This window comes from Pseudomonas sp. JH-2, from assembly GCF_036231725.1.
Taxonomy (GTDB): Bacteria; Pseudomonadota; Gammaproteobacteria; order Pseudomonadales; family Pseudomonadaceae; genus Pseudomonas; species Pseudomonas delhiensis.
In genome coordinates, this window is record NZ_JAZAQP010000014.1 from 1 (window position 1) to 47,343 (window position 47,343).

The window sequence follows — 47,343 nt, forward strand, 5'->3', positions numbered from 1 at the left end:
CCCCGACAGCACGTCCCTGTGCTGATCGGGGCTCTAGCGACATCCATGTCGCATGACCTCCTGAGCGCCGGTTTCGCTCGGCCTCCTGAAGGGGCGTTCCGGTGCGCTCGGATGTTTCGCTGGAAACCCGTAGGGCGCATAACGCCTACGGCGTTATCCGCCAAATCGCGGACGGAGTCCGCTCCTACGGTTCCAGGAAGCACGATCGTAGGGGCAACCGTCTTCTGGGCTCCGTCGTTCGCGGGAGTGACTGGATCGAAATTCGCGTCTCCCATCTCGCCCCATTGTAGGAGCGGGCCCTGCCCGCGAATCGCGCGCAGGGCGCGCTCCTACAGGTGGGACAGCGGTGGCGGGGTAGGACTTTGTCCGCGATTGGACTCCCCGGCCACGCCGGACACCCCGGTGGCACGGATGGCGGCGGATAACCGCGAACGGTTATTCGCCCGGACTTGCCGGCTGACGCTGCGTTATCCGCTTGCTCGGGACAGCCCCCTCTCCCGCTTGCGGGAGAGGGCTGGGGAGAGGGAGCGGGCTCAACCCCAAACCCCACTCCCACCGGCAGACACCAGACACAACACCCCACATAAACGGCATTACGCCACCCACGACCACCATCAATAGTGCGGCGGCGGCGCCTCGTCCTCGGCGATACCGACCTGCCCCTGCAGGTCGTCCAGGCGCTTGAGCAGCGCCTGCATCTGCAGACGCAGGCGCTCGATCAGGCGCTCCTGCTCGTAGACCACGTCGCTCAGCGTCTGCAGGGCATCGTCCTGGAACGCCAGGCGACTCTCCAGGTCGGTCACCCGCTCTTCAAGGTTCATGGCATTCACTCCTCGAAACGAAAGCCGTCGCCCAGCGCCATGCGCAGCTTGCCGCGCACCGCCAGCAGTTCCTCGGCGGTGTAGGGGCGCGCCGGGTGCCGGCCCCAGACGGGGCCCGGCCAGGCCGCGTCGTCCCGGCGCCGCACGATCACGTGCATGTGCAGCTGGCTGACCACGTTGCCGAGGTTGGCGACGTTCATCTTGTCGGCCTTGAAGGTGTCCTTGAGCACTTCCGCCAGGTGGGTGGCCTCGCGCCACAGCTCCTGCTGCTCGTCCGGCGCCAGCTGGAAGATCTCGCTGACATCGACGCGGCGCGGCACGAGGATGAACCAGGGGTACTGCGCATCGTTCATCAGCAGCAGGCGGCTCAGGGGAAAGTCGCCCAGCGCGATGGTGTCCTGCTGCAGGCGGGAATCCAAGACGAACATCTGACTTCTCCTGTTCGACCAGTCTTTGAAGGGAAGCTTAGCCCCCTCGGGGGCGCCGGGCGCGCAGGATACTAGAGGCAGGCGCGGAACGGCAGCCACGGCGCAGTTGCGCGGCACCCTATTCGTGCACTGCGCCAAATCGGGGCACTTTCCGACAACAGGGAAGCACGGGCATCTGCTGTCTACTGAAAGGAACCTGGCAGGAAAACCCCGGTTTCTCGAACGAACCTGCAACCCCGGACAAGCGCCGGGCGTGTAGGAGAAGTCGCAAATATTTCCGCAACATCTTGAAATCCGCGCGCCAACGGCATACACCGTGCAGCATCCGGAGCGATGGCGAAACCTTCGCGGAGCCGAAACGGCTTTTGAGCACGGATGTTGCTAGATGCTCGCCACCGGGAAGAACAACAAAAGCGCGGATCGCAATTGAACAAAAAACAACCAGAAGATACGCGACACCACCAAGGGGAAATAAAACAAGCGAGCGTCAAGTCGTCGCATAACCAGATTCTCAAGATGAGACCTACTTGGAAGCGACACTTGTCATACATGTTTGCGACAGTGCCATAAAGAAACCGTTTGAAGTTTCCGGCAACTATCGCCAAGACAACACGCGTGCTATAAGTTAGCGCCGACAAGAAGAACGAGCCGTCACCGCGGCACATAAGTGATGGCAGATAATTTCAAAACCAAAGGAGCAATCACGATGAAAGTGATGAAGTGGAGCGCCATTGCCCTGGCGATTTCTGCAGCCACCTCGCAACTGGCCATGGCCGAAGCCTTCGTCAGCGATCAAGCGGAGTCCAAAGGCTTTGTCGAAGACAGCAGCCTGAACTTCCTGGTCCGCAACTACTACTTCAACCGTGACAACAAGAACGGTAGCACTGACCAGCGCGACTGGACCCAGGGCTTCTGGGGTAACTTCAGTTCCGGTTTCACCCAAGGTACCGTAGGTTTCGGTGTTGACGCCTTCGGCTATCTGGGTCTGAAACTCGATGGCGGCAGCGGTTATGGCGGCACCGGCAACCTGCCGGTCCATGATGACGGCGAAAAAGCAGACTCCTTCGGCAAGGCCGGCGCTGCGCTGAAGATTCGCGTATCCAAAACCGAGCTGAAACTGGGTGACATGCAGCCGACCGCTCCGGTATTCGCCGTCGGCGGTACCCGTCTGCTGCCGCAAACCGCCAGCGGCATCAGCCTGATGAGCAGCGAAATCCAGGGCCTCGACCTGGAAGCCGGTCACTACTATTCCGGTACCGGCCAGGACACCACCAACCGCGACGGCAAGCTGACCGCTACCTACGCCTGGTACGGTGACGAAAACCTGGACGCCCGCACTGTCGATTTCGTTGGCGGCAAGTACGCCTTCACCGACAACTTCAGCGCCTCGCTGTACGGCTCCAAGTTCAAGGACGTGTGGAACCAGTACTACACCAACCTGAACTACACCCTGCCGATCGCTGACGATCAGTCCCTGGGCTTCGATTTCAACTACTATCGCACCACCGATTCCGGCAGCGCGAAAGCAGGCGACATCGACAACAACACCTTCTCGCTGGCGGCCGCTTACACCCTCAGCGCACACACCTTCACCCTGGCCTTCCAGAAGGTCAACGGCGATACCCCGTTCGACTACCTCGGCGTAGGCGACAACAACGCCGGCGGCGACTCGATCTTCCTCGCCAACTCCGTCCAGTACTCCGACTTCAACGGCCCGGGCGAAAAATCCTGGCAGGCTCGCTACGACCTGAACATGGCTGAATACGGTGTACCCGGCCTGACCTTCATGACCCGCTACATCACTGGTAAGGATATCGATGGCACCCACATCGACCCGACCAGCGTGTATGCAGCCTACGGTTACGGCGAAGACGGCAAGCACCACGAAACCGACCTGGAAGCCAAGTACGTGGTTCAGAGCGGCCCGGCGAAGGACCTGTCCTTCCGCATCCGCCAAGCCTGGCACCGCGCCAACACCGACCAGGCCGAAGGCGACAACAACGAGTTCCGCCTGATCGTCGACTACCCGCTGTCCGTTCTGTAACCGGAACGACCGCAGGTCAAGAAAAGCCCGGCCCCGCGCCGGGCTTTTCCTTTTCCGCGCCTCGTCCCGCCGCGATATCCGGCTCCCCCGGCCGCGCCCTGTACGGCGCTGGGCACGCACCGTACAATGCCCCGTCCCTTTCTTTTCCTCGCTATCGAATAACGGCCAACCATGCGTACCAGTCAGTACCTGCTGTCCACCCTGAAAGAAACCCCTGCCGATGCCGTGGTGATCAGCCACCAGCTGCTGCTGCGCGCCGGCATGATCCGCAAGCTGGCCTCGGGTCTGTACACCTGGCTGCCGATGGGCCTGCGGGTGCTGCGCAAGGCCGAGACCATCGTCCGCGAGGAAATGAACGCCGCCGGCGCCCTGGAAGTGCTGATGCCGGCCGTGCAGCCCGCCGAGCTGTGGCAGGAGTCCGGCCGCTGGCAGCAGTACGGCCCCGAGCTGCTGCGCCTGAAGGACCGCCATGACCGCGAGTTCTGCGTCGGCCCGACCCACGAAGAAGTGATCACCGACCTGGCGCGCAACGAACTGTCCAGCTACAAGCAGCTGCCGATCAACTTCTACCAGATCCAGACCAAGTTCCGTGACGAGATCCGTCCGCGCTTCGGCCTGATGCGCGGCCGCGAGTTCATCATGAAGGACGCCTACTCCTTCCACATGAACCAGGAATCGCTGCAGCAGACCTACGACGGCATGTACGCGGCATACTGCAAGATATTCACCCGCCTGGGCCTGGATTTCCGCCCCGTGCAGGCCGACAACGGCTCCATCGGCGGCAGCGGCTCCCACGAATTCCACGTGCTGGCCAACTCCGGCGAGGACGACATCGTCTTCAGCGACAGCTCCGACTACGCCGCCAACATCGAGAAGGCCGAGGCCATCCCGCGTGAAACCGTGCGCGGCGCCGCCACCGAGGAACTGCGCCTGGTCGACACCCCGGACACCAAGACCATCGCCGACCTGGTGGAGAAGTTCGGCCTGGCCATCGAGAAGACCATCAAGACCCTGGTGGTGCGTGGCGCCGAGGAAGGCAAGCTGGTCGCCCTGGTGGTCCGTGGCGACCACGAGCTGAACGAGATCAAGGCCGCCAACCAGCCCCTGGTCGCCAGCCCCCTGCAGATGGCCAGCGAAGCCGAGATCAAGGCCGCCATCGGCGCCGCCCCCGGCTCCCTCGGCCCGCTGAACCTGCCGCTGCCCTGCATCGTCGACCGCTCGGTGGCCCTGATGAGCGACTTCGCCATCGGCGCCAACCTCGACGACAAGCACTACTTCGGCGTGAACTGGGAACGCGACCTGCCGCTGCCGGAAGTCGCCGACCTGCGCAACGTCGTCGCCGGCGACCCCAGCCCCGACGGCAAGGGCACCCTGGTGATCCGCCGCGGCATCGAGGTCGGCCACATCTTCCAGCTCGGCACCAAGTACAGCGAGGCGATGGGCCTGTCCGTGCTCAGCGAGCAGGGCAAGCCGGTCACCCTGATCATGGGCTGCTACGGCATCGGCGTATCCCGCGTGGTCGCCGCGGCCATCGAGCAGAACAACGACGATCGCGGCATCCTCTGGCCGGCCGCCCTGGCGCCCTTCCAGGTCGCCATCGTGCCGCTGAAGTACGAGACCGAAAGCGTGCGCGCGGCCACCGACAAGCTCTATGCCGAGCTGACCGCCGCCGGCTACGAGGTGCTGCTGGACGACCGCGACAAGAAGACCAGCCCCGGCGTGAAGTTCGCCGACATGGAGCTGATCGGCATCCCGCACCGCATCGTGGTCAGCGACCGCGGCCTGGGCGAAGGCACCCTGGAGTACAAGGGCCGTCGCGACAGCGAGTCGCAGAACGTCGCCGTGGCCGATGTCATGGACTTCCTCAAGGCGAAGATCGGCAACTGAGCAGCGCGATGTCCCGAAGCACCACCCTCAAGGTTGCCGCCCTGTGCGGCAGCCTTGCATTGAGCGGCTGCGCCAACCAGATGTCGCAGCGCAGCGAGCACGAGGAACGCGTCGAGCGCAAGCTGCTCGACCACAGCCTGCAGATCGACGTCGGCGAGCCCGGCGTCCTGCAGCTGCCGCAGCGCCGCGTGCGCGTGCAGGAGCAGAAGACCTTCGAGGTCACCACCTTCGAGGTCACCCGCCGCTACGACCGCTACACGCCCTACCAGGGCTGGCGCGAATTCTACGAAGTGCCGCTGGGCGCGGTGACCTTCGTCGCCGGCATCGGCGCCAACGTGGTCAACGTGTTCGCCCTGGGCAACCTGCCGGAAAGCGTCACCCGCGGCTGGATCAGCTACGGCATCGACGGCATGAACCCGTTCATGAACGTGCAGTCCAACGGCCGCGCCGAGCAGAACCTGGCCAACATCGACGAGCAGCGGCGCAACAGGCACACCGAGTACTCCAGCCTGCCCTGGGCCGAGCGTCCGGTGCAGGTGAGCGTGGGCAAGGAAACCCAGGAACTGCTGACCGACCGCCACGGCATCCTGCGCCTGAACCTGCTGGACAGCCCCTTCAGCGACGACGCCGTGTACCGCGCCGGGCGCCTGCAACTGAGCGTACGCGATGCCCAGGACAGTGCCCATGCCGAAGCCGGCCTGCTGGTCAGCCCGACGCTGCGGGGCAAGCTGCACGAAGCCCACGCGCTGATCTACGACGACCTGGAAGGCGAAGACGTGCAGCACTGGGTGCACCGCGTCAAGCGCCTGTCCGACCTCGGCCTGGAAGAGGAAGCCAGCGAGCTGGAACAGAGCCTGATCGAGCTGACGCGCAACGATCCGGAGCTGCAGAAGGAATTCCTCCAGCACCTGCTGAGCGACGCCGGCCGCCTGGCTGCGGACCCCGGCGCCAACAACTGAGCCCGCGCCGGCGCATCGGGCGCCGGCGCCGGGTTCAACGCCGGACGATGAAGCCGGTGATGCCCTGGGCCGGCATGTCCTGCAACGCCACGTCCGTCACCTGGGCCTTCTCCGGCCCCTGGTGCAGCCACTCGCGCAGCGCGTGGACGGCACTCTCCTCCCCCTCGATCAGCACCTCGACCCGCCCATCGGGCAGGTTGCGCACCCAGCCGTCGATGCCCAGCCGGTCGGCCTGCTCCTGGGTGCCCTGGCGGTAATAGACACCCTGCACGTACCCACTGACAAAGCCATGCATGCAGATTCTCGCCATCAGCGTTTCTCCTCCTGCAGGGCCAGCAGGCGCGCCTGTACGCCGCTGGCCGTCTGTTCGCCCAGCATGCGCTCGCGCACCTGGCCCTTGGCGTCGACTATGTAGGTCACCGGCAGCGCCTCGCTGTGCGGCAACTTGAAGCGCGGCGCCGGGTCGTCGGCCAGCACCGTGTAGCGGATGCCCAGGTCCTGCGCGGCCTTGCTCAGCTCGGCGTCACGCAGGCCATCGTAGTTGACGCCCAGCACCCGCACGCCCTTGTCCCGATTGTCCTCCGCCAGGCGATTGAGCTCGGGCACTTCCTTGCGGCAGGGCACGCACCAGTCGGCCCAGTAATTGATGACTAGCCACTGGCCATCTAGGCTTGCTGTGGGTACCTTCTTTCCATACTGATCGACGCCGTAATCCGCCGAGCAGCCGGCCAGGATCAGGCCGGCCAACAGTCCACTGACAAAACGGAGCCGTACTCCCATGCCTTCAGTCCTCGTGTATGCGGGGTGGTCATGATGCTCTCAGCCCTGCGCCTGGAAGTGCCGGACATCCTGGAAGACAACGGCGACGCAGCGAGCAACCTGGCGGCAGGACTGGCGCAAGCCCGGCGGCTGCCCTTGCACGAAGGTCTGCAGCACTGCCTGGGCGTCCTCTTCCGGCTCAACCGTTGCGTCCTGACCTTACTGGAAAGGCAGCGCGCGCTGCAAAGCCTCGCCGAAGAATATCGCCACTACACCCGGCTGATCCGCGCCGAGAAGGCGCCCCCGGCGCTCTTCGTGCACCTGTGCGGCGAACTGGCCGCCGGCTTCAAGCGCCTGCTGCTGCAGATACTCAACGGCCACAAGCCCTCGCGCCCGCACCTGGCCTGGTGCCTGTACATGGCCGAGCACTTCCTCGCCCAGGCCCTGCTGCGCCACTACCAGCAGTACCAGCAGCCGCCGGGCTCGCTGTGGCGCGACAGCCACCTGCTGTACTGGATAGGCGAGTACCAGCAGTGCCTCGACGAACCCATCGCCGCCGCCTTCGAACCCACCCCGGCCGGCACCCTGCGGGGCCTGTACCAGCAGTCCCTGCTGCTGGCGCTGAGCAACCCCTTCCACCTCACCGAGGGCGAGGCGCCACACCTGTTCAGCGCCCTCGCCCCGCTGGCCGGCCTGGCCCGGCTGCAGGACTGGGACGACGAGGAAGAGGAACAGGACGGCTACCTGGTGGACCTGGGCGACGATCGCCCCTGCCTGGGCTTCGACCAGAAGCCCGCGGCACCGGCCGAACAACTGCGCCGCCTGGAACTGGGCGCGCTGCTGATCGCCCTGCACGACCCGGCCCCCCTGCGCCCGGCGGCAGAGAACCAGTTGCTGGAGCGGGTCCGGCCCCACTGGCTGGGCCACCAGCCGCGCCGCCATACCCGCGCCGAGAAGCAGGCGAGCTGCCAGGTGGTGATCGGCCTGACGGCCATCCAGGCCCACCTGCTGGCTGGCGCCGCCAGCAGCTGCGAGGCGCAGATGGCCGACTGCAGCCCCGGCGGGGCCCGCATCGTCTGCCAGGGCAGCCAGGCGCAGCGCCTGCCGGTCGGGCAACTGCTGCTGATCCTCGACCAGCCGGGCTCGCCGATCCTGGCGATGGTGCGCTGGCGCCACCTCAACGGCGACGGCCTGCACCTGGGCCTGCGCTTCCTCAAGGGCCTGCCACGGCCGGCGTGGCTGCGCCGCACGCCTGACGCACAACGTCACCCGGCGGTCCTGCAGAGCACCCCCGAACCGGGCAACGGCTGGTACCACGGCATCTGGCTGCCCCAGGGGCAATTCGTCGAGGGCGAGAACCTCTGGCTGCAGTTGGCCAGTTTCGACAACCAGACCATCCTCCCGCTGCCCACGGCCAACCTGACCACGCCACTGGTCAGCCGGCATCCGCTGCGGCTGGGCTGATGTCGCCAATTGGGAACCAGATCACAGCCGGGATCGGCAACATGCACGTTTTGCCGGCTTGACGCTTCCTATAATGCCGAGGCTTGCGGAAATTTACTTTCCGCATGTCCTACACGCCCTGTCGAAGAACATGCTGGCGCAATGTACGCCGGCCGATGCCCATTCATGGAATAGACCGATGCAGCCCACGGATCAGATCGTCAGCCGGGTGCCCGAACACATCGTGGCCAATGCCAGGCCCCTCGGCATGGGGAACGGCGGCCGGGCTTGCGACTACAACGTCGCCGCCTGGCTGCAGGTGCCGGGCATGGCCCAGCTGCCGGTGACGCTGCTGGCCTGCTACGGCGACGGCGAGCGGCAGCACGAGGTGGTGATCGACCACGGCACCCTCAATGCCAGCGGACGCATACTGCTGTCGGGCATCGCGCGGCTACCGTACCGGTACAGGATCGACAACCTGCAGATCAGGCTGCGTTCGGCGGTGGGACTCTCGCGCCTGACGGTGGAAGAACTCTTCGTCCAGGCGGTGGAACAGATCGCCAGCGACCAGCGGATCAACGCCGGCCAGCTGTCGTAGCTTTCAGCCCAGCTGACGGGCGGGTTCGCCAACGGGCTCGGCACTGCCGGCGGCCTGCTCCTCGAGCGCGGCATGGACGCTGGGCAGCAGGGACTCCGGCCAGCTGCTGAACTGCAGACCGGTGATTCTATTCAGCCGCTCCAGGGCGCTCTGCGGGTCGCGCTGGTGCAGGTGTACGACTTTGTTCAGGTCTTTGTTCATGAAGATGCGGGCCTTCTCGGAACTTCTGGGGAACACCACTGTCCTGAACCGGCTATAGCCAGAAGCGTGCCAAACTTTCGAGGCCCGCGATTCCACGCATTTCCATCCCCGTCCCGCCGCTACCGGCATTGCGTTTCGCCGCAAACTGACCTTTTACGTCACCTGGAATGTGACGGACTCAACCATTCTGCGAGGCTGCCGCCGAACAGCGCCTCGCGCTCCGCCTGATAGCGCTGCAAGGCCTCGCGGAGCGGCGGGTACCAGTCGTCCGGCAGGCTGTCCGGCAGCGTTTCCAGGCAGGGCAGCGGCCAGGGGCAGCGGTTGAGCAGGCGATGCAGGCTGTAGCTGCCCAGGTCGCGGCAGAGCACCCAGGTATCGTCGCTGCCGCCCGAGCGGCAGACCATCTGCTCGCGTTCGAGGAAGGCCAGCATCTCCTCCCATTCGTCCTCCGGCAGCATCCAGCCAGCCCGGTGCAGGTGCGCCAGGCGCGTCGCCTCGCCCTGCCGCTGGCGCTCGTAGAACACCCGCAGCACGCCCAGCAGCACCAGCAGCCGCGGCAACGCCCGGCGCCGCCACAGGCGCGTCGAGGACAGGTTGCAGACCAGCTCGGCGCCGAACAGCACGATCAGCCAGGACAGGTAGATCCACAGCAGGAACAGCGGCACCGTGGCGAAGGCGCCATAGATCAGCTTGTAGCCGGGGAACAGGCCGACGTAGAGGCCGAACAGCGACTTGGCCGCCTCGAACAGGAAAGCCGTCAGGGCGCCGCCGGCCAGGGCATGGCGTGGCGGCACGCGGGCGTTGGGCACCGCGGCGTAGATCAGGGTGAAGGCCGCCACGCTGAACAGCAGCGGCATGAACTTCAGCAGCATGCCGGCACCGGGCAGCGCATGGGGCCCGGACAGCAGCGACAACGAAGTGACGTAGGTGGAAACCGCGAAGCCGGCGCCCAGCAGCAGCGGCCCCAGGCTGAGGATCGCCCAGTACAGCAGGAAGCGCGTCACCCCGCGGCGCGGCTTGCGTACCCGCCAGATTTCATTGAACACGCGCTCGATGGTCACCAGCATGCTGAACGCGGTGACCGCCAGGAAAGCCACCCCCAGCCAGGTCAGGTGGCGCGCCTGGACGATGAAGGCGCGCAGGTAGGTCTCCACCGCCTCGCCGGTGGACGGCACGAAGTTGTGGAAGATGAACAGCTGGATGCGCTCGCCCATGCCTTCGAAGGCGGGAATGGCCGAGACGATGGCGAAGGTCACGGTCATCATCGGCACCACGGCGAACAGCGTGGTGTAGGTCAGCGCGGCGGCGTGGCTGCTGACGCGGTCGGCGCGGAAACGCTGGAGGAGATACCGCCAGAACTCGATCAGGTTCTGCAGGCGCGGGTGCATGCTGTGTCCTTAAGTCGCGGGGCCGCCGGCCCGGCCGAACGCCGATGGTTCAGCCAACCCTCGGGAGGCGGTTAGAATAGCCGCCACTTTAACGGCCCAGCGAGCCCATGGATATGAGCCAACTGACACTTTTCCACAACCCGCGCTGCTCCAAGTCCCGTGGCGCCCTCGAACTGCTCGAGGCGCGCGGCCTGGCCCCGACCATCGTGCGCTACCTGGAGACGCCGCCCAGCGCTGCCGAACTCCAGGCGCTGCTCGGCAAGCTGGGCATAGGCGCGCGCCAGCTGCTGCGTACCGGCGAAGAGGAATACAAGACCCTGGGCCTGGACGACCCGCAGCTCAGCGACGCCCAGCTGATCGAGGCCATGGCCGCCCATCCGAAGCTGATCGAACGGCCCATCCTGGTGGCCGGCGACAAGGCGGTGATCGGCCGGCCGCCGGAGAAGGTGCTGGAGATCCTGCCTTGAGCGCGCCCTACATCCTGGTGCTCTACTACAGCCGCCATGGCGCCACCGCCGAGATGGCCCGGCAGATCGCCCGGGGCATCGAACAGGGTGGCCTGGAGGCGCGCCTGCGCACGGTGCCGGCGGTGTCCACCGAGTGCGAGGCGGTGGCCCCGGACCTGCCCGAGGAAGGCGCGCTCTACGCCACCCTGGACGACCTCAAGGACTGCGCCGGCCTGGCCATGGGCAGCCCGACGCGCTTCGGCAACATGGCCGCGCCGCTGAAGTACTTCCTCGACGGCACAAGCAGCCTGTGGCTGACCGGCGCCCTGGTGGGCAAGCCGGCGGCGGTGTTCACCTCCACCGCCAGCCTGCACGGCGGCCAGGAGACCACCCAGTTGTCCATGCTGCTGCCGCTGCTGCACCACGGCATGCTGGTCACCGGCATCCCCTACAGCGAACCGGCCCTGCTGGAGACCCGCGGCGGCGGCACGCCCTATGGCGCCAGCCACTTCGCCGGCGCCGACGGCAAGCGCGCCCTGGACGAACACGAGATCACCCTGTGCCGCGCGCTGGGCAAGCGCCTGGCCGAGGTCGCCGGCAAACTGGAGCGCTGAATGGCCCGCAAGAAGAAACCCCTGCCCTCCCTCGAGCACCTGCGCCCGCGCCTGGCCGCGAGCCGCGCGGTGAGCCTGGGCAGCCTGCTGGCGCTGGTCCTGCTGATCCTCATCTGGGGCCTGCTGTTCACCGACGCCCACGGCGCCCCGGACTGGGTGCCGAAGGTGTGGACCGCGCTGAAGCTGCTGCCGCTGCTGATCATCGCCCCGGGCATGCTGCTCGGTAGCGCCCGCGGCCACGCCTGGGCCTGCTACGTGGTGAACCTGTACTTCATCACCGGGGTGCTCAACACCTTCGAACCGGGCCAGCGCATCTACGGCTGGGCCGAGGTGCTGCTCAGCGTCAGCCTGTTCTGCGCTGCGCTGCTCTACACCCGCTGGCGCTTCCAGTACGAGCGCAAGCTGGCGGGGGAGGATTAGACCCTGTAGGAGCGCGCCCTGCGCGCGATTCGCGGGCAGGGCGGACCCATCGTAGGAGCGAGCTTGCTCGCGAACAGATTCCGCTGCGGGGCCCATTCGCGAGCAAGCTCGCTCCTACGAAAAGCACCTCGGCGCAACGTCGTAGGGCGAAGAGCGTACGGCTCCCGGTGACTTGCAGCTTTTGGCTTGCAGCTTGCAGCTCCCCCGAAGGGGCCTACCAGCCCAGCGTTTCCTTGAGGAAGGGAATGGTCAGCTTGCGCTGCGCCTGCAGCGAGGCCTTGTCCAGCTCGTCCAGCAGGTCGAAGAGGAATTCCATGCTGCGTGCGCCGCGGGTGAGGATGAAGCGCCCGACTTCGTCGGTCAGGTGCAGGCCGCGGCGCGAGGCGCGCAGTTGCAGGGCGCGGAGTTTTTCCTCGTCGGTCAGCGGGTGCAGCTGGAAGATCAGCGAGAGGGTCAGCCGCGACTTCAGGTCCGGCAGCTTGACCGGCAGCTCGCGCGGCGGCATCGAGGCCGCCAGCAGCAGGCGGCGGCCGGCGTCGCGCAGGCGGTTGAACAGGTGGAACAGCGCCTCTTCCCACTCCGGCAGGCCGGCCAGGGCCTCGATGTCATCGAGGCAGACCAGCTCCAGCTGTTCGAGGTCGTCGAAGATCGCCGGGCCGTACTGCACCAGTTCGGCCATGGGCAGGTACACCGAGGTCTCGCCGTACTGCTCGAAGCGCAGGCAGGCCGCCTGCAGCAGGTGGCTGCGCCCCACGCCCTCGACGCCCCACAGGTAGATGAGGCTTTCCGCCCAGCCGGCGTCGCAGTCGCACAGCCGCTCGACATACCCCAGCGCCGCGGCATTGGTGCCGGGGTAGAAGTTGGCGAAGGTGGCATCGTCGCGTAGGCGGATGCCCAGGGGGAGCTGCATAGGTTGTTTCATGTGCCGGGCGGGGCTTTTCTTCGAAAACGCTTACAGTGAAGCCGTACGGATCAAAAGTGTAACCAAATCATCATTTTGGCGCATCCGAAAAGGCGCCGGAGGCGCAGCATACTGCGAATCCGGCGCCAGGCCCACCCGCGGCGTCACTACCAGCGGAAACGCATGACGTTGCTCGGCGCCGCGGGCTGCGCCGGCAGCGGCTGGCCGTTGGCGTCGAGCGCGGGCTGGGCCGGCTCGGCCGGGGCCTCCTGCAGGTGCGCCAGGCCCAGTTGGGCGCGCAGCTGGTCGGGGCTGGCGTTGAGGCGGTATTGCAGGTTGTCGCCCTGGGCCAGCAGCAGCTTCGCGCCCATGGGGTCGAGCAGCTTCTGCAGTTGGGCATAGCGTTCGAGGTTGGCCCCCTGCACCTGCAGGGTCAGGGCGCTTGCCGCGCCCGGCGCGCCGACGAAACGCGGCGCCAGGCGCTGGCTGACCGCCAGCATCACGGCATCGGCCAGGGCGTCCGGGCTGTCGCCCTGGGCCTGGCCCTGCTCGCGGGAGTCGCCCAGCCACAGGCGCCATTGGGCCTGCCACTTGCCGCCGTCTTCCTTGGCGTCGACCGCCAGCAGGCCGTCGGCGGAATAGCGCTCGGAGGCGGCACGCAGCGCATCGGGCTGCGCCGCGGTGATGTTCTGCGCGGTGCCCACGCCCTGCTCGGAGAGGTCGGCCATCGGCAGCAGCAGCGGCAGGCCACGGCGCTGGGCGGCGCGATTGAGCGGCGCGGCGCCCTCCTGGCTGTCGCCCACCAGGCTGCTCCCGGCGGCGTTTTCGTTCAGCCACCAGGCCAGCAGGCTCGGGCGGTTGGCGCCCCAGACCGGCAGGCCGGCCTGGCGCAGGGCGTTGTTCACCGAGGTGGGGTCGAAGTCCACCACCAGGGCCAGCGGCGGGCCGTTCTCGTAGCCGTACTGGCTGATCAGTTGCTGCGGGTCCTTGAAGTAGCCGGCCAGCGCACCGCTCTGGATGGCGCGGGGGTCGCCGGTCAGGCGCAGCACCAGGGTCTGCAGCGCGCGGGACAGGCCGGCGCTGCGCTCGTCCGGCTGCTGCGAGGCCACCGGCTCGTGCACCTGGTAGAGGTCGCCCGGCGCGGCGGCGAAGGACGGCAGGGCGAGCAACGACAGGCAGAGGATCAACAGGCGGGCGGTAAGTCGCATGACAGGCTCTCGACGAACGGAAAAGGAAGGGAACGGCACCTGGCAAGCCCCTCCGGAAGGCCTATACCTTAAACAGCCCTCCGGTCAGCGGCAACAGCGCGAGATGGCCGCTGCCGGGCAAGCCTGATAAAATCCCGCGCCTCCCGCGAGGTCGCCGCGAATCCTTCGCGCCGCGGCCGGCAGACGAATCACTCCTATCTACAGGCCTGGATACATGAGCAGCAAGCAACCCTCGTTGAGCTACAAGGACGCCGGTGTGGACATCGACGCCGGCGAAGCCCTCGTCGAACGCATCAAAGGCGTCGCCAAGCGCACCGCGCGTCCTGAAGTCATGGGCGGCCTGGGCGGCTTCGGCGCGCTCTGCGAAATCCCGGCCGGCTACAAGCAGCCGGTGCTGGTGTCCGGCACCGACGGCGTCGGCACCAAGCTGCGCCTGGCGCTGAACCTGAACAAGCACGACAGCATCGGCCAGGACCTGGTCGCCATGTGCGTCAACGACCTGGTGGTCTGCGGCGCCGAGCCGCTGTTCTTCCTCGACTACTACGCCACCGGCAAGCTCAACGTCGACGTCGCCGCCACCGTGGTGACCGGCATCGGCGCCGGTTGCGAGCTGGCCGGCTGCTCCCTGGTGGGTGGCGAAACCGCCGAGATGCCCGGCATGTACGAGGGCGAGGACTACGACCTGGCCGGCTTCTGCGTCGGCGTGGTGGAGAAGGCCGAGATCATCGACGGCTCGAAAGTGGTCACCGGCGACGCCCTGATCGCCCTGCCCTCCTCCGGCCCGCACTCCAACGGCTACTCGCTGATCCGCAAGATCATCGAGGTCGCCGGCGCCGACATCGAGGCCACCCAGCTGGGCGGCAAGCCCCTGGCCGACCTGCTGATGGCGCCGACGCGCATCTACGTCAAGCCGCTGCTGCAACTGATCAAGCAGACCGGCGCGGTCAAGGCCATGGCCCACATCACCGGCGGCGGCCTGCTGGACAACATCCCGCGGGTACTGCCGGACAACGCCCAGGCGGTCATCGACGTGGCCAGCTGGCAGCGCCCGGCGGTGTTCGACTGGCTGCAGGAGAAAGGCAACGTCGACGAGCACGAGATGCACCGCGTGCTGAACTGCGGCGTGGGCATGGTCATCTGCGTCGCCCAGGACCAGGTCGAGGCCGCCCTGGCTTCCCTGCGCGCCGCCGGCGAGCAGCCCTGGGTCATCGGCCGCATCGACGCCTGCGCAGCGGACGCCGAACGCGTGGTGCTGAACAACCTGAAAGGCCACTGATGTCCCGTCCTTGCAATGTCGTGGTGCTGATTTCCGGCTCCGGCAGCAACCTGCAAGCACTGATCGACAGCCTGGCCGACGGCGCCACGCCGGCAACCATCCGCGCGGTGATTTCCAACCGCGCGGATGCCTACGGCCTGCAGCGCGCCGCCGCCGCGGGCATCGCCACCGAGGTCCTGGACCACAAGGGCTTCGCCGACCGCGAAGCCTTCGACGCCGAGCTGATCCGCCGCATCGACGCCCACGCCCCGGACCTGCTGGTCCTGGCCGGCTTCATGCGCATCCTCAGCCCGGCCTTCGTGCGCCATTACCACGGCCGCCTGCTGAACATCCATCCCTCGCTGCTGCCCAAGTACAAGGGCCTGCACACCCACCAGCGCGCGCTGCAGGCCGGTGACGCCGAGCACGGCTGCTCGGTGCACTTCGTCACCGAGGAACTCGACGGCGGCCCTCTGGTCGTACAGGCGGCAATCCCGGTAGAGTCGCAAGACACGCCGGAGACGCTCGCCGCGCGGGTGCACGTGCAGGAGCACCTGATCTACCCGCTGGCCATGCGCTGGTTCGCCGAAGGCCGTTTGCGCCTGGGCGAGCGAGGCGCCATGCTGGATGGCCAGGCGCTGCCGGCCACCGGCTACCCGTTCCGAACCTAGGAGATTCGCGATGCGTAGAGTCCTGCTGTTCCTGATGGCCCTGCTGACGTTGCCGGCCCATGCCGCCTCGTTCCAGATCAAGCCGTTCGAGGCCAGCTACACCGCGGACTGGAAACAGATGCCGCTGAGCGGGACCGCTTCCCGCAGCCTCAAGCAAGGCGACGGGGGCAGCTGGGAACTCGACTTCCAGGCCTCCATGCTGCTCGCCAGCCTGAAGGAGAACAGCTCCTTCAAGGTCGAGGGCGACACCTACCTGCCGCAGACCTACCACTGGGCCCGCGAGGGCCTGGGCAAGAACAAGTCCACCGACCTGCAGTTCAACTGGGCGCAGAAACAGGTCACCGGCAGCGACCGCGGCGACACCGTGCGCCTGCCGCTGAACCGCGGCCAGCTCGACAAGTCCACCTACCAGCTGGTGCTGCAGCATGACGTCGCCGTCGGCAAGAAGAGCATGAGCTACCAGGTGATCGAGGGTACCGACACCGATACCTACGACTTCCGCGTGCTCGGCGAGGAGAAGGTCGCCACCCAGGCCGGCCAGATCGACGCCATCAAGGTCGAGCGCGTGCGCGACCCGACCAAGAGCAACCGCAAGACCGTCCTCTGGTTCGCCAAGGACTGGGACTACCTGCTCGTGCGCCTGTACCAGCAGGAGACCGACGGCAAGGAGTACCAGATCATGCTCAAGGACGGCACCGTCGACGGCAAGCAGGTCAAGGGCTCGTAAGCGCCGCCGCAACGAAAAAAGCCGGGCATCCCAGGCTGTGTGAAAACCTCAGGATCGGTCCCACTGGTTAAAAAACAACCTGGATTTCGCGTTTCTACGTGGATTCTGGATTGGCTGAATAGCCAAGCCTCTTCAGATTTCACGTAGGAACGCGCTCTTCGAAGAGCCGCTCGGTTTTTCACACAGCCTGATCCGCCCGGCTTTTTCGTTTCTGCCCGTGTCACCACATGAGGTCGTCGGGCACCACGTAGTCCTTGTATGGATCGTCCTCGTCCGGCTCGCCGCTGGGCTCGTTGAGCAGCACCACGCGGCGCTCGTCGCGCTCCTGGATGCGCAGCGCGGCGTCGCGCGGGACTATCTCGTAGCGCCCGTCGTAGCTGACGATGGCCAGGCTGCCGCGGCTGAGCTTGTCGCGGATCAGGGCGTTCACCGCGATGCGCTTGACCTTCTTGGCGTCGACGAAGTTGTAGTAGTCGTCACCCTCCATCTTGGGCAGGCGGGTACCTTCGATCAGTTGCTTGATCTGCGCGACGCGGGCCTTCTTCTCGGCCTTCTCCTGCTGCTGGCGGTTCAGCTCCTGGTCACGGGCCAGCTTCTCGGCCTGGGCCTGCAGCGCGACCTGGCGCTGGCTATCGTCCTTCTCGGCCTGGCCCTTGTGCTCCAGGCGCTGCTGTTTCTGCTTCTGCTTGCTGGCCTGCTTGGCCTGCTTTTCGTTGACCAGCCCGGCTTTCAGCAGCTGGTCACGCAATGACATGCTCATTGGCTAACGACTCTCCGACAGCCCGCGAACTTTGACGCAGGACAATTCTGACGTGGCGGAAAATTCAGCGGCGACGCGCGCTGAGGGTATAATCCTCGGGCCTGTGCCGGCATTGCGCAAGTGGCCGGCCGTATTTCAGTCAAACAGGGCGGACTCGCCACCCCATGATCAAGCTCCTCGTCCTCGCGATCCTCGCCATCTTCCTCGTCGCCATCCTCTACGTGCACCTGCGCGGCAAGGTACGCCTGCCGTTCCTGCGCCAGGTGGTCAACCACTCGGCCTGGTTCGCCCCGTACAACTCGCTGATGTACCTGAATTCCAGCGTACCCTCCAAGCCGTACCTGGACCGCGAGCGCTTCCCGGAGCTCGACAAGCTGCGCGACAACTGGCAAATGATCCGCGAGGAAGCCGAGCAGTTGTTCGACGAGGGCTACATCCGCGATGCCCTGAACAACAACGAGGCGGGTTTCGGTTCCTTCTTCAAGAAGGGCTGGACGCGTTTCTACCTGACCTGGTACGACGGCCCCCTGCCCTCCGCGCAGCGCCTGTGCCCGAAGACCGTGGAGCTGGTCAGCAGCATCCCCAACGTCAAGGGCGCGATGTTCACCCGCCTGCCGCCGAACAGCCACCTGAACAAGCACCGCGACCCCTACGCCGGCTCCCTGCGCTACCACCTGGGCCTGGCCACGCCGAACTCGGACGCCTGCCGCATCTTCGTCGACGGCCAGCCCTACGCCTGGCGCGACGGCGAGGACGTGATGTTCGACGAAACCTTCGTGCACTGGGTGAAGAACGAGACCGACGAATCGCGCCTGATCCTCTTCTGCGACGTCGAGCGCCCGCTCAGGTCGCCACTGCTGACGCGCATCAACCGCCGCGTCAGCGCCTTCCTCGGCCGCGCCACCGCGCCGCAGAACGTCGACGGCGAGCGCGTCGGCGGGATCAACCAGGCCTACTCGGTGCTGATCCGCATCGGCAATGCCGTGGGTGGACAGGTGAAGAAGTTCAAGCGGCGCTATCCCAAGGCCTACCGCATCGGTCGGCCGATCCTGGCGGTGGTGCTGCTGGTGCTGCTGTTGCGCTGGATGTTCGGCTGAACCGCCCCGAGCCCGGCGTTCCAGCCAACGGCGGATAACCGCGAACGGTTATTCGCCCTACGTTCCAGGACAGTCCGCGCAGGGCGCATAACGCCTCCGGCGTTATCCGCCGAATCGCGGACAGAGTCCGCTCCTACAGGAAGCACGGGCGTAGGAGCAACTGTCTTCTGGGCTCCCTCGTTCGCGGGAGTGACTGGATCGAAATTCGCGTCTCCCATCTCGCCCCATTGTAGGAGCGGGCCCTGCCCGCGAATCGCGCGCAGGGCGCGCTCCTACAGGTGGGACAGCGGTGGCGGGGTAGGAGCAACTGTCTTGCGCCCCGCGCCGATATGCTCTTCGTAGGATGGGTTGAGCCTTGGCGAAACCCATGCGGCCATGGCGATGGATACCGCTTCGCTCAACCCCTCCTACGCCGCCCCCTTGCAACCCGTAGGGCGCATAACGCCCACGGCGTTATCCGCCGCCGCCGTCGGGCACCGGCGTTCCGGCCGGCGGCGGATAACCGCGAACGGTTATTCGCCCTACGGTCGAGCATGGTCGTAGGAGCGGACTTTGTCCGCGATTGGACGCCCCGGTGGCACGAACAGCCCAGCTCGCTCCTACGAAAAGCAAAAAGCCCCGCACCGCGGGGCTTTTTCGTAACGCCGGCGAACCTAGCCACACCCCAGCGGGTTCTTCTCCTCGCGCTTGGCCTCGCCCCAGAGTGCATCCAGCTCTTCCAGGCTGCATTCCTCGGCCTTGCGGCCCTGGTCGCGCAGGGCGCTCTCGATGTAGCGGAAGCGCCTTTCGAACTTGCCGTTGGCCGCGCGCAGGGCGGTTTCCGGGTCGACCTTCAGGTGCCTGGCCAGGTTGACCACCACGAACAGCAGGTCGCCGACCTCCTCCGCCTGGGCCTCGGCGTCGCCGTCGGCCATGGCTTCCAGCACCTCGTCCAGTTCCTCGCGCAGCTTGTCCACCACCGGCAGCGCCTCCGGCCAGTCGAAGCCGACCTGGGCCGCGCGCTTCTGCAGCTTGGCCGCGCGGCTGAGGGCCGGCAGCGCCGCGGGCACGTCGTCCAGCAGCGACAGCTGCACCGGCTCGGCGGCCTTGGCGGCGCGTTCCTCGGCCTTGAGCTCTTCCCAGCGCTGCTTCACCGCCGCCTCTTCCAGCTTCGCCGGGTCAGGCTCGCCGTACAGGTCGCCGTCGGGGAACACGTGGGGATGGCGGCGCACCAGCTTGGCGGTGATGCCGTGGACCACCTCGTCGAAGTCGAAGCGGTTTTCCTCGCGGGCCAGCTGGGCGTAGTAGACCACCTGGAACAGCAGGTCGCCGACCTCCTCGCGCAGGTGGCCGAAGTCGCCGCGCTCGATGGCGTCGGCGACCTCGTAGGCCTCCTCGATGGTGTAGGGGACGATGCTCGCGTAGTCCTGCTTGAGGTCCCAGGGGCAGCCGTGCCGCGGGTCGCGCAGGCGGGCCATGAGGTGCAGCAGGTCGTCGAGCTTATACATCCTTGCCACCCGCGCGGTCGCGCCGCGCCTCGATGATGTTGGGCAGTTGCGAGATGCGCGCCAGCAGGCGGCCGAGGGACTCCAGGCCGGGGATCTCGATGGTCAGGCGCATGGTCGCGGTGTTGTCGTCCTTGTCCGAGCGGGTGTTGACCGCCAGCACGTTGATGCGCTCGTTGAGCAGCACCTGGGACACGTCGCGCAGCAGGCCGGAACGGTCGTAGGCGCGGATGACGATGTCCACCGGGTAGGTCTGCACCGGCACCGGGCCCCAGCTCACCTGGATCATCCGCTCCGGCTCGCGGCCGGCCAGTTGCAGCACGGTGGCGCAGTCCTGGCGGTGGATGGTGACGCCGCGGCCGAGGGTGATGTAGCCGACGATGGGGTCGCCCGGCAGCGGCTGGCAGCAGCCGGCCATCTGCGTCAGCAGGTTGCCCACGCCCTGGATCTGGATGTCGCCGCGCTTGCCGTGGCCGATGCGGCTGGGCTTGCGCGGGATGAGTTCGAGCTGCTCGTTGCCGCGCTCCGGCTCCACCAGTTGCTGCGCGTAGCTGACCACGTGGGCCAGGCGCAGGTCGCCGGCGCCGAGGGCGGCGAAGAGGTCCTCGCCGGTCTTGTAGTTGGCCTTCTCGGCCAGCTTCTCGAAGTCCACCGGCGGCAGCGCCAGGCGCCCCAGCTCGCGCTCGAGCATGGCCTTGCCGGCGGCGACGTTCTGATCGCGGGCCTGCAGCTTGAACCAGTGGACGATCTTCGCCCGCGCCCGCGAGGTGGTGACGTAGCCGAGGTTCTGGTTCAGCCAGTCACGGCTCGGGCCGCTGTGCTTGCCGGTGATGATTTCCACCTGCTCGCCGGTCTGCAGGCTGTAGTTCAGCGGCACGATGCGGCCGTTGATCTTGGCGCCGCGGCAGTTGTGGCCCACCTCGGTGTGTACGCGGTAGGCGAAGTCCAGCGGCGTGGAGCCCTTGGGCAGGTCGATGGCGTGGCCGTCGGGGGTGAACACGTAGACCCGGTCGGGCTCGATGTCGACCCGCAGCTGCTCGGCCAGGCCGCCGATGTCGCCCAGTTCCTCGTGCCACTCCAGGACCTGGCGCAGCCAGGAGATCTTCTCCTCGTAGTGGTTGGAGCCGGACTTGACGTCGGTGCCCTTGTAGCGCCAGTGCGCGCACACGCCCAGCTCGGCTTCCTCGTGCATGGCGTGGGTGCGGATCTGCACTTCCAGCACCTTGCCCTCGGGGCCGATCACCGCGGTGTGCAGCGAGCGGTAGCCGTTTTCCTTGGGGTTGGCGATGTAGTCGTCGAATTCCTTGGGAATGTGCCGCCACAGGGTGTGCACGATGCCCAGCGCGGTATAGCAGTCGCGCATCTCCGGGACCAGCACGCGCACCGCGCGCACGTCGTAGATCTGGCTGAAGTCCAGGCCCTTGCGCTGCATCTTCCGCCAGATGGAGTAGATGTGCTTGGCGCGGCCGGACAGGTCGGCCTTGATGCCGGTGGCGGCCAGGGCGTCCTTGAGCTGCTGCATCACGGTGGCGATGTACTGCTCGCGGTCCAGGCGGCGCTCGTGCAGCAGCTTGGCGATCTGCTTGTACTGGTCGGGCTCCAGGTAGCGGAAGGACAGGTCCTCCAGCTCCCACTTGATGTGGCCGATGCCCAGACGGTGCGCCAGCGGCGCGTAGATGTCGAACACCTCGCGGGCGACGCGCATGCGCTTCTCCTCGTCGGCGTTCTTCACCGCGCGGATGGCGCAGGTGCGCTCGGCCAGCTTGATCAGCGCGACGCGCACGTCGTCGACCATGGCCACCAGCATCTTGCGCAGGTTCTCGATCTGCGCCTGGGTGCCGAGCACCATGGACTGCCGCGGGTTGAGGCTGGCGCTGATCGCCGCCATGCGCAGCACGCCCTCGATCAGCTTGGCCACCACCGGGCCGAAGCGCTGCTGCACTTCCTCCAGCTTGACCTTGCCCTCGCGCACGCCGCGGTAGATCACCGCGGCCACCAGGGATTCCTGGTCGAGCTTGAGGTCGGCGAGGATCTCGGCGATCTCGAGGCCGGTCTGGAAGCTCGAGGTGCCATCGGCCCAGGCGGCGTCCACCTGGCTGACGGCCTTGTTCTCGGCCTCGCGGGCGAACTCGCAGGCCTGAAGCAGGACCTTGCGATCCAGCACCGGGACCAGGGTCTGGACGTGGTCCAGCCAGGCCTCGAGGTTGATGCTGCCGTCGGTGTTGACCGGCTGGTGCGCTCTCACCTGTACCATCTTGTCTACCCTTCCCCACGGTGTGCCACGGCACACCGCTCGACTGCGCCGGCCTTTCTGGCGTGGGCCGGTCGGATTGCGCAGGTCGTCCTAACCTGCCTCGAACAGAGCCATCGCCTCCACATGCGCCGTCTGCGGGAACATGTCGAGGATTCCGGCACGCTTCAGGCGATAGCCCTGACGGGCCAGTTCGCCGGCGTCGCGCGCCAGGGTCGCCGGGTTGCAGGACACATAGAGTACCCGCTCGGCGCCCAGGGCGCGCATGCCCCGTGCCATCTCGAGCGCGCCGTCACGCGGCGGGTCGAGCAGCACGGCGGAAAATCCCTTGGCCGCGTCCCCGGCGAACCAGCGCGCCGCGGAAAGCGGCTGCGCCAGGTCGGCCTGGTGGAACACGGCGTTGTCCAGGCCATTGGCCCGGGCGTTGGCCGCGGCGCGCGCGACCATGCTGTGCACGCCCTCCACGCCCACCACGCAGGCGGCACTGCGGGCCAGCGGCAGGGCGAAATTGCCCAGCCCACAGAACAGGTCTAGCACCCGTTCCGTTGCCGCGGGAGCCAACCAGTCGAGGGCCTGCGCGACCATGGCCGCGTTGACCGGTTCGTTGACCTGGACGAAGTCCCCCGGCCGGTAGGCCAGGGTCAGGTCCCAGGCGTCCAGGCGGTAGCCCAGTCGCCCCTCGCCGTCGGCCGGCGTCGGTTCGCCGTCGCCCTGCAGCCACAGTTGCACATCCCGTGCCGAACAGAAGGCCTGGAGGCGTTCGAGGTCGGCGCCGGGCAAAGGTTCGGTGTGGCGCAGCAGCAAGGCGCAGGCGGTGCCGTGGAACAGCTCGACGTGGCCGATGGCCCGCGGCCGCTGGAACCCCTGCAGCAGCGCCGGCAGCTCGCGGGCCAGCGCCTGCAGCTCGGGTACCAGCACCAGGCAGTCGTCGAAGGCGACGATGGCCTGGCTGGCGGCGGCGCGGAAACCGACCTCCAGGCGCTGGGCCTTGGCATCCCAGCGCACGGCGATGCGGGCCCGGCGGCGATAGCCGAATTCGGGGCCGGCCAGGGGGGCTGCCCAGTGTTCGGGGACGATCTCGCCGAAGCGCTGCAACTGCTCGGCTAGAGTGCGCTGCTTGAGCGCCAATTGTCCGGCGTGGGGCAGGTGCTGCAGGGTGCAGCCGCCGCACTTGCCGGCCACCGGGCAGGGTTCGGCGCGGCGCTCCGGCGCGGCGGCCAGGATGCGTTCGCCGCGGGCGTCCACCACCTGGCTGCGCGCGGCCAGCACGCGGGCCTCGACCTCCTCGCCGGGCAAAGCGCCGGCGACGAACCAGGTGCGCCCTTCCAGGTGCGCGATGCCGCGGCCGTCATGGGCCAGGCGCTCGATGCGCAGGCGCTGCTTCTTGCCCACCGGCACGCCCGTGTTGCGGGCGCCGCCGCTGGGCTGGAAGCGCAGCCCGCTTCTCTGCTTGGCCATGTCAGTTGGAGTCGTAGATTCCGGAGGACAGGTAGCGGTCGCCGCGGTCGCAGATGATCGCCACCATCACGGCGTTCTCCAGCTCGCGGGACAGGCGCAGCATGGCCGCCACCGCGCCGCCCGAGGACACGCCGCAGAAAATGCCTTCCTCGCGGGCCAGGCGGCGCATGACGTCCTCGGCCTCGCTCTGGTGCATGTCCACCACGCGGTCGACGCGGCTGGCGTCGAAGATCTTCGGCAGGTATTCCTGCGGCCAGCGGCGGATGCCGGGGATCGATGAGCCTTCCATCGGCTGCAGGCCGACGATCTGCACCGCCGGGTTCTGCTCCTTGAGGTAGCGCGACACGCCCATGATGGTGCCGGTGGTGCCCATGGAGCTGACGAAGTGGGTGATCTCGCCGCCGGTCTGGCGCCAGATCTCCGGGCCGGTGCCCTGGTAGTGGGCCACCGGGTTGTCGCCGTTGGCGAACTGGTCCAGCACCTTGCCCTTGCCTTCGCGCTGCATCTGGTCGGCCAGGTCGCGGGCGCCTTCCATGCCCTGCTCCTTGCTCACCAGGATCAGCTCGGCGCCGTAGGCGGTCATGGCCGCCTTGCGCTCGGCGGTGGAGTTGTCCGGCATGATCAGGATCATGCGGTAGCCCTTGATCGCCGCGGCCATGGCCAGGGCGATGCCGGTGTTGCCGGAGGTGGCCTCGATCAGGGTGTCGCCGGGACGGATGTCGCCACGCAACTCCGCGCGGGTGATCATCGACAGCGCCGGGCGGTCCTTCACCGAGCCGGCCGGGTTGTTGCCTTCGAGTTTCACCAGCAGGGTGTTGGAGGTTTCCCCGGGCAGGCGCTGCAGGCGCACCAGCGGAGTATTGCCGATGCACTCGGCGATGGTGGGGTACTGCACGGTCATGGAGTCGCTCGTCGTCAGCAAGGCGGATCTGGATAACGGCCTATGATACCGGTAAACCGCCGCCGGCCATATCGGCAAGCGCAGCGAGTGGCATCGGCGGCCCTGTCGACCCCGGCGTCGAGGCTGCGGAATCCTTACATGAACACCTGAACATTCGCGTAGGAAAGCTCCGCAATTCACATGTTGCCACAAAGTGCTTAAGTGCCCATGGGCCGTGGGCTGCAGCACAACCGGAGGCTTCCGTCGACATATGTGGTAACTTTCGTGAAGATGAAAATGATTTGCGTTACCCACAGGCTCCGCCGCCATCACGAGCAGTCAGGAGCCAACAGATGTCCCTCCCCCTTTCCCGCAATGCACTGGCTGGCGCCGTCGCCCTGGCCATCGCCAGCCAGGCCCAGGGCAACGACACCCTGAGCCTGGGCGACACCGTCGTCACCGCCGCCGGCTACGAGCAGAAGGTCACCGAGGCGCCGGCCAGCATCAGCGTGCTGAGCCGCGAGGAACTGGAGCAGAAGCGCTACAGCAACCTGGCCGAGGCCCTGGAGGACGTCGAGGGCGTCGACATCGGCCAGGGCACCGGCAAGACCGGCGGGCTGAACATCAGCATCCGCGGCATGCCCAGCGACTACACCCTGATCCTCATCGACGGCCGCCGGCAGAACAGCGCCGGCAACATCACCCCCAACGGCTTCAACGAGACCGCCACCAGCTTCATGCCGCCGCTCTCGGCCATCGAGCGCATCGAGGTGATCCGCGGCCCGATGTCCACGCTCTACGGCTCCGACGCCATGGGCGGGGTGGTCAACATCATCACCCGCAAGGTGGCCCCCGAATGGGGCGCCACCCTCAGCCTCGACCACACCTTCCAGGAACACCGCGACTACGGCGACAGCAGCGGCACCAGCCTGTACGCCAGCGGCCCGCTGGTGGCGGACAGGCTCGGCCTGAACCTGCGTGGCAGCTTCCTCGACCGCAGCGCCTCGGACCTGAGCTTCGACGACGGCGCCACCGTCAGCCGCCGCGGCGCCGCCCCGGTGGAGGGGCAGAACTACAACATCGGCAGCCGCCTGACCTTCACCCCCAACGCCGAGCACGACATCTCCCTGGACTTCGAGCGCGGCCGCCAGGCGTACAACAACGACGACTGCCAACTGGGCAACCTCGACGGCAAGGCCGGCGGCAGCGCCACCGACGGCTGCAGCCGCGACGCGCCGACGCGGGCCAACGGCTACGCCGACGAGCTGCGCTTCGAGCGCGACCAGTTCGCCCTCTCCCACACCGGCCGCCTGGGCTTCGGCACCCTCGACAGCAGCCTGACGCACATCGCCACCGAGACCATTGGGCGCACCATCCCCGGCACCATGGGCGTGCCCTACAGCGGCTACCCGTCGATCGTCGGCGGCGACGCGCGCAAGCTGAAATCCACCGACCTGGTGCTGGACAGCAAGCTGGTGATGCCCCTGGGCGAGGCGCACGTCTTCACCCTCGGCGGCCAGTACTGGGACGCCAAGGTCGAGGACGGCATCGTCAACGAAGACTTCAGGCAGAGCTCCTGGGCGCTGTTCGCCGAGGACGAGTGGCACCTGCGCGAAGACCTGGCGCTGACCCTCGGCGGCCGCTACGAGGACCACGAGGCCTTCGGCGGGCACTTCAGCCCGCGCGCCTACCTGGTGTGGAACACCACGCCCAGCTGGACGCTCAAGGGCGGCGTCAGCCAGGGCTACAAGACGCCCACGCTGAACCAGCTGCACGACGGCATCAACGGCGTCAGCGGCCAGGGCCAGATCATCACCATCGGCAGCCCCGACCTGGACCCGGAAACCTCCACCAGCACCGAGTTCGGCATCTACTACGACAACCTCGCCGACTTCAACGCCAACCTCACGCTGTTCCACACCCGCTTCGAGGACAAGATCGACACCGGCACCCCGGTGGCCAACTGCAACTGGCCGGACGCGCCGAACCAGCCCGGCTGCGTCGACCTGGGCAGCGGCTTCCTGCAGGAGAACTTCGCCCAGCAGGTGAACATCGGCAAGGCCCGCACCCAGGGCGTGGAGCTGGCCGGGCGCTGGGCCTTCGCTCCGGCCTGGGCGCTGGCGCTGAACTACACCTACACCGACAGCGAGCAGCTCAGCGGCGACGACAAGGGCGCCCCGCTGACCAACACCCCCAGGCACCTGGCCAATGCCCGGCTCGACTGGCAGGCGCACGAACGCCTGAAGCTCTGGCTCAAGGGCGAGCACCACGGCGAGCGGGCGCGCTTCACCTCGCGCTATGCCAACCTCAGCGCGGCCAACCAGGCCATCGCCCGCCAGGTCGGCGACCTGGACGCCTACCAGGTGTTCCACCTCGGCGGCTCGTTCAAGGCCAGCCACAACCTGACCCTCAATGCCGCCGTGTACAACCTGCTGGACAAGGACTTCCTGGACGGCGAGTACTACACGACCGCCACCGGCGGGACCGCCTGGGCCTCCCACTACATCCAGACGGCCCAGGCCACCACCGGCACCCTGGAACAGGGCCGGCGGCTGTGGTTGTCGGCGGTGCTCGAGTTCTGAGGCCGGCCTGCGCCGGCCCGCCTCAGGCGGCGGGCAGGCGCAGGTGCATGCGCAGGCCGGGGTCGCCGCGCTCGGCCCAGAGCTCGCCGCCCTGCAGGCGGATGGCGCTGCGGGCGATGCTCAGCCCCAGGCCGAAGCCCTCGCCGGACCGCGCCGCGGAAAGGCGGGTGAAGGGCAGGAAGATGCGCTCCAGGTCGGCGGCCGCCACCCCCGGCCCCTGGTCGGCCAGGCAGAGGTGCCAGAAGTCCCCCTCGCGCTGGCCGAGCAGGCGGACGCAACCGCCTTCCGGGGAATGCCGGATGGCGTTGCGCAGCAGGTTCTCCAGGGCCTGCGCCAGGCCGTTGAGATGGCCGCGGACCACGCAGTCCGCCGGCACCTCGCAGTGGAAGCGCGAAGGCGCCCAGCCGGACTCGAAGCCGGCGTCCTCCACCAGCAGCTCCCACAACGGCAGGATGGCGACGTCCTCCAGGGGCAGGCGCGGCCGCTCGGTGTCCATCCAGGCCAGGTCCAGGGTGTTGGCCACCAGGCGCTGCATGACCTCCACCTCGCGCTCCAGGCGCAGGCGCAACGGGTCCTCGGCCGGCGCACTCTCGGCGGCGACGCGCAGGCGGCTGAGCGGGGTGCGCAGCTCGTGGGACAGGTCGCGCAGCAACTGGCGCTGGAACTCCACGTGGCCGCTCAGGCGCTGGGCCATGTGGTCGAAGGCGCGGCCCAGCTCGCCCAGCTCGTCGCGGCGGACGCTGACCTCGCGGGCGGCGCCCGAACCCAGGTCGTCGGCGCGCAACGCATTGGCGTGCTCGCGCAGGCGCGCCAGCGGATGGATCAGTTGGCGGTAGAGCAGCATGCACAGCAGTAGCGCCAGCCCGGCGGGCACCAGCCCATGGGTGAAGAAGCGCAGCAGCACGGAATAGCCGCCGGGCTTGAAGCGCTGCGGCAACTGCAGCACCAGGCGGCCGTCGGCGGGGTGCCCGGGGAAGGGAATGCCGATGTAGGGCAGGCTCCGGCTGCGGTTGCTCACCGGCCAGTCCAGGCCGCGCTGGAAGGTCAGGCGGGTGGCCTCCTCGATGCTCAGCGGCTGGCTGCCCAGGGGCTGCAGGCGACCGTCCAGCGCCACCATCCAGGTCTGCTCGCTGGCCCGCATGCGGGCCAGCCAGTCATCCACCGCGGCCTCGCCGCCAGTGTTCCAGGCCCGCTCCAGGTCGGCCGCGTAACCCCGCAGCACGACCTGGGCCTGGGTATCGAGGAAGTAGCCGCGACGCTCGACCTGGCGGCCCCAGGTCCAGGACAGCCAGATCAGCAGCAGGCAGAGCAGCACCACCGGCACCGCCAGGCGCCAGAACAGCGAATGGCGGCCGGGCAGCAGCTGGCGCGGGCGCCGCTCACTCGGCGCTAGCGAAAACATAACCCTTGCCCCAGACCGCGCGCAGTTGATGGCGCACGTAACCGATGGCCTGCAGCTTGCGGCGCAGGTGGCTGACGTGCATGTCCAGGCCGCGGTCGTGGGCGGTGAAGCCACGGTGCAGCACGTGCTGGTAGAGGAACGGCTTGCTCAGGGTCTCGTCGACGTTGCCGAGGAAAGTCTCCAGCAGGCGGTGCTCGGTGGCGGTGAGGCCGGCGCTCTGCCCTTCCCAGGCCACCTCGCAGGGCTCCTCGCTCAGGCGCAGCCCGGCGTCCTCCGGGCCCGCCGGCAGCAGGCTGCCGCGTTCCAGGGCGACGCGGCGCAGGATGGCGTCGATGCGCACGTTCAGCTCGGCCAGGCTGAAGGGCTTGGGCAGGTAGTCGTCGGCGCCCTGGGAGAAACCGGCGATACGGTCCTGCTCGGCGCCCAGGGCGGACATCAGGATCACCGGCACGCGCTGCTCGCGGCGCAGCTGGCGCAGGGCTTCCAGGCCGCTGCAGCCGGGCAGCATGACGTCCAGCAGGACCAGGTCGAAGGCCTCGCTCAACGCCTGGTCCAGCCCCTCGCGGCCATCGCGGCACCAGGTCACGGCGAAGCCGCGCTGGCTCAGGTGGCTGTGCAGGTGCGCGCCCAGGGTGGGGTCGTCCTCGATGGTCAGCAGGCGGGGTTGGCTGGTGGCGGTCTGGATCATGGCAAACAAGACTTATTCGCGAACGACAAGTATTCATGACAGCACCTACCCAGGGCAAGCGCAGCCGTCCGGCGGTCAATGTGCGGGATTCCCGCCCGGCGACCCGCTAAACTGCCCCGAAACCGCTTAGGAGGACGCGCGTGTTCAAGGATCTCGGCATCAAGGGGCGGGTGCTGCTGCTCACCCTGCTGCCCACCAGCCTGCTGACGCTGGTGCTGGGCGGCTACTTCACCTGGGTGCAGCTGTCGGACATGCGCGTGCAACTGATCGAGCGCGGCCAGTTGATCGCCGAACAGCTCGCCCCGCTGTCGGCCTCCGCCCTGGACCACGGCGACCTGCCGCTGCTGGAACGCATCGCCAACGAGGCCCTGGATCAGCCCGACGTGCGCGCGGTGACCTTCCTGGGGCCCGAGCGCACGCGCCTGGTCCATGCCGGGCCGAGCATCCTCACCCCCATGCCCGGCGGCGACGCCACCCACCTGAGCCTGGTCAGCAGCCTGGATACCACGCATTTCCTGCTGCCGGTGCTGGGCCGCCACCGCAGCCTGTCCAGCACCTCGGAGGAGGACGCCAACCGCCTGCTCGGCTGGGTCGAGCTGGAGCTCTCGCACCACGGCACCCTGCTGCGCGGCTACCGCAGCCTGTTCACCAGCCTGCTGCTGATCGTCAGCGGCCTGGTGGTCACCGCCCTGCTCTCCCTGCGCATGAGCCGCGCCATCAGCGCGCCCCTGGGGCAGATCGCCCAGGGCGTCGCGCAGCTCAAGGAAGGCCGCCTGGAGACCCGCCTGCCGGCCCTGGGCAGCCACGAGCTGGACGAGCTGGCGGGCGGCATCAACCGCATGGCCGAGGCGCTGCAGAGCGCCCAGGAAGAGATGCAGCACAACATCGACCAGGCCACCGAGGACGTGCGGCAGAACCTGGAGACCATCGAGATCCAGAACATCGAACTGGACCTGGCGCGCAAGGAGGCCCTGGAGGCCAGCCGCATCAAGTCCGAGTTCCTGGCCAACATGAGCCACGAGATCCGCACCCCGCTCAACGGCATCATCGGCTTCACCAACCTGCTGCAGAAGAGCGACCTCACCGTGCGCCAGCAGGACTACCTGGGCACCATCCAGAAGTCCGCCGAGAGCCTGCTGGGGATCATCAGCGAGATCCTCGACTTCTCCAAGATCGAGGCCGGCAAGCTGATCCTCGAGAACATCCCGTTCAACCTGCGCGAGCTGGTCCAGGACACCCTCACCATCCTCGCCCCGGCCGCACACGAGAAGCGCCTGGAGCTGGTCAGCCTGATCTACCGCGACACCCCGCTGAACCTGGTGGGCGACCCGCTGCGCCTGAAGCAGGTGCTGACCAACCTGGTGAGCAACGCCATCAAGTTCACCCACGAAGGCACCATCGCCGTGCGCGCCATGCTCGAGGACGAGAACGACGAGCGCGCGCAGCTGCGCATCAGCGTGCGCGACACCGGCATCGGCCTGACCAACGCCGACCTGCGCGCGCTGTTCCAGGCCTTCAGCCAGGCCGACAACTCGCTGTCGCGGCAGGCCGGCGGCACCGCCCTGGGGCTGGTGATCTCCAAGCGCCTGATCGAGCAGATGGGCGGCGAGATCGGCGTCGACAGCAGCTCCGGCGAAGGCTCGGAATTCTGGATCAGCCTGAGCCTGCCCAAGGCCCGCGAGGACAGCGACGATGGCCTGCCGGCGCCGCCCAGCGGCCACCATGTGGCACTCTGCGAACCCCATGAGCTGACCCGCGCCGCGCTGCACCACCAACTGGAGGACTGCGGCCTGGAGGTGCACGAGTTCGACGGCCTCGACGCCCTGCGCGAAGCCCTGGACAAGCCCGCCGCGGGCAGCGCGCCGATCGAGCTGGCGGTGCTCGGCGTCAACCTCGCCGACAGCCAGCCGGACGTGCTGCGCCAGACCATCCGCGACTTCGAGCTCAAGGGCTGCAAGACCCTGGTGCTGTGCCCCACCGTCGACCAGTCGCAGTACAACGCCGTGCTGCCCGAGGGCCAGGTGCAGAGCAAGCCGGCCTGCACGCGCAAGCTGCAGCACGCCCTCGACCAGCTCCTGCACCTGCGCCCGGCGCGCAAGGACAAGCCCTCGCCGCGGGCCGAGCGCCAGGTGCCGCACCTGCTGTGCGTCGACGACAACCCGGCCAACCTGCTGCTGGTGCAGACACTGCTCGGCGACCTGGGCGCGGAAGTCACCGCGGTGGACAACGGCCTGGCCGCGGTGGAAGCGGTGCAGCGCGAGCGCTTCGACCTGGTCTTCATGGACGTGCAGATGCCCGGCATGGACGGCCGCCAGGCCACCGAGGCGATCCGTCACTGGGAGGCCCAGCGCGAGGTCAGCCCGGTGCCCATCGTCGCCCTCACCGCCCACGCCCTGGCCAACGAGAAGCGCGCCCTGCTGCAGGGCGGCATGGACGACTACCTGACCAAGCCGATCGACGAGCGCCAGCTGGCCCAGGTGGTGCTCAAGTGGACCGGCCTGGCCCTGGCCGGCCGCGGCATGGCGGCCCAGGGCGGGCGCTGCGCCGCCGACGGCCTGGCCGTGCTCGACGCCGAGGAAGGCCTGCGCCTGGCCGCCGGCAAGGCCGACCTGGCCGCCGACATGCTGGCCATGCTGCTCGCCTCCCTGGCCGCCGACCGCCAGGCCATCCGCCTGGCCCGCGAGCGCAACGACCGCGCCACCCTGATCGAGCGCGTGCACCGCCTGCACGGCGCCACCCGCTACTGCGGCGTGCCGCAGTTGCGCGCCGCCTGCCAGCGCGCGGAAACCCTGCTCAAGCAGAACGACCCGCAGGCCGGCGGCGCCCTGGAGGACCTGGACCACGCCATCGGCGAGCTGACCCGCGCCACCGAAAGCCACACCGGGCAGCGCGCGCCCCACGACACCCACTGAGGCCGGCCATGCGCATCATCCTGTTCAGCAGCCAGAACTACGACCGCGACAGCTTCCTCGCCGCCAACCCCGGGCACGGCTTCGAGCTGCATTTCCAGCAGAGCCCGCTGCGCCCGGACACCGTCGCCCTGGCCATGGGCTTCGAGGTGGTCTGCCCGTTCGTCAACGACGACCTCTCGCGGCCGGTGCTGGAACACCTGGCCGCCGGCGGCACGCGGCTGATCGCCCTGCGCTCGGCCGGCTACAACCACGTCGACCTGGCCGCCGCCCACGCCCTGGGGCTGACCGTGGTGCGGGTGCCGGCCTACTCGCCCCACGCGGTGGCCGAGCATGCCGTGGGGCTGGTCCTGGCGCTGTGCCGGCACCTGCACCGCGCCTACAACCGCACCCGCGAAGGCGACTTCTCGCTGCACGGGCTGACCGGCTTCGACCTCCACGGCAAGACGGTCGGGGTGGTCGGCAGCGGCCAGATCGGCCAGGTGTTCGCGCAGATCATGCACGGCTTCGGCTGCCGGATACTGGCCTACGATCCCTACCCCAACCCGGCCATCGAGGCCCTCGGCGGGCGCTTCGTCGGTCTCGACCAACTGCTCGCCGAGTCCGACGTGATCAGCCTGCACTGCCCGCTCAACGACGCCACCCGCCACCTGGTCAACGCCGACAGCCTGCAGCGCATGAAGCGTGGCGCCATGCTGATCAACACCGGCCGCGGCGCGCTGGTGGACACCCCGGCGCTGATCGAGGCGCTCAAGAGCGGCCAGCTGGGCTACCTGGGGCTGGACGTCTACGAGGAGGAAGCGGAGATCTTCTTCGCCGACCGCTCCGACCTGCCGCTGCAGGACGACGTGCTGGCGCGCCTGCTGACCTTCCCCAACGTGATCATCACCGCGCACCAGGCCTTCCTCACCCGCGAGGCGCTGGCGGCCATCGCCGGGACCACGCTGGACAACATCGCCGCCTGGCGCCAAGGTGCTCCTGTCAACCTCGTCGAACCCTGAGGGCCGTGGTCACGCCACCACGGTCGCGAGTCCGGGCCACTTCCCCTACTATGGGCGGACTTTCGGAGGACCCATGGCTCAACACGATTTCCGCTACAACCTGCTCAACCCGCAACACACGCTGAACGAGTGCCGCGCGCTCGGCCCGGGCCTCTACCAGGTCACCGGCAACGGTGGCTCGATCCAGAACGGCGACACCCTGCTGGTCAGCCTCAAGGGCAGCCGCGACCTGAGCATGACGCTGACGGTGGACAAGGTGCGCCACCTGATCAACCCGCCGGGGCAATGGACCGCGGTGGCCAGGGGGCCGGTGTTCAAGGAACTGTCGATCCTCAACTGGCAGGTCAAGTGCGACGGCTGCGGGAGCATGCTGGACTTCGAGTTCGCCGTCGACGCCAGCCTCGGCAAGGCCGCCCACGCCCACGCCCCCGCCGCCACCGCGCGCATCGCCGAGCTGGGCTGGAGCGTGGACGGCGACCGCCACCTCTGCCCCGCCTGCCAGGCCCGGGAGCAAGCATGAAGAAGACGCTGACAGCCCTGCTCGGCGCCCTGCTGCTGGCCGGCTGCGCCCAGCACCCGACGGAGCCGGAAAGCGACCAGGCCTACCGCGTGGAATGGATCGGCAAGCGCCCGCTGGTGGGCCGCAGCCACGTCAGCCTGACCTTCGACGGCCAGGGCCGGGCGTTCGGCAACGCCGGCTGCAACCACTGGTTCGCCAGCTACCAGATCGATGGCGAGCAGCTCAGCTTCGGCCAGCCCGGCAGCACCCGGCGGATGTGCGCGCCGGCGCTGATGGAGCAGGAACAGCGCTTCTTCCAGGCCCTGGGCGAAGTGCAGCGCTGGGAAATAACAGACAAGGGCGAACTGCGCCTGCTCTCGGCCGACAGCCGCGCGCTGCGGATGTGGCCGGAGGATTGAGCGCTTTTCGTAGGAGCGAGCTTGCTCGCGAACGGGGCTTCCGGGAACTCCATCGCCAGGCCTGAGAGCGCCCTCTCCCTAACCCTCTCCCTTCAGGGAGAGGGTTAGGGAGAGGGCGCGGAGTCAATCCAAAGCATCGAAGCCAAGAATTAGCTCCATTCGCGAGCAAGCTCGCTCCTACAAGAACCACTAGCAGCGTAGGAGCGGACTCCGTCCGCGATGCGCTTCAGCCGCGGTAATACCGCTGCGGCACGAAGGGCGTGCGCGCCACCTTCATCGGCACGCGCTTGCCGCGGACCATGGCGAACACTTCGCTGTCCAGCGCGGCATGGGCGCCGGCCACGTAGCCCATGGCCACCGGCGCGCCCAGGCTCGGGCCGAAGCCGCCGCTGCTGACCTTGCCGATCACCGCGCCATCGGCGTCGACGATCTCCGCCCCTTCGCGCACCGGCACGCGCTCCTGCGGCAGCAGGCCGACGCGCTTGCTGGCCACGCCTTCGCGCTGCTGGGCGAAGACCCGCTCGGCGCCGGGGAAGCCGCCGGCGCGCGCGCCATCGGCGCGGCGCACCTTGGAGATGGCCCAGCCCAGGCTCGCTTCCACCGGGGTGGTGGCGCTGTCCATGTCATGGCCGTACAGGCACAGGCCAGCTTCCAGGCGCAGCGAGTCGCGCGCGCCCAGGCCGATCGGCTGCACCTCTTCCTCGGCCAGCAAGGCGCGGGCCAGGGCTTCGGCCTGGGCCACGGGCACGGAAATCTCGTAGCCGTCCTCGCCGGTGTAGCCGGAACGGCTGACGTTGCATTGCACGCCGAGCAGCTCGACCGTGGCCACCTGCATGAAGGTCAGCGCCTTCACCGCCGGGGCGAAGCGCCCCAGCACCTCGGCCGCCGCCGGGCCCTGCAGGGCCAGCAGGGCGTGGCTGTCGAACAGCGACTCGATCTCGCAGCGGTCGCCGATGTGCTGGCGCAGGTGCGCCAGGTCCTGGTCCTTGCAGGCGGCGTTGACCACCAGGAACAGGTGGTCGCCGGCATTGGCCACCATCAGGTCGTCGAGGATGCCGCCCTCGGCGTTGGTGAACAGCGCATAGCGCTGCTGGCCCAGCGGCAGGTCAAGGATGTCCACCGGCACCAGGCTTTCCAGCGCCGCGGCGGCATCGGCGCCGCGCAGGCGCAGCTGGCCCATGTGCGAGACGTCGAACAGGCCGGCCCGGGCGCGGGTATGCAGGTGCTCCTTGAGCACGCCCAGGGGGTATTGCACCGGCATCTCGTAGCCGGCGAAGGGAACCATCTTCGCACCCAGTTCCAGGTGCAGGTCGTACAGCGGCGTCTTGGCGAGGCTCATGGCAACTCCTTGGCGAAAAAAAGGCCGCGCCGGCGCGTCCGGCGCCAACCGCGGCCACGGCGCCCACCGGAGCGGGCGCAGGGACTTAAGGGTTCACGCGTCCTGGTAGTCGGCGATCGACGGGCAGGAACAGGCCAGGTTGCGGTCGCCGTAGACGTTGTCCACGCGGCCCACCGGCGGCCAGTACTTGGCGTCCACCAGGCTGGCCAGCGGGTACACCGCCTGCTCGCGGCTGTACCGGTGCGACCACTCGCCGACCAGCTCCGCCGCGGTGTGCGGGGCGTTCTTCAGCGGGTTGTCGTCCTTGTCCAGCTCGCCGCGCTCCACCGCGCGGATTTCCTCGCGGATGCGGATCATCGCGTCGCAGAAGCGGTCCAGCTCCTGCTTCGACTCGCTCTCGGTGGGTTCCACCATCAGCGTGCCGGCCACCGGGAAGGACATGGTCGGGGCGTGGAAGCCGAAGTCGATCAGGCGCTTGGCCACGTCGTCGACGTTGATCCCGCTGGTTTCCTTGAGCGGGCGCAGGTCGAGGATGCACTCGTGGGCCACCAGGCCATTCTCACCGGTATAGAGCACCGGGTAGTGCTCTTCCAGGCGGCGGGCGATGTAGTTGGCGCCGAGGATGGCCGCCTGGGACGCGCGCTTGAGGCCCTGGCCGCCCATCATGCGGATGTACATCCAGGTGATCGGCAGGATGCTGGCGCTGCCGAAGGGCGCCGCGCTCACCGCGCCGGCCTTGCGTTCCAGCTGCTCGCCGTGGCCGGGCAGGAAGGGCGCCAGGTGCGCCTTCACGCCGATCGGGCCGACGCCCGGGCCGCCGCCGCCGTGGGGGATGCAGAAGGTCTTGTGCAGGTTCAGGTGCGAGACGTCGCCGCCGAACCTGCCCGGCGCGCACAGGCCGACCATGGCGTTCATGTTGGCGCCGTCGATGTACACCTGGCCGCCGTTGTCGTGGACGATGGCGCAGATGTCGCGGATGCCTTCCTCGAACACGCCGTGGGTCGACGGGTAGGTGATCATGATCGCCGCCAGGCGCTCGCGGTGTTCCTCGGCCTTGGCCTTGAGGTCGGCCAGGTCGACGTTGCCGCGCGCGTCGCAGGCGGTGACCACCACGCGCAGGCCGGCCATCTGGGCGGTGGCCGGGTTGGTGCCGTGGGCCGAGGACGGGATCAGGCAGATGTCGCGGTGGCCCTCGCCACGGCTGGCGTGGTAGGCGCGGATGGCCAGCAGGCCGGCGTACTCGCCCTGGGAGCCGGCGTTGGGCTGCAGCGACACGGCGTCGTAGCCGGTGGCGGCGCAGAGCATGGCCTCCAGCTCCTGGGTCATGGCGCGGTAGCCTTCGGCCTGCTCGGCCGGGGCGAAGGGGTGCAGGTTGCCGAACTCGGCCCAGGTGATCGGGATCATCTCGCTGGCGGCGTTCAGCTTCATGGTGCAGGAGCCCAGCGGGATCATGCTGCGGTCCAGCGCCAGGTCCTTGTCGGCCAGCTTGCGCAGGTAGCGCATCAGCTCGGTTTCCGAGTGGTAGCGGTTGAACACCTCGTGGCGCAGGAAGGCCGAGGTGCGCAGCAGGGCTTGCGGCAGCTGGTCGCCGACGCTGGCGGCCAGGGCGGCGAAGTCCGGCAGCGCCTGGCCGGCGGCGAACACCACCCACAGGGCTTCGACGGCGGCCTGCTCGCAGGTCTCGTCGAGGGAGACGCCGACGCGGCCGTCGTCGATCACCCGCAGGTTGAGGCCGGCAGCCTGGGCGGCGGCGTGGACTTCGGCGGCCGGGCGCGCGGTGGCGACGCTCAGGGTGTCGAAGAAGTATGCCTGCTCGACCTTGTGGCCCAGCTGCGCCAGGCCGGCGGCCAGGATGGCGGTCAGCCGGTGCACGCGCCGGGCGATGTCGCTCAGGCCCCGGGGGCCGTGGTAGACGGCGTACATGCTGGCGATATTGGCCAGCAGCACCTGGGCGGTGCAGATGTTGCTGGTGGCCTTCTCGCGGCGGATGTGCTGCTCGCGGGTCTGCATGGCCAGGCGCAGCGCCGGGTTGCCGAAGCGGTCGATGGAGATGCCCACCAGGCGGCCCGGCATGTCGCGCTTGAAGGCATCGCGGGTGGCGAAGTAGGCCGCGTGCGGGCCGCCGAAGCCCAGCGGCACGCCGAAGCGCTGGGCGCTGCCGAGCACCACGTCGGCGCCGAACTCGCCCGGCGGCGTCAGCAGGGTCAGGGCCAGCAGGTCGGCGGCCACCGCCACCAGGGTGCCGGCGGCGTGGGCGCGCTCGATCAGCTCGCGGTAGTCGATGACCGCGCCGGTGCTGGCCGGGTATTGCAGCAGCACGCCGAAGTAGGCGGAGAAGTCCTGCAGCGCGGCCTCGTCACCGACCACCACTTCGATGCCCAGCGGCTCGGCGCGGGTGCGCAGCACGTCGAGGGTCTGCGGGTGGCAGTGCGTGGAGGCGAAGAAGGCCTGGGCGGCCTTGTTCTTCGACAGGCGCTTGCAGAAGGTCATGGCCTCGGCGGCGGCGGTGGCTTCGTCCAGCAGCGAGGCGTTGGCGATCTGCATGCCGGTCAGGTCGCTGATCAGCGTCTGGAAGTTCAGCAGGGCTTCCAGGCGGCCCTGGGAGATTTCCGGCTGGTAGGGGGTGTAGGCGGTGTACCAGGCCGGGTTTTCCAGCAGGTTGCGCAGGATCGGCGCCGGGGTGTGGCAGGGGTAGTAGCCCTGGCCGATGTGGTTGCGCAGCAACTGGTTCTTCGCGGCGATGGCGCGCAGGTCGGCCAGGGCCTGGGCCTCGCCCTGCCCCGCGCTGCCATCGAGCACGCTGGTGCCCTTGATGCTGTTGGGGATGACGCTGTCGGTCAGGGCGTCGAGGCTGGCGTAGCCGACCAGCTCGAGCATGGCCTGGGTGTCGGCCTCGCGCGGGCCGATGTGGCGGGCGATGAATTCGTTGCTGGTGCTCAGTTGGACCTTGCTCATGCGGGCTCCCCGGTTCAGGCGCGGGCGGACAGGTAGGCTTCGTAGCCGGCCTGGTCCATCAGGGTGTCGAGGGCGGCGGCGTCATCCAGGCGGATGCGGAAGAACCAGCCGTCGGCCAGCGGCGCCTGGTTGACCAGCTCCGGGCCGTCGATCAGCGCGGGGTTGACCTCGGTGACCTCGCCGGCCAGCGGCATGACGATATTGCTGGCGGCCTTCACCGACTCCAGCACCGCCACTTCGGCGCCCTGCTCATGGCGGCCGAGCTCCGGCAGCTGGACGTAGACCACGTCGCCGAGGGCTTCCTGGGCATAGTCGGTGACGCCGACGGTCACTTCGCCGGAAGCTTCGAGGCGCAGCCATTCATGGTCGGGTGTGAAGCGCAGGGTGGTCATGGATCGTCCTCTTGGTCTCGTCTGGAGCCGTCGGGTGGCTCGCGATTTTTCCCGGCACGAGAGCAAGGGTGATGCCAAGACAAATAAAATTCTTATAAATCAATTAGTTGAAAAACAATGCCATCAGACGTGAACCAACCATTGGAACGAAATCATTCCACGAAAACCAGCGAGTCTCCTGGCTTTTAGCGCATCAGGGCCCCGGCTGGCGCGGCCGCCACCAAATGGAACGAAACCGCTCCACCGGAGCGAAACCGTTCCACCCTCAGCGCTCGCCGATCCCGTACTTGCGCAGGCGCTGGCCGATGGCGGTGTGCGAGGTGCGCAGGCGCGCGGCCAATTGCCGCGTCGAAGGGTAGGCCGCGTAGAGGCGCTGCAGCAGCGACTTCTCGAACTGCTGCACGGCCTCCTCCAGGCTGGTGACCTCCTCGTCGGCGGCCTGGCGGGTATCCAGCTCGGTGCCGGCCACTTCCAGGTCCTCGACACCGATCACCTCGCCCTCGCCGATGGCCGCGGCGCGGAAGATCTTGTTCTGCAGCTGGCGCACGTTGCCGGCCCAGCGGTTGCCCAGCAGCAGCGGGTGGGTTTCCGGCGCCAGGCGGCACGGCGGGCGCTGGATCTGCGTACAGGCCAGGCGCAGGAAGTGCTCGGCCAGCAGCAGGATGTCCTGGCCGCGCTCGCGCAGCGGCGGCACCTGCAGGTTGAGGACGTTGAGGCGGTAGTAGAGGTCTTCGCGGAAGCTGCCCTCGCCGACCATCTTCGCCAGGTTGCGGTGGGTGGCGCAGAGCACCCGCACGTTCACCCGCACCTCGCGCTCGCCGCCGATGCGGCGGAAGCAGCCGTCGCTGAGGAAACGCAGCAGCTTGGCCTGCAGGTAGGGCGACATCTCGCCCACTTCGTCGAGGAACACCGTGCCGCGGTCGGCCAGCTCCAGCAGGCCCGGCTTGCCGCCGCGCTGGGCGCCGGTGAAGGCGCCCGAGGCGTAGCCGAACAGCTCGCTCTCGGCCAGGCTCTCCGGCAGCGCCGCGCAGTTCAGCGCCAGGAAGGGTTCTTCGCGGCGTGCGCTCAAGGCATGGCAGGCGCGCGCCACCAGTTCCTTGCCGGTGCCGGTCTCGCCCTGGATCAGCAGCGGCGCGTCCAGCCCGGCGACCTTGCGCACCCGCGCCTTCAACTGCATCAGCGGCGGCGAGCGACCGATCAGGCCCTGCAGGCCCTCGGCGTGGTCGTGGTGCAGCAGCGACAGGCGCTCGCCGATGCGGCTCGGCGGGTAGAGCGTCAGTAGGCCGCCATCCAGGGCATCGCCGGCGCCGCGGATCGGCGTGGCGTCCAGCAGCAGCGGCTGGCCGCCGAGGCTGACCTCGTGCATCGGCAGGCGGAAGCCCTTCTCCACCAGGTGCTCGGCCAGGCCCGGTTCGTCGAACAGGGTGGACAGCGACTCGCCGGCCGGCTGGCGGCCGCACAGGTCGATGAGCCGGGGGTTGGCGAAGAGCACCCGGGCCTGGGCGTCCACCGCCAGCACCGGGTCGCCCATGGCCGCCAGCAGCGCGTCCAGGTGCAGGCTGCGGCGCTGGCCGGGGAGCATGTCGACGATCTGCACCGAGAGCACGCCGCGCACCCGCAGCAGCGCGCCATGCAACTCGTGGAGCACTTCCTGGCGCAGCTCGGGGGCATCTATATAGACGTTCGGCGGCACCATCTCCACCGCGTCCAGGTTCAGGTTGCGCGCGCCCAGCAGCGCCAGGACTTCCTGGGTGATGCCGACGCGGTCGGTGAAGGTGACGTGGATTCGCATGCTCGGGGCCCTGGCTACGCGCTGCGCATGATCGGACTTTTGCCCGGCGCAGACAACGCTCAGAACCCGTTGACGCAGTTATGCCGACGCGCAGCAGATCGCAGGCAGGTTCTCAGAACAGGCTGAGCTGCTCGGCCCTGCCGCGCAGGTCGACCAGGCGCACGCCCACGCCGATCAGCCGCACCGGCCGCGCGCCGCGCTGGAAGGCCTGGTTCAGCAGTTGCCGGTAGCTGTCCAGGTCGCGGCTGGCGTTGGCCTGCTCCAGGGTGGTCTGGGTGAAGTCGTGGAACTTCAGCTTGACGAAGGGCTTGCCCGGCCGGTAGCTGGCGTCCAGGCGCTGCATGCGCCGCTGCAGCTCGTCGAGCAGCCCGGGCAGCTCGGCCAGGCAGGCGTCGACGTCGGGCAGGTCGCGGTCGAAGGTGTTCTCCACGCTGATCGACTGGCGCCGGCTGTCCACCTGCACCGGGCGCTCGTCGATGCCGCGGGCCAGGTTCCACAGGCGCTCGCCGAAGCCGCCGAACTCGCGCACCAGCGCCAGGCGCGACCAGTCGCGCAGCTGCTGGCAGTCCTGCACGCCCAGGCGCGCCAGCTTCTCGGCGGTGACCTTGCCCACGCCGTGGAGCTTCTTCACCGGCAGTTCGGCGACGAATTCCTCGACCTGCTCGGGGGTGATGACGAACAGGCCGTTGGGCTTGCGCCAGTCGCTGGCGATCTTGGCCAGGAACTTGTTCGGCGCCACCCCGGCCGAGACCGTGATGCCCAGCGACGACCAGACGCGCCGGCGGATGTCCTGGGCGATGCGCGTGGCGCTGCCGGAAAACTGCTGGCAGTCGCTGACGTCCAGGTAGGCCTCGTCCAGGGACAGCGGCTCGATGAGGTCGGTGTAGTCGCGGAAGATCCCGTGGATTTCCCGCGACACGCCTTTGTAGACGTCCATGCGCGGGCGCACGATGGTCAGGTCCGGGCACAGCTTGACCGCGGTGCGCATGGCCATGGCCGAGTGCAGGCCGTAGACGCGCGCCTCGTAGTTGCAGGTGGCGACCACCCCGCGCTTGTCCGGCGAACCGCCCACGGCCAGCGGCTTGCCCGCAAGGCTGGGGTCGTCGCGCATCTCGATGGCGGCGTAGAAGCAATCGCAATCGATGTGGATGATCTTTCGCTGCCGGGAACTCAACGCGGAACCTGCTCGGACGGAATTGCACCGGAACACCGGGGAAATGCCCCTGCCGTTCCTGAGTGCTCGGTGAAGGCACCATGGTAATGCAAAACGGTGCGAACGCCCGCGCCGCCCGCCCTGGGCCGCCCTGCTTCGCTAAGCATCTGAAGAAAAACCAGTTTTTCCGAGAAAACGGTTGACAGGGTGGCCGTCCTGAGTAGAATGGCCGCCGCGGGATGGAGCAGTCTGGTAGCTCGTCGGGCTCATAACCCGAAGGTCGTTGGTTCAAATCCAGCTCCCGCAACCAGACACAAGGAAAAGGCCACTCTTCGGAGTGGCCTTTTTCGTTTGCGCTCAATTTAAATAATTGATCGGAAAGCAAAAATCGATTGACAGGGTGTTCAGCCCGAGTAGAATGGCCGGCGCGGGATGGAGCAGTCTGGTAGCTCGTCGGGCTCATAACCCGAAGGTCGTTGGTTCAAATCCAGCTCCCGCAACCAACATAGAAAAAAGCCACTCTGCGGAGTGGCTTTTTTCGTTACAGCGGAAAAAGACCGAGCCTGATCCAGGCTGCGCCCCCCATAATTGCAGTCATTTGTTCCCACGGACTTGGGAATTCGCGAGGGTGCCCCCACCTGTCGCGCAACAGCCATGAGGTGCCCGATGCGCGTCGACTCCACCGCGCCTGAGACTCCGGAAACTGCCAGCGCCCCTTCCCGCCCCCGCCTGATCGAACGGCTCGGCGCCCACCGCCAGGCCATCGGCGTCGGCGTCACCCTGTTGCTGTTCGCCCTGGCGCTGGTGGCCTGCTACCACCTGCTGCGCGACATCGATCCCTATTCCCTGCACGACGCCATCCTCGACATCCCCGGCGACGCGCTGTTCGGCGCCCTGGCCGCGACGGTCGCGGGGTTCATCTGCCTGCTCGGCTACGAGTGGTCGGCCACCCGCTTCGCCGGGGTGAAGCTGCCGCTGCCGACGCTGCTGACCGGCGGCTTCAGCGCCTTCGCCATCGGCAACGCGGTGGGCCTGTCGATGCTTTCCGGCGGCTCGGTGCGCTACCGCCTGTACGCCCGCGCCGGGCTGAACGCCATGGAAGTGGCGCGCATGACGCTGTTCGCCAGCCTGTCCCTGGGCTGCGCGCTGCCGATCCTGGCAGCCATGGCCGCGCTCAGCGACCTGCCCGACGCCGCCCTGGCGCTGAACCTGCCGCAGTGGCTGGTGGCGACCCTGGCGGTGGCCATCCTGGCCTTCTGCGTGCTGCTGGTGGTCGGCATGGAGCGACGCCGCGAGCCGGAGCAACCGTCGCCGGACAGCCAGCTGATCCGCATAGGCCGCCGTTCGGTGCGCATGCCGGGCCTGCGCCTGTCGCTGCTGCAGCTGGTGATCACCGCGCTGGACGTGGCCGCCGCCGCCACCGTGCTCTACCTGCTGCTGCCCGAGGCGCCGCCGTTCGGCGCCTTCCTGCTGGTCTACATGATCGCCCTGGCCGCCGGCGTGCTCAGCCACGTGCCCGGCGGCGTCGGGGTGTTCGAGGCGATCCTGCTGGCGGCCTTCGCCGGCCAGCTGGGCGCCGCGCCCCTGGCCGCCGCCCTGCTGATGTATCGCCTCATCTATGTGGTGCTGCCGCTGCTGCTGGCCTGCCTGCTGCTGCTGGTGGTCGAGGCGCGGCGCATGCTCCTGGCGCGCCAGGCGATGCGCGTGGCGTCCGGCCTGGCCGCGCCGGTGCTGGCGGTGCTGGTGTTCATTTCCGGCATCGTCCTGCTGTTCTCCGGCGCCACCCCGTCCATCGACACCCGCCTGGACGAGCTGGACTTCCTGGTCCCGCACCGCCTGGTGGATGCCTCGCACTTCGCCGCCAGCCTGATCGGCGTGCTCTGCCTGCTGCTGGCCCAGGGCCTGCGCCGGCGGCTGTCGGCGGCCTGGGCGATCACCCTGGTGCTGCTGCTCAGCGGCGCGGTGCTGTCGCTGCTCAAGGGCGTGGACTGGGAGGAAGCGCTGATCCTCGGCGTCACCGCCCTGCTGCTGGCGATCTTCCGCCGCTCCTTCTACCGCCGCAGCCGGCTGATGGAAGTGCCCTTCTCGCCGCTGTACCTGGCGGCGGCCGCCTGCGTGGTGGCGGCGTCCATCTGGCTGTTCCTGTTCGCCTACCAGGACGTGCCCTACAGCCACGAGCTGTGGTGGCAGTTCGCCCTCGACGCCGACGCCCCCCGTGGCCTGCGCGCGGCCCTGGGCAGCTGCCTGCTGCTGGCCGCGGTGGGCCTGACCTGGCTGCTGCGCACCTCGCCGCCGGCGATCCACGAGCCGAGCGCCGAGGAACTGGACCGCGCCGCCGCCATCCTCGCCCGTTCCGAGCAGCCCGACGGCGGCCTGGCGCTGTCCGGCGACAAGGCCCTGCTGTTCCACCCCAGCCAGGACGCCTTCCTCATGTATGCCCGCCGCGGCCGCAGCCTGGTGGCGCTGTACGACCCGATCGGCCCGACCCAGGCCCGCGCCGAGCTGATCTGGCAGTTCCGCGACCTCTGCGACCTGCACCACGCGCGCCCGGTGTTCTACCAGGTGCGCGCGGAGAACCTGCCGTTCTACATGGACATCGGCCTGACCGCCCTCAAGCTCGGCGAGGAGGCGCGCGTGGACCTGCGCCGCTTCGACCTGGAAGCCAAGGGCAAGGACATGAAGGACCTGCGCTACACCTGGAACCGCGGCCAGCGCGACGGCCTGGCCATCGAGTTCCACGACGCCGGGCAGGCGCCGATGGAGGAGCTCAAGGCGATCTCCGACGCCTGGCTGGGCGGCAAGGCCACCCGCGAGAAGGGCTTCTCCCTGGGCCGCTTCACCCCCGAGTACCTGCGCTACTTCCGCGTCGCCGTGGTGCGCCACCAGGGCCGCGCGGTGGCCTTCGTCAACCTGCTGGAGACCGCCAGCCACGAGCTGGCCAGCCTGGACCTGATGCGGGTGGTGCCGGACGCGCCGAAGATGACCATGGAATTCCTCATGCTCGGCCTGATCCTGCACTACAAGGAACGCGGCTACGCCCGCTTCAGCCTCGGCATGGTGCCGCTCTCGGGCCTGCAGCCGCGCCGTGGCGCGCCGCTGACGCAGCGCCTGGGCGCGCTGGTGTTCCACCGCGGCGAACAGTTCTACAACTTCCAGGGGCTGCGTCGCTTCAAGGACAAGTTCCAGCCCGACTGGGAACCCCGCTACCTGGCCGTGCCCGCCGGACTGGATCCGCTGGTGGCGCTGGCCGATACCGCCGCCCTGATCGCGGGCGGCCTGTCCGGACTGGTGAAACGCTGATATGTCGAAACGTCGCTGGCGCCTGTTGGCCATCGTCCTGCTACTGGTAATCGCCGCTGCTGCCGCTGCCGTGCTGCTGTGGCTCCACCCGCTGTCCCAGGCGCGCCTGGAGCACGGCAAGCTGCCCGACGGCAGCCCCGTGAGCCTGGCCATCCCCGCCAGGCATCCGACCGCCACCGTGCTGCTGGCGGTGCCCCAGGACAACAAGCTGGACGACGCCCAGCTGCTGGCCCTGGCCCACGACAATGGCGCGCGGGTGGTGCAGTTCCTGTTCCCGGACAACGATTGCGTGGCTCAGCAGCACCGCGTGCAGGCCGCGCTGAACCTGCTCGACGCCCAGCCCACCCTGGTCGCCGGCGTGCACCAGGGCGGCGCCTGGGCCTGGCGCTGGCTGGCCGGGCAGAACAGCGACAAGGCCAAGGCCCTGTCGGTCGGCTTCGCCCTCGACAAGCCCGACTGCGCCACGCCCAGGCTGCCGCAGAGCGCGCCCCACGGCCACTGGACCGCCGCCTGGAACGACAACCCGGACGACGAGACCGCGCGCTTCGCCCGCACCCAGCAGAACGCCGAGACCGTCATCGCCAACTACTACGACAGCCTGCCGGTGGTTCTCGACGACCAGCTCAAGCGCCTGATCCAGGGCAGCGGCGACGACTTCCCGGTGGTCGAGGTGCCCGCCGCCAAGCCGTCGCCCACCGTCACCCTGTTCTACTCCGGCGACGGCGGCTGGCGCGACCTGGACCGCGACGTCGCCGGGCAGATGGCCGAGCTGGGCTACCCGGTGGTGGGCATCGACGCGCTGCGCTACTTCTGGGAGCACAAGAGCCCCGAGCAGAGCGCCGCCGACCTCGCCCTGCTGATGCAGCACTACCGCGAGAAGTGGGGCGCCACCCACTTCGTGCTGGCCGGCTACTCCTTCGGCGCCGACGTGCTGCCGGCCATCTACAACCGCCTGCCCGAGGCCGACAAGCAACAGGTCAGCGCCGTGCTGCTGCTGGCCCTGGCGCGCAGCGGCAGCTTCGAGATCGAGGTACAGGGCTGGCTGGGCAAGGCCGGCCAGGAAGCCGCCACCGGCCCGGAACTGGCGCGCATGCCCGGGCCCAAGGTGCTCTGCGTGTACGGCATCGACGAGAAGGACGAGAGCGGCTGCACCCAGCCCCAGGCCATCGGCGAGAACCTGGAACTGCCCGGCGGCCACCACTTCGACGAGAACTACCCGGCCCTGGCCAAGCGCCTGGTGAACGCCATCCGCGCGCGCCAGGTGCCGCCGAACGAGTCCTGAGCCGAAGGCTGGCTTACACTTCAGGCATTGGCCGCCTCTTCAGCCTGGCTTCAGGCTGAAGAGGCAAGGTGCCCGGACCCGCCGCCACGAGCGGGACAGCCTGAAGAGAAGGAGTTTCCATGAGCCAGCCCCCCTACCCGCGCCGCTACGGCAGCCTGTCCATCGCCCTGCACTGGCTGATGCTGGTGCTGATCGCCGGCGTCTACGCCTGTATCGAGCTGAAGGGCAACTACCCCAAGGGCAGCGACACCCGCGCACTGCTCAGCCAATGGCACTTCATGCTCGGCCTGAGCGTGTTCTGCCTGGTCTGGCTGCGCCTGATCGGCCGCTTCATCTACCCCACCCCGCCGATCGTGCCCGCCCCGCCGGCCTGGCAGATGCTGCTGGCCAAGGCCGTGCACCTGGCGCTCTACGCGATGATGATCGGCCTGCCCCTGGCCGGCTGGACCATCCTCAGCGCCGCCGGCAAGCCGATCCCCTTCTGGGGCCTGGAACTGCCGCCGCTGGTGGCGGAGAACCCGGACCTGGCCAAGCAGGTCAAGGCCGTCCACGAGACCGTCGGCAACATCGGCTACTTCCTGATCGGCCTGCACGCCATCGCCGCGCTGTTCCACCACTTCATCAGCCGCGACAACACCCTGGTGCGCATGCTGCCCGGCGCCGGCGAGGCGCGGCCGGAATAGGCGGGCCTACGCCGCCCCATCGCGCCATTCCCATGCAGGAGCGCGCCCTGCGCGCGAATCGCGGACAGAGTCCGCTCCTACAGGTTGCCGAGGCACAGCATTTCCCCGTAGGAGCGGAACTTTTCCGCGATAGCCGGATACCCCGGCGCGGTTCGCGGATGAGATCCGCCCCTACGCAACCCCACCCACGCCATTCCCATGCAGGAGCGCGCACTGCGCGCGAATCGCGGGCAGGGCCCGCTCCTAC

Annotated in this window: 40 protein-coding genes and 2 tRNA genes; 22 read left to right on the forward strand and 20 right to left on the reverse strand. The window is 68.3% G+C overall.

What is annotated here, in order from left to right:
- Positions 1-614: 614 nt before the first annotated feature.
- A complete protein-coding gene (locus tag VV867_RS12085) occupies positions 615-821 on the reverse strand; it encodes a SlyX family protein (RefSeq protein WP_089394044.1) in 207 nt (68 codons plus the stop codon).
- Positions 822-826: 5 nt separating this feature from the next.
- On the reverse strand, positions 827-1,249 hold the full coding sequence (locus VV867_RS12090) for an HIT family protein (protein ID WP_328566498.1): 423 nt from the start codon (positions 1,247-1,249) through the stop codon (positions 827-829).
- A 706-nt stretch (positions 1,250-1,955) separates the two neighbouring features.
- Here VV867_RS12090 and VV867_RS12095 point away from each other — a divergent pair.
- The 3 genes from VV867_RS12095 to VV867_RS12105 all read left to right on the forward strand — a co-directional run bounded on the left by VV867_RS12095 (position 1,956) and on the right by VV867_RS12105 (position 6,139).
- Positions 1,956-3,293, forward strand: coding sequence for an OprD family porin (locus tag VV867_RS12095; protein WP_275629110.1), 1,338 nt, complete (start codon positions 1,956-1,958; stop codon positions 3,291-3,293).
- A gap of 171 nt (positions 3,294-3,464) precedes the next feature.
- A complete protein-coding gene (locus tag VV867_RS12100; protein WP_328566499.1) occupies positions 3,465-5,180 on the forward strand; it encodes a proline--tRNA ligase in 1,716 nt (571 codons plus the stop codon).
- Between the two features lie 8 nt (positions 5,181-5,188).
- Entirely contained in the window at positions 5,189-6,139 is a 951-nt protein-coding gene (locus VV867_RS12105) for a hypothetical protein (protein ID WP_328566500.1), read from the forward strand.
- A 34-nt stretch (positions 6,140-6,173) separates the two neighbouring features.
- Here VV867_RS12105 and VV867_RS12110 read toward each other — a convergent pair whose 3' ends face one another.
- Positions 6,174-6,449: an acylphosphatase gene (locus tag VV867_RS12110; protein ID WP_109935648.1), complete on the reverse strand. Its 276-nt coding sequence runs from the start codon at positions 6,447-6,449 to the stop codon at positions 6,174-6,176.
- On the reverse strand, positions 6,449-6,919 hold the full coding sequence (locus VV867_RS12115; RefSeq protein ID WP_109935649.1) for a TlpA disulfide reductase family protein: 471 nt from the start codon (positions 6,917-6,919) through the stop codon (positions 6,449-6,451). Before VV867_RS12115 ends, VV867_RS12110 begins: the two co-directional genes overlap by 1 nt.
- Positions 6,920-6,949: 30 nt before the next feature.
- Here VV867_RS12115 and VV867_RS12120 point away from each other — a divergent pair, with 30 nt between their 5' ends.
- Both VV867_RS12120 and VV867_RS12125 read left to right on the forward strand, forming a co-directional pair.
- The gene (locus VV867_RS12120) at positions 6,950-8,362 is read left to right on the forward strand and encodes a PilZ domain-containing protein (protein ID WP_328566501.1); all 1,413 of its coding nucleotides are present in this window, start codon (positions 6,950-6,952) and stop codon (positions 8,360-8,362) included.
- A 178-nt stretch (positions 8,363-8,540) separates the two neighbouring features.
- Complete coding sequence (locus tag VV867_RS12125) at positions 8,541-8,939, forward strand: hypothetical protein (protein WP_275629108.1); 399 nt, start codon at positions 8,541-8,543, stop codon at positions 8,937-8,939.
- Between the two features lie 3 nt (positions 8,940-8,942).
- Here the strand turns inward: VV867_RS12125 and VV867_RS12130 are convergent, their stop codons facing one another.
- Together VV867_RS12130 and VV867_RS12135 are read right to left on the reverse strand one after the other, a co-directional pair.
- Entirely contained in the window at positions 8,943-9,140 is a 198-nt protein-coding gene (locus VV867_RS12130; RefSeq protein ID WP_109935833.1) for a hypothetical protein, read from the reverse strand.
- A gap of 158 nt (positions 9,141-9,298) precedes the next feature.
- Positions 9,299-10,528 carry a YihY family inner membrane protein gene (locus VV867_RS12135; protein ID WP_109935652.1) on the reverse strand — a complete coding sequence of 410 codons (1,230 nt, stop codon included), beginning with the start codon at positions 10,526-10,528 and terminating at the stop codon, positions 9,299-9,301.
- Positions 10,529-10,641: 113 nt separating this feature from the next.
- Here VV867_RS12135 and arsC point away from each other — a divergent pair, with 113 nt between their 5' ends.
- From arsC to VV867_RS12150, 3 genes are read left to right on the forward strand one after another with little or no spacing between them, the layout of a single operon-like run.
- Positions 10,642-10,995 carry an arsenate reductase (glutaredoxin) gene (arsC, locus tag VV867_RS12140; protein WP_109935653.1) on the forward strand — a complete coding sequence of 118 codons (354 nt, stop codon included), beginning with the start codon at positions 10,642-10,644 and terminating at the stop codon, positions 10,993-10,995.
- On the forward strand, positions 10,992-11,588 hold the full coding sequence (gene wrbA, locus VV867_RS12145) for an NAD(P)H:quinone oxidoreductase (protein ID WP_009616906.1): 597 nt from the start codon (positions 10,992-10,994) through the stop codon (positions 11,586-11,588). The genes arsC and wrbA overlap by 4 nt, the downstream gene beginning before the upstream one ends.
- Positions 11,589-12,008: a DUF2069 domain-containing protein gene (locus tag VV867_RS12150; protein WP_109935654.1), complete on the forward strand. Its 420-nt coding sequence runs from the start codon at positions 11,589-11,591 to the stop codon at positions 12,006-12,008.
- A gap of 214 nt (positions 12,009-12,222) precedes the next feature.
- Here VV867_RS12150 and hda read toward each other — a convergent pair whose 3' ends face one another.
- Both hda and VV867_RS12160 read right to left on the reverse strand, forming a co-directional pair.
- Positions 12,223-12,930, reverse strand: coding sequence for a DnaA regulatory inactivator Hda (gene hda / locus VV867_RS12155; protein ID WP_009616904.1), 708 nt, complete (start codon positions 12,928-12,930; stop codon positions 12,223-12,225).
- A gap of 146 nt (positions 12,931-13,076) precedes the next feature.
- A complete protein-coding gene (locus VV867_RS12160; RefSeq protein ID WP_328566502.1) occupies positions 13,077-14,117 on the reverse strand; it encodes a DUF2066 domain-containing protein in 1,041 nt (346 codons plus the stop codon).
- A 214-nt stretch (positions 14,118-14,331) separates the two neighbouring features.
- On the opposite strand from VV867_RS12160, the gene purM reads away from it, so the two are divergent.
- The 3 genes from purM to VV867_RS12175 are packed head-to-tail and all read left to right on the forward strand — an operon-like array spanning position 14,332 to position 16,770.
- Positions 14,332-15,393: a phosphoribosylformylglycinamidine cyclo-ligase gene (gene purM, locus VV867_RS12165; protein ID WP_328566503.1), complete on the forward strand. Its 1,062-nt coding sequence runs from the start codon at positions 14,332-14,334 to the stop codon at positions 15,391-15,393.
- Complete coding sequence (purN, locus tag VV867_RS12170; RefSeq protein ID WP_328566504.1) at positions 15,393-16,043, forward strand: phosphoribosylglycinamide formyltransferase; 651 nt, start codon at positions 15,393-15,395, stop codon at positions 16,041-16,043. The genes purM and purN overlap by 1 nt, the downstream gene beginning before the upstream one ends.
- Positions 16,044-16,053: 10 nt before the next feature.
- Positions 16,054-16,770 carry a DUF3108 domain-containing protein gene (locus tag VV867_RS12175; RefSeq protein ID WP_328566505.1) on the forward strand — a complete coding sequence of 239 codons (717 nt, stop codon included), beginning with the start codon at positions 16,054-16,056 and terminating at the stop codon, positions 16,768-16,770.
- Positions 16,771-16,990: 220 nt separating this feature from the next.
- Here the strand turns inward: VV867_RS12175 and VV867_RS12180 are convergent, their stop codons facing one another.
- Entirely contained in the window at positions 16,991-17,530 is a 540-nt protein-coding gene (locus tag VV867_RS12180; RefSeq protein ID WP_109935659.1) for a DUF2058 domain-containing protein, read from the reverse strand.
- 164 nt (positions 17,531-17,694) lie between these two features.
- Between VV867_RS12180 and VV867_RS12185 the strand changes: the two genes are divergently transcribed.
- Positions 17,695-18,627, forward strand: coding sequence for an aspartyl/asparaginyl beta-hydroxylase domain-containing protein (locus tag VV867_RS12185; protein WP_328566506.1), 933 nt, complete (start codon positions 17,695-17,697; stop codon positions 18,625-18,627).
- Positions 18,628-19,280: 653 nt separating this feature from the next.
- Here the strand turns inward: VV867_RS12185 and mazG are convergent.
- The 4 genes from mazG to cysM form a co-directional block, all read right to left on the reverse strand.
- A complete protein-coding gene (mazG, locus tag VV867_RS12190; RefSeq protein ID WP_089394061.1) occupies positions 19,281-20,114 on the reverse strand; it encodes a nucleoside triphosphate pyrophosphohydrolase in 834 nt (277 codons plus the stop codon).
- Positions 20,107-22,365 carry a GTP diphosphokinase gene (gene relA / locus VV867_RS12195; protein ID WP_328566507.1) on the reverse strand — a complete coding sequence of 753 codons (2,259 nt, stop codon included), beginning with the start codon at positions 22,363-22,365 and terminating at the stop codon, positions 20,107-20,109. Before relA ends, mazG begins: the two co-directional genes overlap by 8 nt.
- Positions 22,366-22,455: 90 nt before the next feature.
- Positions 22,456-23,820 (reverse strand): 23S rRNA (uracil(1939)-C(5))-methyltransferase RlmD, encoded by a 1,365-nt coding sequence (rlmD, locus tag VV867_RS12200; protein WP_328566508.1) that lies wholly within the window; start codon positions 23,818-23,820, stop codon positions 22,456-22,458.
- Between the two features lies 1 nt (position 23,821).
- Complete coding sequence (gene cysM, locus VV867_RS12205; protein ID WP_109936800.1) at positions 23,822-24,721, reverse strand: cysteine synthase CysM; 900 nt, start codon at positions 24,719-24,721, stop codon at positions 23,822-23,824.
- A gap of 332 nt (positions 24,722-25,053) precedes the next feature.
- Here cysM and VV867_RS12210 point away from each other — a divergent pair, with 332 nt between their 5' ends.
- Entirely contained in the window at positions 25,054-27,282 is a 2,229-nt protein-coding gene (locus VV867_RS12210; RefSeq protein WP_328566509.1) for a TonB-dependent receptor domain-containing protein, read from the forward strand.
- 22 nt (positions 27,283-27,304) lie between these two features.
- Here VV867_RS12210 and VV867_RS12215 read toward each other — a convergent pair whose 3' ends face one another.
- Positions 27,305-28,684 (reverse strand): HAMP domain-containing sensor histidine kinase, encoded by a 1,380-nt coding sequence (locus VV867_RS12215; protein WP_328566510.1) that lies wholly within the window; start codon positions 28,682-28,684, stop codon positions 27,305-27,307.
- A complete protein-coding gene (locus VV867_RS12220; RefSeq protein WP_328566511.1) occupies positions 28,662-29,372 on the reverse strand; it encodes a response regulator transcription factor in 711 nt (236 codons plus the stop codon). The genes VV867_RS12215 and VV867_RS12220 overlap by 23 nt, the downstream gene beginning before the upstream one ends.
- Positions 29,373-29,512: 140 nt before the next feature.
- Between VV867_RS12220 and VV867_RS12225 the strand changes: the two genes are divergently transcribed.
- The 4 genes from VV867_RS12225 (at position 29,513) to VV867_RS12240 (ending at position 34,200) form a co-directional block, all read left to right on the forward strand.
- Positions 29,513-32,284: a response regulator gene (locus VV867_RS12225; protein WP_328566512.1), complete on the forward strand. Its 2,772-nt coding sequence runs from the start codon at positions 29,513-29,515 to the stop codon at positions 32,282-32,284.
- 8 nt (positions 32,285-32,292) lie between these two features.
- Positions 32,293-33,282, forward strand: a complete 990-nt coding sequence (locus VV867_RS12230; RefSeq protein WP_328566513.1) for a 2-hydroxyacid dehydrogenase — start codon at positions 32,293-32,295, stop codon at positions 33,280-33,282.
- A gap of 73 nt (positions 33,283-33,355) precedes the next feature.
- Positions 33,356-33,802 (forward strand): hypothetical protein, encoded by a 447-nt coding sequence (locus VV867_RS12235; protein ID WP_328566514.1) that lies wholly within the window; start codon positions 33,356-33,358, stop codon positions 33,800-33,802.
- Positions 33,799-34,200, forward strand: a complete 402-nt coding sequence (locus tag VV867_RS12240; RefSeq protein ID WP_109936794.1) for an META domain-containing protein — start codon at positions 33,799-33,801, stop codon at positions 34,198-34,200. The genes VV867_RS12235 and VV867_RS12240 overlap by 4 nt, the downstream gene beginning before the upstream one ends.
- Positions 34,201-34,426: 226 nt before the next feature.
- On the opposite strand, the gene gcvT is transcribed toward VV867_RS12240, so the two are convergent.
- From gcvT to dinB, 5 genes are all read right to left on the reverse strand, one after another.
- Positions 34,427-35,539 (reverse strand): glycine cleavage system aminomethyltransferase GcvT, encoded by a 1,113-nt coding sequence (gcvT, locus tag VV867_RS12245; protein WP_328566515.1) that lies wholly within the window; start codon positions 35,537-35,539, stop codon positions 34,427-34,429.
- A gap of 93 nt (positions 35,540-35,632) precedes the next feature.
- Positions 35,633-38,494 (reverse strand): aminomethyl-transferring glycine dehydrogenase, encoded by a 2,862-nt coding sequence (gcvP, locus tag VV867_RS12250; RefSeq protein ID WP_328566516.1) that lies wholly within the window; start codon positions 38,492-38,494, stop codon positions 35,633-35,635.
- A 14-nt stretch (positions 38,495-38,508) separates the two neighbouring features.
- Positions 38,509-38,886, reverse strand: a complete 378-nt coding sequence (gcvH, locus tag VV867_RS12255) for a glycine cleavage system protein GcvH (protein ID WP_043271120.1) — start codon at positions 38,884-38,886, stop codon at positions 38,509-38,511.
- Between the two features lie 265 nt (positions 38,887-39,151).
- Complete coding sequence (locus VV867_RS12260; protein ID WP_089394074.1) at positions 39,152-40,678, reverse strand: sigma-54-dependent transcriptional regulator; 1,527 nt, start codon at positions 40,676-40,678, stop codon at positions 39,152-39,154.
- A 112-nt stretch (positions 40,679-40,790) separates the two neighbouring features.
- Positions 40,791-41,852, reverse strand: a complete 1,062-nt coding sequence (dinB, locus tag VV867_RS12265; protein ID WP_109936791.1) for a DNA polymerase IV — start codon at positions 41,850-41,852, stop codon at positions 40,791-40,793.
- Between the two features lie 212 nt (positions 41,853-42,064).
- On the opposite strand from dinB, the gene VV867_RS12270 reads away from it, so the two are divergent.
- The 5 genes from VV867_RS12270 (at position 42,065) to VV867_RS12290 (ending at position 47,096) form a co-directional block, all read left to right on the forward strand.
- Positions 42,065-42,141 (forward strand) — tRNA-Met (locus tag VV867_RS12270).
- A 116-nt stretch (positions 42,142-42,257) separates the two neighbouring features.
- A tRNA-Met gene (locus VV867_RS12275) sits at positions 42,258-42,334 on the forward strand.
- A 163-nt stretch (positions 42,335-42,497) separates the two neighbouring features.
- On the forward strand, positions 42,498-45,131 hold the full coding sequence (gene mprF / locus VV867_RS12280) for a bifunctional lysylphosphatidylglycerol flippase/synthetase MprF (RefSeq protein WP_328566517.1): 2,634 nt from the start codon (positions 42,498-42,500) through the stop codon (positions 45,129-45,131).
- A 1-nt stretch (position 45,132) separates the two neighbouring features.
- Positions 45,133-46,413: a virulence factor family protein gene (locus VV867_RS12285; protein WP_275629092.1), complete on the forward strand. Its 1,281-nt coding sequence runs from the start codon at positions 45,133-45,135 to the stop codon at positions 46,411-46,413.
- Between the two features lie 119 nt (positions 46,414-46,532).
- Complete coding sequence (locus VV867_RS12290) at positions 46,533-47,096, forward strand: cytochrome b (protein WP_089394078.1); 564 nt, start codon at positions 46,533-46,535, stop codon at positions 47,094-47,096.
- Positions 47,097-47,343 lie beyond the last annotated feature (247 nt).

Excerpts from the sequence above, each read along its gene's own strand:
- VV867_RS12085 (WP_089394044.1), bottom strand. The coding sequence starts at position 821 with ATGAACCTTGAAGAGCGGGTGACCGACCTGGAGAGTCGCCTGGCGTTC.
- VV867_RS12090 (WP_328566498.1), bottom strand. The coding sequence starts at position 1,249 with ATGTTCGTCTTGGATTCCCGCCTGCAGCAGGACACCATCGCGCTGGGC.
- VV867_RS12095 (WP_275629110.1), top strand. The coding sequence starts at position 1,956 with ATGAAAGTGATGAAGTGGAGCGCCATTGCCCTGGCGATTTCTGCAGCC.
- VV867_RS12100 (WP_328566499.1), top strand. The coding sequence starts at position 3,465 with ATGCGTACCAGTCAGTACCTGCTGTCCACCCTGAAAGAAACCCCTGCC.
- VV867_RS12105 (WP_328566500.1), top strand. The coding sequence starts at position 5,189 with ATGTCCCGAAGCACCACCCTCAAGGTTGCCGCCCTGTGCGGCAGCCTT.
- VV867_RS12110 (WP_109935648.1), bottom strand. The coding sequence starts at position 6,449 with ATGGCGAGAATCTGCATGCATGGCTTTGTCAGTGGGTACGTGCAGGGT.
- VV867_RS12115 (WP_109935649.1), bottom strand. The coding sequence starts at position 6,919 with ATGGGAGTACGGCTCCGTTTTGTCAGTGGACTGTTGGCCGGCCTGATC.
- VV867_RS12120 (WP_328566501.1), top strand. The coding sequence starts at position 6,950 with ATGATGCTCTCAGCCCTGCGCCTGGAAGTGCCGGACATCCTGGAAGAC.
- VV867_RS12125 (WP_275629108.1), top strand. The coding sequence starts at position 8,541 with ATGCAGCCCACGGATCAGATCGTCAGCCGGGTGCCCGAACACATCGTG.
- VV867_RS12130 (WP_109935833.1), bottom strand. The coding sequence starts at position 9,140 with ATGAACAAAGACCTGAACAAAGTCGTACACCTGCACCAGCGCGACCCG.
- VV867_RS12135 (WP_109935652.1), bottom strand. The coding sequence starts at position 10,528 with ATGCACCCGCGCCTGCAGAACCTGATCGAGTTCTGGCGGTATCTCCTC.
- arsC (WP_109935653.1), top strand. The coding sequence starts at position 10,642 with ATGAGCCAACTGACACTTTTCCACAACCCGCGCTGCTCCAAGTCCCGT.
- VV867_RS12150 (WP_109935654.1), top strand. The coding sequence starts at position 11,589 with ATGGCCCGCAAGAAGAAACCCCTGCCCTCCCTCGAGCACCTGCGCCCG.
- hda (WP_009616904.1), bottom strand. The coding sequence starts at position 12,930 with ATGAAACAACCTATGCAGCTCCCCCTGGGCATCCGCCTACGCGACGAT.
- VV867_RS12160 (WP_328566502.1), bottom strand. The coding sequence starts at position 14,117 with ATGCGACTTACCGCCCGCCTGTTGATCCTCTGCCTGTCGTTGCTCGCC.
- purM (WP_328566503.1), top strand. The coding sequence starts at position 14,332 with ATGAGCAGCAAGCAACCCTCGTTGAGCTACAAGGACGCCGGTGTGGAC.
- purN (WP_328566504.1), top strand. The coding sequence starts at position 15,393 with ATGTCCCGTCCTTGCAATGTCGTGGTGCTGATTTCCGGCTCCGGCAGC.
- VV867_RS12175 (WP_328566505.1), top strand. The coding sequence starts at position 16,054 with ATGCGTAGAGTCCTGCTGTTCCTGATGGCCCTGCTGACGTTGCCGGCC.
- VV867_RS12180 (WP_109935659.1), bottom strand. The coding sequence starts at position 17,530 with ATGAGCATGTCATTGCGTGACCAGCTGCTGAAAGCCGGGCTGGTCAAC.
- VV867_RS12185 (WP_328566506.1), top strand. The coding sequence starts at position 17,695 with ATGATCAAGCTCCTCGTCCTCGCGATCCTCGCCATCTTCCTCGTCGCC.
- mazG (WP_089394061.1), bottom strand. The coding sequence starts at position 20,114 with ATGTATAAGCTCGACGACCTGCTGCACCTCATGGCCCGCCTGCGCGAC.
- relA (WP_328566507.1), bottom strand. The coding sequence starts at position 22,365 with ATGGTACAGGTGAGAGCGCACCAGCCGGTCAACACCGACGGCAGCATC.
- rlmD (WP_328566508.1), bottom strand. The coding sequence starts at position 23,820 with ATGGCCAAGCAGAGAAGCGGGCTGCGCTTCCAGCCCAGCGGCGGCGCC.
- cysM (WP_109936800.1), bottom strand. The coding sequence starts at position 24,721 with ATGACCGTGCAGTACCCCACCATCGCCGAGTGCATCGGCAATACTCCG.
- VV867_RS12210 (WP_328566509.1), top strand. The coding sequence starts at position 25,054 with ATGTCCCTCCCCCTTTCCCGCAATGCACTGGCTGGCGCCGTCGCCCTG.
- VV867_RS12215 (WP_328566510.1), bottom strand. The coding sequence starts at position 28,684 with ATGTTTTCGCTAGCGCCGAGTGAGCGGCGCCCGCGCCAGCTGCTGCCC.
- VV867_RS12220 (WP_328566511.1), bottom strand. The coding sequence starts at position 29,372 with ATGATCCAGACCGCCACCAGCCAACCCCGCCTGCTGACCATCGAGGAC.
- VV867_RS12230 (WP_328566513.1), top strand. The coding sequence starts at position 32,293 with ATGCGCATCATCCTGTTCAGCAGCCAGAACTACGACCGCGACAGCTTC.
- VV867_RS12235 (WP_328566514.1), top strand. The coding sequence starts at position 33,356 with ATGGCTCAACACGATTTCCGCTACAACCTGCTCAACCCGCAACACACG.
- VV867_RS12240 (WP_109936794.1), top strand. The coding sequence starts at position 33,799 with ATGAAGAAGACGCTGACAGCCCTGCTCGGCGCCCTGCTGCTGGCCGGC.
- gcvT (WP_328566515.1), bottom strand. The coding sequence starts at position 35,539 with ATGAGCCTCGCCAAGACGCCGCTGTACGACCTGCACCTGGAACTGGGT.
- gcvP (WP_328566516.1), bottom strand. The coding sequence starts at position 38,494 with ATGAGCAAGGTCCAACTGAGCACCAGCAACGAATTCATCGCCCGCCAC.
- gcvH (WP_043271120.1), bottom strand. The coding sequence starts at position 38,886 with ATGACCACCCTGCGCTTCACACCCGACCATGAATGGCTGCGCCTCGAA.
- VV867_RS12260 (WP_089394074.1), bottom strand. The coding sequence starts at position 40,678 with ATGCGAATCCACGTCACCTTCACCGACCGCGTCGGCATCACCCAGGAA.
- mprF (WP_328566517.1), top strand. The coding sequence starts at position 42,498 with ATGCGCGTCGACTCCACCGCGCCTGAGACTCCGGAAACTGCCAGCGCC.
- VV867_RS12285 (WP_275629092.1), top strand. The coding sequence starts at position 45,133 with ATGTCGAAACGTCGCTGGCGCCTGTTGGCCATCGTCCTGCTACTGGTA.
- VV867_RS12290 (WP_089394078.1), top strand. The coding sequence starts at position 46,533 with ATGAGCCAGCCCCCCTACCCGCGCCGCTACGGCAGCCTGTCCATCGCC.